Genomic DNA, 52,729 nt, shown 5'->3' on the forward strand with positions numbered 1-52,729 from the left:
GCGAGCGGTCGGCGACGCGGCGCCCGCGGTCCGGGGGGTGCGGGCGGCCGCGACCCCCGCGACCGGGCGCCCGCGGCCGACGCGATGACCGAGCGGGAGGCGTACGAGACGCTCGGACTCGACCGCACGGCCGACAGCGAGACGGTCCGCCGCCGCTACCGAGAGCGCGCGAAGCGGATTCACCCGGACGGCGAAGACGGCGACGAGGAGGGGTTCAAGCGGCTCAACGAGGCGTACGAGGTTCTGACGGACTGAGACGGAACTCGAACGCGGTCGGGGGCCGCGCTCAGTCCGCGTCGAGCGCGGCGGCGATCGCTCGTTCGGCCGCCGCGAGCTCCGACTGCGTGTTGACGTTCGTGAAGGTGCGCTCGGTCGTCAGCGACCGGACCGCCTCGTCGTCGAGGACGGCCGCGTCCAGCTGGTCGACCATCGCGAGGATCTTCCGGTCGCCGCGGTCGAGCGCGCGCTCGCAGGCCTCCGCTGCCGGCTCCGTCGCGTACACCGCCTGCGTCGTCTGGTACCAACGGCCGTCGAGTCGTGGGACCGCGGCCTCGGCCGTCGCGGCCGCCTCGCGAAGCGCGGCCGCGAAGGAGGGGTCGACGAACGGCATGTCGCAGGCGACGACGGAGGCGTACGGCTCCGTCGCGGCCCGACAGGCGTTCCCGATCCCCGCGAGCGGTCCCAAGTCCGGCTCGTCGTCCGTCGCCCAGCGGACGGGCAGCGGGACGCCGGAGAGCGCCTCGGCGATCGCCTCGCGCTGGTCTGGTCGACAGCTGACGGCCAGTTCGTCGACGACCGGGTTCCCGCCGGCAGCGCGGTCGGCGCCGGGCGGAACGGGATCGTCGGTCCCCGCGAGCCGGTTCGCCACGCGGCGTATCATGGGCACGCCGGCGACCGGCGCGACCGCCTTGTCGGCGTCGCCGAAGCGCGTCGAGCGCCCGCCGGCGAGGATGGCTCCGGTGGTCACGGCAGACGTTCGGACCGGGAGGGACTTCGCGGTTGCGGTGTCGCCGACCGGGGCGGGCCGGCCCGCGAGTCGGCGGTTCAGCTCGGACGCGTGAACCGCCCGCTCGCCGGGCTATCCCGCCGAAAGCGACCCGTTAAGTGGCCGGCGACCTAACCCATTACTATGCCAGAGGCAACGGATCTGGAGGAGCTGAAGCGAGGGACTGAGCTGGTCAAGCGCGGCTTCGCACAGATGCAGAAAGGCGGCGTCATCATGGACGTCGTCAACCGCGAACAGGCACGCATCGCCGAGGACGCGGGAGCGGTCGCGGTGATGGTGTTGGAACACGTGCCGGCGGACATCCGGAAGCGCGGCGGCGTCGCGCGGATGCCCGACCCGGAACGGGTCCCCGAGATCATCGACGAGGTGTCGATCCCGGTGATGGGCAAGTCCCGGATCGGCCACCGCAAGGAGGCGGAGATCCTGGAGGCGCTCGGCGTCGACATGATCGACGAGTCCGAGGTGCTCACACCCGCCGACGACGAGTACCACACGGACAAGCGCGACTTCACCTCGCCGTTCGTCTGCGGCGCCCGAAACCTCCCCGAGGCGCTCCGCCGCATCCACGAGGGCGCGGCGATGATCCGGACGAAAGGCGAGGCCGGCACGGGGGACGTGAACCAGGCCGTCAAACACCAGCGCACGATCAAAAACCAGATCCGTACCCTCACCGGTCTCAACTACGAGGAGCGCGAGAAGTGGGCCCGCGAACACGGCGCCCCCCGCGACCTCGCCCACGAGACCGCCGAAGCGGGGCGGCTCCCGGTCGTCAACTTCGCGGCCGGCGGCATCGCGACGCCCGCCGACGCCGCGCTGATGATGTACCACGGCTGTGACGGCATCTTCGTCGGCTCGGGCATCTTCGGCGCAGAGGACCCCGCGGCGATGGGCAACGCGGTCGTCGAGGCCGTCAACAACTGGGACGACCCCGAGGAGCTCGCCCGCATCGCCAGCGGCACGGGCAAGGGGATGAAAGGGCAGTCCAACGAGGACATGAAGGAAGAAGAGCAGCTTCAGGGCCGCGGCGTTTAGACGGACGTTCCGACTACATAGCGGTTTTTCTCAGTTGAACTGTGGTGGCGCGTGCCTGCGAGCGGACGCCACCGGCGGCCGCGAGGAGCACGCGCGAGGGAGTCGCGAACGCCCGGAGGGCGTGAGCGACGAGGCTGGGGAGGCGTGAGGTGGGGTTGCGGGGCGGCACTCAAAGGGGCAGTCGCGAGACCGCAGTAGGCGACGCAAGCAGCGCAGCGAGCGCAGCGAGCGAGGAGCGCAACGAGCGAGGAGCGCAACGAGCGAGGAGCGCAACGAGCGTACTGCGGTCTCGCGACTGGGGCTTTGGAGGCGTTCCCGCCGATCTGCGGTCGACTGATCGTAAGCACTCGATCGCGATTATTAGGACTCGTTCGTATGCGTCGACACTCGATTAAGAGCCACCCCTGCCGCGTACCCGGCGAGCCCGGCGACGACAGCGAACTGTAGCCCGAGTCTGACACCGATTTCGATCCCGCCGAGCAGCTCCCCACGCGCTGATTGGTACCCATATCCCATCATTCGCGGATACGAGTACCGGCCCGCGCCCGTCCAGTTACCCGTGAGATAGCCGGCGAGCGGCGGGAACGCGAACCACCAGCAACCGACGAGCCACAGCGAGCCGACGGTCGGGACGAGGCCCGCACCCGCGAACCCCGCCGCGACGGCGATCCCGAGCGCCAGCGCGATCCACCACAGGGAGAGTCCGACGTTCAGTCCGACGGCGAACCCGACGGAGGCGAGCAGGAGGAGGCCCACCACCGCCAGCACGAGTAACCCCCTCGCTGGGGAGGCGCCGACGACGTGCGGCGAGGAGCGCACATTTTCGAGGACCATGCCCGGCAGGTGCGTCGTCACGCTCAAAAGCCGTTTTGGGGATTCAGGAGCCGCTCGGCTACACTCACCTGACCGAAGATCGACGGTGAATACCGCCAAAGCCCCGCCCAGCGACCACACCTCACGCCTCCCCAGCCTCGGCGGACGGCCCGGCCCGGGCGGAGCCGCGCCGGACCGCCGCCGCCACCGGAAATCGAGGATTTCCGAGCCCCCGTTCGCTCCGCTCACGGGGACCTCGCGGTCGGCTCGCGCCCGCCGGGCGCTCGCCGGCGCGCCGTTCGGTGTTTAGATAGTACGAGGTGCTTCGGATTGTCGGCCACCTCGGGGAATCAGCTCCGCAGCGCCTCGACCGGGCGCTCGTTGGCCGCCTTCCACGCCGGGTAGGCGCCGCTGACGATCCCCACGCCGACGCCGAAGACGAGCGCCAAGAGGAGGTAGTAGCCGTTCGTCGGGTCGAGCGCGAGCGCGGCGTCGACCTCCTCGGCGCCGACCACGAGCCCGGCGACCAGCAGGACGGTGAGCAGGGTGCCCGCGGCGGCGCCGACGGCGCCGATGAGCCCGGCCTCCGCGAGCAGGACGCGCAACACGTCGCGGCGGGTGACGCCGACGGCGCGCATCACGCCGATTTCCTGTCTGCGCTCGACGGTGCTCATCAGCATGACGTTGAGGATCGAGACGCCGGCGACGACGAGGGAGATGGCGCCGAGGCCGAGCAGGAACGTCGAGAGCAGTCCGAAGAACTCGTTGATCTCGTCGACCAAGGCGGCCAGCTCGAACAGGTCGACCCGGTCTTCTCGCGCGTTCACCTCCTCGCGGATCGCGTCGGCGGCGATACGCGCCTCCTCGCCCGAGTCGGAGATGACGAGGACCTGCGCGTACCCGTCGGCCGAGAACGCCGACTCCGGGAGGAAGACGGCGTCGTCGGGCGCCACCGGGCTGAACGTCTGGCTCTCGACTAACACGGCGACCACCCGCACCTGCGCCCCCGCGATCCGGACGGTGTCGCCCGCGCCGGCGTCGAGGTCCTCGGCGATGCCCGCGCCGAGGATGGCCCCCTGTCTGTGGCGCTCGGGGAGCCGCCCCTCGGCGGCCTCGTACGCCAGCGCCGGCTCCTCGATCCCGTACACCGTCGCGAACGTCTGGTCGCCCTGCCGCGCGACCGTGGCGCTGTCGGAGTACAGCGGGACGACCGCGGGCTCGCCGACCGCGCGCCGGATCGCCGCCACGTCCGCGTTCGACAGCGACTCCACGCCGGCGTCGGCGTTCGGCGAGACGACGACCTGCGTGCCGATGTCGCCGATGGCGTCGTCGGCGCCGAGCGCCAGCACGTTCCCGAAGATGCCGAGCGCCGCGACCGCGAGCACGCCGATACAGACGCCGAGAACGGCTAACACCGTCCGCACGCGGTTCCGCCGCAGGTTCCGCGACGCCATCGACACCGCGGGGCGCCAGCCCCGCAGCCAGCCGGCGAGACCGTCGCGCCGCGGCGTCGACCGCTCCCGACTCATCCGTCACCCCCCGTCATCTCTCACCGTCCACGTCCGTGGGCGCCGGCCGCTGGCCGCCGCGGCGGGTCCGGCCACCGCGCCGAGTCTCGTCGCCGGGGACGCGGTCCGGACCGAGGCCGTCGCCCCCCTCGTCCGTCGGGATCCCGCCGGTCAACACGCCGTCGGTGAGGTCGACGACGCGGTCGGCGTACTCCTCGACCAGCGGGTCGTGCGTGACCGCGATGACGGCGACGCCCTCCGACTTCACGCGCTCGAACTCCGCGAGGATCGACTCGCCCGTCTCCGTGTCGAGGTTCCCGGTCGGCTCGTCCGCGAGCAGCACGCCCGGCTCGTTGATCAGCGCGCGAGCGATGGCGACGCGCTGCTTCTGGCCGCCGGAGAGCTCGCTCGGCTCGTGGTCGAGCCGGTCGCCGAGCCCGAACCGCGCGAGCAGGTCGGCGGCCCGGTCGGTCGCGTCGCCGGGATCGAACGCGGTCGGCATCGCGACGTTCTCGACGGCCGTCAGCGTCGGCAGCAGGTGGAAGTCCTGAAAGACGAACCCGATCGACTCCTTGCGCGCTCGCGTCCGCTCGGCCACCGAGAGGTTCGTCACGTCGGTCCCGTCGAGCAGGCGCCGGCCCGCGGTGGGGTCGTCGAGCAGCCCGAGAACGTTGAGCAGCGTCGACTTCCCGGAGCCGCTGGGTCCCACCACGGCGACGAACTCCCCGGGCCGGACCGCGAAGTCGACGTGGTCGAGCGCGACGACCGGCTCGGCGCCGCCGCTCGGGTAGCGCTTGACGACGTCCCGGAGCTCGACGGCGTACTCGCCGCCGGCTTCGGCGTCGACCGCGCGGTCGGCTGCGGCTTTCGCGTCCGAGACGGCGTCCCCGGTCACGGCGCCGACCCGTCGCGTCGCCGTCCGGTCGACCCGCCGATACGCCCGGTCCTGACCGCGACGCCGACCGCCCCGGCGAGGCCCACGAGCGCGAGCCCGCTGGCCGCCGCGCCCGCGGCGCCCACGCCGCCGACGCCGATCCGGCCGAGCGTGCCGCCGGCGTCGCTCTCGTCGTCCGACTCCGGCGCCGCCACCGCCAGCGTCTCGGTGTACCGCACGCCGCGCTCGGTGTAGGTGACCCGGATCGGAATCTCATCGGCCACCGAGGCGTTCACCGTCGTTTCGAGTTCGAAGCCGACGAAGTCGCTGGCGCCGAGCGTCCCGACGAAGTACTCGCTCCCCGTCGGCGTCGGCTCGACGCCGGGCGCGTCGCCGACGGAGACGACCGCGCCCGTCATCTCGCCCTCGCCGGCGTTCCCGAGGTTGGCGTCGACGACGACCGCCCCGTCGCCGGTCTCGCGGACCGTCGCGTCCGTCACGGTCGGCGTCGACTCGCGGACCGGGTACGTCACCGTCGACTCCGCGGTGCGGTCGGCCCCGCGGTCGTTCCGCACGTCCGTGTCGGCCCGGAACGCGGCCGTGACCGTCACCGCCGAGCGCCGGTCGAGCGGGCCCAGATCGACGATGACGCGCCGCTCCTCCCCGGGCGCCACGTCCTCGACGACGAACGGCCCGACTGAGACGGTCCGTTCCGCGTCGTCTCCGTCCGCTGCGCCGTCGACCGCGGTTCCGACGGCGCGGAGGCTCACGCGGTCGGCCGTCGTCGTCCCGGTGTTGACGACGGTCACCTCGACGGGCGAGTCGGTTGCGAGGGGCGCCGCCCCGTCTTGGTCGCCGTCGCCCGTGTCGAGTCCGCCGCCACCGCCGAAGATGCCCTGAATACCGCCGATGCCGAGGTCACCGGCGGGGTTCTCGTTCCCGTCGTCGGTCCGGAGGTCCTCGGGGTCGAGCGCACGGGTCCGGAGGTCGAGCGCGACCTCGGTCGGGCGCACCTCGATGACGGTGTCGCGGCTGACGGTCACGAACTCGCCGCTGGTCGACTGGTTCGCGACGGCCTGGACGGTGAGCCGCTTTTCGCCCGGCTCCTCGAAGGTCGTCCAGAGCGTCGCGTCCAGCGAGTCGCCGGCCGAGAGCGCGCCGACGCCCGAGACGCTGTCGAGCACGTCGCCGTCGGCGTTACGGACGCGGACCTCGGTGACGTTCGCCGCCGCGGCGCTGCCGCCGGAGTTCGTGACGGTGACGTTCACCGCCGTCCGCTCGCCGACGGTGGGTTCGCCCGAGGCCACGTCGACCGTCTCGACGGTGATCCGCGCGTCCGGCACCGCCGCCGCGCCGCCGGCCGCGAACGCCCCGCCAACGGTCGCCAACACAGCCAGCACGGCCAGCGAGAGGGCCGTAATTCGTGTGTGCGTCAATGTCATATTCACTAGGCGACCTGCGTGGTTATATCCGTCGGCGGGGGAAGCGAATCGGCCAGCGGCGGGAGCCAGACGGGGGAATCAGCGTCGCGGGCGGGAGAGAGAGTCGGCGCGAGGAGTCGGCGACGGAGACGCGACCGTCGGATCCGGGGCGTCGGTTGCGGTGGGGTCAGGGATGTACCGGTTACGGATGCTTTTTCAACGGCGCGGCGTAAGGAAGGGTAATGAGCGAACGTGACACCGCGCGAGCGGGTGATCGGCGATGATGGGCGGCAACGATCAGCAGGCGTACGACCGCGGTACGTCGCTGTTCTCGCCGGACGGGCGAATCTATCAGGTCGAGTACGCACGCGAGGCGGTCTCGCGCGGCGCGCCGAGCGTCGGCGTTCGGACGACCGACGGCGTCGTCTTCGTCGCGATGTCCCGTCCCTCCTCGTCGCTGATGGAGGCCGAGAGCATCGAGAAGCTCCACAAGCTCGACGACCACGTCGGGACCGCGAGCGCGGGCCACGTCGCCGACGCCCGCCAGCTCATCGACCTCGCGCGCCGCCAGTCGCAGGGGAACCGCCTCCGCTACGGCGAGCCGGTCGGCGTCGAGACGCTGACGAAGTTCATCACCGACCACATCCAGGAGAACACCCAGCGCGGCGGAACGCGACCGTACGGCGCCGCGCTCCTCATCGGCGGCATCGACGACGGCGAGCCGCGCCTGTTCGCCGCCGACCCCTCGGGGACCCCCAACGAGTGGAAGGCGACCGTCATCGGCGGCGGCCGTCAGGAGATCCAGGGCCATCTCGAAGAGGAGTGGACCGACGACCTCTCGTTGGCGGACGGCATCGAACTCGCCGTCGCCGCGCTCGCCGAACACGACGACGAGTTCGAGCCCTCGGACCTCGCGGTCGCGACCGTCACCGAGGACGACGGCTTCCGAACGGTCCCTGTCGACGAGGTCACGACGGCGTTCGAGGCCGCCGGCGTCGGCGACGACGACGAGGACGACGCGGACGCCGAGTCCGACGACGAGGAGTAAAAAGCGATCGGCGGCCGTCCGTGGGCTCCGTCAGGTCCGCGGCCGAAACGGTCGCCTGTGATTGTGCGGTACACACAATGCTTTTGACGGGCGAAACCCTCTAACGACGCGTTAAATGCCCGATTCGATGTCCGAACAGCTCCAACGGGACATGGAGTGTGAGGGGTTACTGGAGTGTTTCCACGGTCTCAAGCAGTTGGACAAGGACTGTTACCAGACGCTGGTGTCGGTCGAGGAGCCGCTCACGATCGACGAGATCGCCGAGCGCGTCGACCGCGAACGCTCGACCGCCTACCGCGCGGTTCAGCGACTGTTGAGCGCCGGGTTCATCCAGAAAGAACAGATCAACTACGACCAGGGGGGCTACTACCACGTGTACAGGCCGACCGACCCGTCGCAGATCGCCGACGACATGCAGCGGATGCTCAACGACTGGTACGCGAAGATGGGCCAGCTCATCGGCGAGTTCGAGGAGAAGTACGACCGCACCGAGCGCGCCGCCGTCGAGAACTGAGTCGGGAACCGGGCACGCACCGCTCTCCGTGTCCCTCCGAGGAGAGAGTCGTCCGCGATCGGCTCGCGCGTTGTTCGAGTTTCTCAAACGTTCGAGGGCCCCGAACGGGCTATCGGGCTCGGCCGGACAGGTCACGGCGGGGACTTTTGTCGCCCGGGGACCGAACGCGAACCGATGCCACGAGAAGTCGTCACACACCGCGACGGCCACGTGTACGAGTTCGCTCCCGAGATGGACCCGGTCTACGAGGCCGCGGACGGCGAATCGCTGACGATCGAGACGATCGACAGCCTGAACGGTGAGATTCAGGAGGAAGGCGACCTGCTCGACGCGATCCCGGAGGAGGTCAACGCCGCGACCGGTCCGATTGCGGTGGGCGGCGCGAGCCCGGGCGACGTCCTCGCGGTCGAAATCGAAGCCGTTCGCGTCACCGAGGAGCACGGCCGCGTCGTCACCACTCCCGGGTTCGGACTCCTCCGAGACGACCCCGAGATCGACCACCCCGCGACGCGGATCACCGAGGTCGACGCCGAGGGTGAGACCGTCGACTTCGACGGACTCGACGTGCCCGTCGAGCCCGTGATCGGGACGATCGGCGTCGCGACCGCCGCGGGGACTATCTCGACGCTCTCGCCGGCCGAGCACGGCGGCAACCTCGACACGACCGACGTGACCGCCGGCACGACCCTCTACTTCCCGGTGTTTCAGGAGGGCGCGATGCTGGCGATGGGCGACTCGAAGGCCGCGATGGCCGACGGGGAGATGTGCGGGACCGGTGCCGAGATCGGCACCGAGATAGACGTGACGCTCTCCGTGATCGAGGACCCGGAGGTCGCGCTCGAACGCCCCCTGCTCGACACCGGCGACGCGGTGAAGACGCTCGCGAGCGCCGAGACGCTCGACGACGCCGTCGAACAGGCGAACAGCGACATGGTGACGCTGTTAGCGCACCACCACGGCGTCACGCGCACCGAGGCGTACCTCCTGTCGAGTCTCGTCGGCGGGCTGGAGATCAGTCAGGTGGTCGATCCGCAGGTGACGGCGCGGAACGCGGTGCCGAGCGATTACGTCTCTGTGCCGTTCTGACACGCCGTGTCGGTGAGAACCGTCCGAGCTCGGTCGGTCGGGCGCCCATGGCGCTGCGACCGGCTACCCCGCCGCTATCGCCGCTAGCGGTCGGACCGCTCGGCGAACCGGCGAGCGGCGTCGCTCAGACCGTCGTCGGTCCGGGCTTCGGTCTCGTCGGACCCGTCGTCGCCCGAGTCGACCGCGCCCTCGTCGAGGACCGCGTCGCCGTCGGCGATCGCGTCGTCCCCTTCGGCCCTCGGTCGGCCGTCGTCGCGCGAGCCGAACGGGGCTGCGGCCTCGCTCGTCGGTTCGGTCACCGCTGACGGGTCGGCGTCCGGCGGATAGCTCAGCTCTGCGGGCGGGACGAAGACGGTCTCGACGGCCCGGACGATCTCGTCGATCTGGGCGTCGTCGAGCCGGTCGGCGTACGCCTCGCGGACCAGGTCCGGGACCGCGTAGGCGTAGTGCCCGCGACCGGCGTGGCGGATGAGCCCCGAGCGCCGGATCGGTCGGTGGCGGCTGTACGCGTGCCCGGAGTCGCCGTCGCCGCCCGCGTCGATGTGGGCGGCGACGGGGTCGCTCGCGCCCTCGCGACGGTAGTGGCGGAGCATCCCGCGCGAGAGTTCCGGGAGCGCCTCGATCCGGGAGCGCAGCTCCTCGATGACGGCCTCACGGGTTCCGAGTTCGATCGCGTCGTCGAACCGGAGGGCGCTCTCCGCCACGTCGTCGCGGGTCACCGGATCGACGTCGTCGACCGGCGGGGCGTCGTCCGGCGCGTCGCCCACTTCGGGGTCCGCTCCCGCTTCCGGAGGCACGTCTCCCTCGTTCGCGCCGGGGTCGAGGTCGGCTCGAGCGCCTCCGGTGTCCTCGGCGGTCTCGCTCGCCGTCGCGGCTTCATCGGTCGGGGCGGTCCCCGTCTCGGCGTCGCCCGCCGTCGCGGCCTCGTCGTCCGCCGACGCGGTTCCGTCGTCCCCCTCGGTCGCGGCGACCGCCTCGTCGTACGACTTGAGCACCGACTGGTCCGCGCCCTCGTCGCCGCCGTCGGCGGGAGGAGTCCGCTCAGCGCCCATGGCGGGTCGGCCACCGCCGCTCCGGTACGGAGCCTCGGCCTTCCCGAGGAGCGCCTGCGCGAACTGGTCGGCCATGTTGCTCAGGTCCCGGGCCTCCTCCAGTTCGTGTTCGAGCTCCTGGATGCGCTGGTCCTTCTTGTCGAGCTCCTGTCTGAGGTCGGCGAGTTCGGACTCGCGGCGCTCCTGCTCGTCGGAGATGGACTGGAGTTCGCCGACGAGGTCGCTCGAGACGGACTTGAGCTCCGGGCGTTCGAAGTCCTCGAGGCCGGGGGTCGCGCCCGCGTCGAACGTCTCCTTGCGGTGGAACTGGATCCGGCGGATCGTCTCGTCCCAGTCGGACATCAGGAACGCCTCGCCGTCGCCTAAGTCCTCGACCGCGCTGGCGTACTTCGACCCGAGGATCCGTCCCACCACCTTCGTGTCGTTGTCCCAGGTGAGGCGGTGCCAGCAGAGCCAGTCGCACTGGGTGATGAAGTCCTTTTTGACGTCGGCCGGGCGCTGGCTGATGCCGACGATGCCGAGGCCGTGTTTCCGGCCGCGCTTGCCGACCTTGATCAGCATCTTCCCCGTCTCGTCCATCCCGCCGCCCTCGGGGATGTACTCGTGGCACTCCTCGACGACGAGCAGGAACGGCTTCTTCAGCCGTTTCTCCTTCGCGAACAGCTGTTTGACGACCTCTAAGAGGAGTTCGTTGGCCGTCTCCTCTTCGAGGTAGCCGGAGACGTCTAAGATGATCGGGACGTTCTGCTCTAAGGCCAGGTTCGCCAGCTTCTCGGCGTGTTCCGGCGAGACGACGATGTCGCACTCGTCGTCGGCGCCGGCGTGGAGGATCTCGTACTCCTCTTTCAGCCCGTAGTACTCCCCGTCCGTGTCGACGATCATCACGGGGAACCCGTTGTCGAGGAGGTTCTCGATGACGACGCTCGCGGTGTTGCTCTTTCCGGAGCCGCTCTTGCCGGTGATAAACGACCGGCCGGTGAGCACGTCGACCACCGGGAGCTCGACCGGCGTGCCCGGTTCCGCCGTCGCGTCGCCGCCGATCCCCTCGCTGACGTCCGCGACGTGGATGGCCTCCTCCTCGCTCATACCCGTGACAGGTACCGCCCGCCTCATAAACCATCGGCTCGAACCGCACGGCGGCCGACCGCGGCCGGACGCGGACGGAGGCGGCGCGTCCTCGTCCACAAGAGGTTTACCGCCGCTGAGACTGCGGGCGGGTATGGACACGGACAACACCCTCCTCAACGCGGTCGTCGGCGCGGTCGCGACCGCGGTGCTCTCGTTCACCGGAATCTCTCCGCTCCTCGGCGGCGCGCTCGCCGGCTACCTACAGGGCAGCGACACCGGGGACGGGCTTCGAGTCGGCGCGATCTCCGGCGCGATCGCGTCGATCCCGGTCGTCGGCCTCCTGCTGCTCGTGCTGTTTTTCCTGCCGTTCCTCGGCCTCTTCGGGTTCCCGCTGGAAGCCGGCATTGCGGCCGGCAGCGTCGTCGTGTTCGGGGCGGTCATCGTGATCGGCGGCGTCGCGTACACCGTCGGGTTGAGCGCGCTCGGCGGGCTGATCGGAGCGTACGCGAACGGAGAGCTGTGAGCCGCGGCGGCGCCTCGCCCAAAGAGGTATCCGGGTGCCGAGAGATCGCTGACGCATGGACACCGAAAACACCTACGTCAACGCGATCCTCGGCGCGATCGCGACGCTCCTGCTCTCGTTTACCGGCATCTCTCCCATCCTCGGCGGCGCCCTAGCGGGGTACCTCGAAGGCGGCGAAACGCGAGACGGGCTCACGGTCGGCGCGATCTCGGGCGCCATCGCGTCGCTGCCGGCGTTCGGCATCCTCCTTCTGGTCCTGTTCCTCGTCCCGGTCGCCCCGGAGCCCGGCGTCGTGATCGGCGGCGGGCTGATCGCCCTCCTGATCATCGCGCTCGTGTTCGCCTACACGATGGCGCTCAGCGCGATCGGGGGCGTCATCGGGGCGTACGCGAAGCGGGAGCTGTAGGGCGCGAACGGGCCGCCGGGGCCCCCCGCGGAGGCCGGGCATTCAGTGTTCGCCGCCGGTGCCGCGCCGGTCGGAGTCCAGATCGATGTCGAGGTCGTCGAGCAGCTCCTCGGCCTCCTCGCGTTTCTCTTGGTGGTCTTCGAGGAACTCGCGCATGAGTTCGGCCGCCTGCTCCTTACAGCCGCCACAGAGGCGCTCTCCGTTGACGCACTCGGAGTAGACGGTCTTCGTGAGTTCATCGTCGTCGCCCGCGAGCAGGTAGGCGTACAGCTCGTACACCGGGCACTCGTCGGCCTCGCCGCCGAGTTCCCGCTGCTCCTCGGCGGTGTCGCGGCCGCCGGTCGTCGCCGACTTCACCTTGTCGTAGCCGTCCTCCGGGTCGTCCAGCAGCGAGATGTGGCTCGCCGGGATAGAGGAGGACATCTTCCCGCCGGTGAGCCCGGTCATGAAGCGGTGGTAGATCGAGGAGGGCTGCCGGAAGCCGAACCCGTCGTGGTCGATCTCGACCTCCCGCGCGACCGACTCGGCGTCGTCGCGCGTGAGGTCGAAGGCGTCGACGTGACCGTCGAAGACGCGCTTCTCGCCGTCGACGGCCTCGATGAGCGCCTCGAACGCCTCGTCGGTCGCGTTCCTGTCGAAGAAGCGCACGCGGGGGCGGAGCGGTTCCTTCCCGCCGGCGCGGAGCTTCTCCAGCGCGGTCGCCTTCGCCGCGTCGAGGTCGACGCTCTCGCGGTCGCTCTCCGGCGGTTCGTAGTCGTCGAGCCAGTCGGCGGCGTCCTCACAGCGCACGTCGGTCTCGTCGTCGCTGTCGGTCCCGCCCTCCGCGGCGTCCGCCGCGAGCGCGTCGTAGGCGGCCCGCACCAGCCGGCGCTCGTCGTCGTCGAGCTCGAAGGAGGCGAACGCCTCGGTCACCTTGAAGTAGCGCACTCGGGTAGCCAGGTCTCGAGTCAGTCGGACGTGCGGGTCCTGGTCGGGGCCGACCGGAATGACCGTGGGCTTGGGCTCGTCGACGAGCTGGGGATAGAGGATGTCCGCGGTCTGGGTGACGACGCTTTGCATGTGCGAGATGTTCGTTTCGCCGTCGAAGCCGTAGATCGCCTCGAACTCGGAGAAATTCGCCTTCGAACCGAGCTCGAACCCGAGGTCCTGAACCGCGCGGTTGTCGGACTGGCGGTACAGCTCGCCGTCCTCGGCGTCGAAGCCGAGCGCGAGCAGCGAGAGGAGGTAGTTGCGGGCGTGCTCGTCGATTTCGTCCCACGACATCCCGCGCGCCGAGTGGGCCTCGAGATCGGCGATCAGTCCGAAGGCGTCGCCGCCCATCTGTTGGTGCCAGATGATCTCGTCGAACACGAGCTTGTGGCCGATGTGCGGGTCGCCGGTCGGCATGAACCCGGACAGCGCCGCGAACGGCTCGTCGTTCGCCATCGCCTCGGCGACCGCGTCGTACTCGCGGTGGCCGAAGATGACGCCGCGGCGCATCAGGTAGTGCGGGTCCGGCACGTCGTCGTCGACCTCGTCGAACGCCTCGATGCCGAACTCCGCGAAGAGGTCCGCGTAGTCGCCCACCGACGCCGACCCCCACGGGTCGAGCGCGACGTCCTCGGTCGGCTCGTCCGCGCGCTCGGTCCCGCCGTCGGTCCGGGGGGTGCCCTCGTCCATACCCTCTCTCCCGTCGGTCGACGCAAAAACCGTTCGCTTGCGAGAGAGCGGTTGGCACGGGACGGCGGTCAGACGCGACCCCGCGAGGGCGGCGTCACTCCGCCTGCGGCACCAGCCGCGTCGCGGTCGCCTTCCACCGGATCGACACCCGGTCACCGGGAGCGAGACCGAGCCGATCGATGCTCTCGGCGGTGATCAGCGCCTCGACCTCGAGGTCGGTGTCGCCCTCATGGCCCGTGCGGCCCGCATCGCCCTCGTCGCCTCCGCCGGCCGCTTCGACGCCGATCCGGACCGTCGACACCGTCTCGCCGGGATCGACGCGGGAGACGCGGCCCGCGAGACGGTTCCGGGCGCTCGTCGCGTCCGGGTCGACCGCGTTGGCCGCGTCGTTGACCGTGACGGCGTCGGCGCCGACGCGGACCTGAACCGCGTCCCCGACCGTGACGGCGGCGTCGTCGCTGGGCTCGCCGCCTCCGTCGCCGTCGCTGTCGCCCGTCCCGGCACCGCCGTGGAGCCCGGACAGCTCGCCGACCGGGGTGTCGACGACCGCGAGCTCGCCGTCGACGGCGGTCACGGTGCCGTCGAGGACCGTCTCCGGCACCGCCGCGGTCGCCGCGAGGACGGCCTGGAGCCGGTCGTAGCGGTCGAGGAGCGCGCGGCCGGACGCGGCGAGCCGGCTCCCGCCGCCGCCCTCGCCGCCGCGGCGGCGCTCGACGAGCGTCCCGTACGCGTCCTCCAAGGCCTCGATCCGCGAGAGGGCGCGGGCCCGCGAGCGACCGAGCTCGGACGCCGCGCCCGCGACCGATCCCGTCGCATCGACCGCACGCAGCAACGCGGCGTCCCGGCCGTCGAACTCGACGCCGTTCTCGATGAGCGCGGCGCGGCCGCGGCCCGCGGCCGCGTCCGGACCGGCTTCGGTCGGCTCTCCCATGTCCGGAGGATGCGGCCGGCCCGTCATGGCGTTTTCGCCCGGTCGCGTCCCGTCGCTTGTCGCGGCACGGAAGTTATATGTGGCACCGACCCACCGTTGTATCTATGGCGATACAACGGAGGCGGTTCGTGGCCGCGCTGGGCGCCGGAGCGATCGCGAGCACGGCGGGCTGTTCGTCAGCGGGCGACGGCGGCGGAGACGGAAGCGGCGGCGACGGAACCGACGCCAACGGGACCGACGGGGGCGGGAGCGCAAGTGAGTCGATCGGGGTCGCCGGGGAGACGCTGACGCTCACGACGACGACGAGCACCTACGACACCGGACTGCTCGACGAGATCCACTCCGGCTTCGAGGAGATGTACGGCGTCGAGGTCGACGCCGTCGCCCAGGGCACCGGCGCGGCGCTGGAGACCGCCCGGAACGGCGACTCGGACATCGTGATGGTTCACGCCCGCGGGCTCGAAGACGAGTTCATGCGGAACGGGTACGGGATCAACCGCCGCGACCTGATGTTCAACGACTTCGTGATCGTCGGGCCCGAGGCAGACCCGGCCGGCATCCAAGGGATGAGCTCGGCGACGGAGGCGCTCACGTCCGTCGCCGACGCGGAGGCGACGTTCGTCTCGCGCGGCGACAACTCCGGCACGCACACGAAGGAGCTAAACCTCTGGGAGGCGGCCGGCACGGAGCCGGGCGGCGACTGGTACCAGGAGACCGGCACCGGGATGGGCGAGGCGCTGAACGTCGCCAACCAGCAGGGCGCGTACACGCTCTCGGACCGCGGGACCTTCATCTCGCAGCGCGCCGAGATCGACCTCGCGATCCTCGTCCAGGGCCCGATCGAGGACGGTCCGGAGATCCTCGCGAACCCGTACGGCGTCATGGCGGTGAACCCCGGCGTCCACGAGAACGCCAACTACGACCTCGCGATGGCGTACATCGGCTGGATCACCAGTCCGGGCGTTCAGGAGGCCATCTCGGAGTACCAGGTGAACGGCGAGCAGCTGTTCTTCCCCGAGGCGGTCTCCGAGAACCCGGACTTCCAGCAGTACGTTCCGGAAGGCTGGAGTAGCGACGACGACGACGCGTAAGCGTGCCGATCGAACCGGTCGTCCAGTCGGCCCCGGCGCTCTTCGATCTCCCGTTCAGGGACGGGTACGTCCGGAGCATCATCTTCGTCTCGCTGTACGTGAGCGTCACCGCCGTGGCGCTGAGCACGCTGTTCAGCGTGCCGGTCGCCGTCGCGATCGGGTTCGCCGACTTCCCCGGAAAGGGGTTCGTGAAGTCGGTCGTCAACACGGGGATGGGGTTTCCGAGCGTCGTGGTGGGACTGGTCGTCCTGTTCGCCGTCTCGAACCAGGGACCGCTGGGGTCGTTAGAGCTCATCTTCACCCGCGAGGCGATGATCATGTCGCAGTTCGTGCTCGCGACGCCGCCGATCACGGCGATCACCCTCGCGGCCGTCGACGGCGTCGACGACGGCGTCCGCGACGCGGCGCGCGCGCTCGGCGGGACGCGGCTCGACGCGGCGCTCGTGGTCGTCAAGGAGGCGCGTTACGGGATCGCCACGGCGGTGTTGGCCGGGTTCGGCCGCGCGATCAGCGAGGTCGGGTCCGTCCTCATCGTCGGCGGGAACATCACGGGCGCGGACGGCATCTCGAAGACGCGGACGCTGACGACCGCCATCCAACTGGAGGCCAGACAGGGCCAGTACGAGACCGCGCTGGTGCTCGGCGCGGTGCTCGTCGCGCTCGTGTTGACCGTCAACGCGGTCGTCGTCCGCTTCGGCGACCGGGGGGCCCAGGGCTGATGCTCCGGGCGACCGACGCCTCGGTGTCGTACGGCGACGGGGTCGTGTTCCGGGACCTGTCGATCGAGGTCGACGCCGGCGAGGTGCTCGCCGTCATCGGTCCCTCCGGGGTCGGCAAGACGACGCTGCTCCGCCTGCTCGCGCTGTCGCTCGAACCGGACGACGGGTCGGTCTCGCTGGACGGCACCGAGGCGTGGGCCGGCGACGCGACCGAGCGGCTCGCCCTGCGCCGTCGGGTCGGACTGGTGTTTCAGGAGGCGAACCTCTTCGACGCCACCGTCGCGCGCAACGTCGAGTACGGGCTGCGAGTCCGTCGGTCGTGGACCGATCGGATCGGCTCGCTGTTCGGGCGCGGCGTCCCGGAAGCGGTCCATGAGGCGCTCGACGTCGTCGGACTGGCGGACGAGACGCGCCGGCACGCCGACTCGCTGTCCGGCGGCGAGGCCCAGCGCGTGTCGTTCGCCCGGGCGCTGGCGTACGAGCCGGACGCCCTGCTGCTCGACGAGCCGACCTCGGACCTCGACCCGCGCAACACCGCGGTGATCGAGGAGGCGACGGCCGAGGCGCGAGACCGGGGTATCGGCGTCGCGGTCGCGACCCACGACATGCACCAGGCCGAGCGGATCGCAGACCGCGTCGCCGTGCTGCTCGACGACGGGATCACGGAGGTCGGGCCGACCGAGGCCATCTTCGAGGACCCGACCGACGAGCGCACCCGGAAGTTCATCTCGGGCGAACTCGTGTACTGACGCCGAAGGAGAGCCGACGCCGCGAGGGAGCCGACGCCGGTCGAGCGGCGTCAGTCGTCGACGGCGAGATCGAAGGAGAGCCGGACCGCGTCGCCCGCGTCGGGGTCGCCGGGGTCGACCGCGTTCTCGTCGGCCGCGAACCCGGCGTGGAGGTGGTCGTAGGTGCGCTCGATCGCTTCTACGATCACCTTCGTGTCGCCGGTGACGGGCATGAAGTTCGTGTCGCCGTTCCACCGCGGGACGACGTGCGTGTGGAGGTGGTCGATCGAGCCGCCGGCGGCCGCGCCGCCGAGGTTCTGGCCGGTGTTGACGCCGTCGGGGTCCATGTCGAGGCGCAGCGCCGCCACCGTGGCGCTCGTCAGCTTCGCGTGGTCGAACAGCGTCGCGTCGTCGAGGTCGCTGACGTCCTCGCGGTGCTTGCGCGGGATCACCATCGCGTGGCCGGGGTTGTACGGCGCGTTGTTGAGCAGGACGTAGTTGCGGTCGCTGCGGGCGACCACGCGCGCCTCGCGGGCGTCCTCGCGCTCGGGCAGCACGCAGAACGGGCAGCCGTCGATCGGGTCCGCGTCGCGTTCGACCCACTCGATCCGCCACGGCGCGAAGATCCGGTCCATCAGTCGAAGCCGTGGATCCCCGCGGTCGTCACCTCGACGCCGTCCTCGGTGACCAAGAGGGTGTGTTCCGCCTGGCTCACCAGGGCGTCCTCGTCCTCCTTCAGGACGGGGTACCCCTTGATCGCGTTCGCCTGCTTCAGCCGGCGGAGCGCCATCTCGGCGCGGTCGGTCTCCAGCCAGCGGGCGGCGAACGGCAGGTCGTCGAACGCCTCGATCTCATCGAGCGCCTGCCGGGCGCGGCGGTCGCGCACGCTCGCGGAGCCCTGCTGTTCGAAGATCTCCTCTTCCGTCCCCTCGCCGACCTTCCCGCGGCCGTCGGTCGCGAACGGCTCGATCGCGACCGCCTGTCCGGGCTCCAGCTCGACCGAGCGCTCGACCCCGCGGTTCGGCACCGTGGGGCCCGTGTGCGCGTCGTACCGCTCGACGCCGTGACCGGAGAGGTTGAGGACGGGGGTGTAGCCGTACCCGCGGATCACGTCCTCTATCGCCTCGCCGACGACGCCGACCTCGACGCCCGGGCCCGCCTCGTCGAGCGCGGCCTCGAGCGCCATCTCGGCGGCCTCGGCCAGCTCCGGCGTGCCGGAGTGGTCGACGGTCACCGCCGCGTCGGCGATGTAGCCGTCGACGTGGACGCCCACGTCTAAACACACCATCTCCTCGCCGAAGGTCGTCTCGTCGCCGCGGCCGGGCGTCGCGTGGGACGCCTCGGGGTCCACGCTGATGTTGACCGGGAACGCGAGGCCGGCCCCCTGCTCGCGGACGAAGTCCTCCGTCCACTCGGCGACTTCGAGGTGGGTCCGGCCCGGTTCGACCATCTCGCGGGCCTCGTTCATCGCCTCGACCAGCACCGCGCCGGCCTCGCGGTAGCTCTCGACCGCGTCCTCGTCCAGAGGTCCGTGACTCATGGGTCCGGGTTCGGCGACCGCGCGCAAAGAGGTTGCGGAGAGCGGTCGCGGCCGACGGATCCGCCGGGCCCGAACCGACCCGCTCGGCGCGCGTTCAGGCCGGCGTGATCTCGACGTACCACTCGTCGTCGGCCGGGTTCGCGGTCCCGTAGGCGAACCCTCGCGTCTCCGACACGTCGTACAGCGGCTCCGGCTCGAAGCGGTTCACCAGACAGAGCGACTCCTCGCCGTCGAGCGCGGCCACGATGTCGCCGAACGGCTCGCCGTCGGTCTCGCGGGCGTCCAGTCGCTCGTCTGCCTCGTCGAAGGGATGCGAGAACGCATGGGCGGATCGCCGGAGCGAGGCGTGGTAATCCTCTCGTCGAACATGTTCGCTCCAATGGGTATCCGTCGCGGAAACGGAAGAGTAGCCGCAATGGCGACCACACCCGACGACCACGACCACGGCTCCGACCCGGTGACGGACCGCGTACACGAGACCTCGTGGTCCGCGAACCTCGAGGGCCCGGACCACGCCGACGACCGCGACCGCCTCGTCTCGCAGGCGATCGACGCGGTCGAGCACACGGCGGCCGGCAACCGCGTCAACCTCGTCACCCACGGCGCGCACGGCCACCCGGAGGAGTACCTCTTCGACGCGCTCGAAGCGGCGTTCGACGACGGCGTCGACTGGGAGTACGTCGAACAGTGCGGCTGCGGCGGCCACGTCGTCCGCGTCCACGTATGAGCCAACCGCCGAGCCTCGACTGTGCGAGTCAGTCGGCGTCCGCGGTCGCTCGCGGGAGCCACATCCGAACGACCGTGCCGGTCGGCTCGCGGGTCTCGATCTCGATGTCGCCGCCGGACTCCGTGACGATCCAGTGGACGAGCCAGAGGCCGAGCCCGCTCGCGTGTTCGAGCGCCGTCTCCCGGGCCTCGGAGAACACCGTCCGCTCGACCGGCGGGATCCCCGGTCCGTCGTCCGCGACCTCGACTCGGAACCAGTCGCCGTCCGCGACGACGCTCGCGTCGACGTGCGGGTCGTCGCCGTCGTTGTGGACGACGGCGTTCTCCAGCACGTTCCGGATCGCCGACTCCAACAGCTCGTCCGCGGAGACGACAGCGGACTCCGGGACGCTCGCGGTCACCGTCGCTCGGGGGAACGACGACTCCAGCGACTCACAGAGCCGGTCGACGAGTCGGGCCAAGTCGATCTCGGCCCGACCCGCGTCGCTGTGAAGCGCGACGTCGATCTCGCGGGCCTGGTCGCTGAGATGAGTCAGCGTTCGGACCTTCCGATCGATGATGTCGAGGTACGAGCCACCCTCCTCGTCGACGTGGCCGCGCAGGAGGTCCGCGTACCCACCGATGACGTTGGTGTCGTTCTTCAGGTCGTGTCGCAGCACGCGGTTCAGCACCTGAAGCCGCTGTTCGTACCGACGGGCCTCGGTGACGTCGGTGGCGGTGATGACGACCTCGTTGGTGTCCTCGAACAGCCGTTCGATCACCGTCTCGAAGCGACGCCAACTGCCGTCGGCGCGCGCGATCCGGTGGGTGATCGACTGGGCCTCCCCGTCTTCGAAGGCGCGCTCGAACGCCTGCTGGGCGTCCCGTCGGTCCTCGGGGTGAACCAGGTCGATGACGGGCCGCCCCTCGACCTCGTTCGTCTCGTGGCCGAGCAGCCGCTCTATCGACGGGCTCACGTACCGGAGCAGACCGTCGTCGCCACAGACCGCGATCACGTTCGGCGACTTCTCGATGAGCGCGCGGTACCGGCGCTGGAGCGTCTCCTGCTCGGTCACGTCGCGGAACAGGAGGACGGTGCCGCCGCGCGCCGTCCCCGGACCGGTGATCCCGTGGACGTCGACGGTCAGGAACCGGGGCGCGGCCTCGTCGTCGATCGTGACGCGGAGTTCGTCGTCCGCCGGCCCGTCGGCCGCCGCGTCGGCGACCGCCGGGAGGTCGTCGAACGCCTCCTCGGCACGCGCGCCGAGTTCGGCGTCGGGGAACAGGGAGCAGGCGGGGTCGTTGCGGTCGACCAGCCGACCGTCGGCGTCGCAGACGACGACGGCGTCGGAGAGGTTCGCGAACACCGCGTCGCGGGCGATGGGCGAGACGTCGAGCAGCCGGTACCGGAACACGACCCACGCCAGAAGCGCCGAGGTCCCGCTGAACGCGATCGGCGTGAAGTCGACGAGGCCGTTCTCGGGGCCGACGACCCCGGCGATACCGGCCGTCCCGAGCGCGAGCGGCGCGACGCCGGCGACGAAGAGGAGCGCGGCCTGACGGCGGAACACGCCGTCGCGGGTGGCGGCGGCGTAGCCGAGGACGACGAAGGTGAACAGGTTGACTGCGTACGTGTACCCGACGAACCCGAGCAGCGCGGGAGTCGGCGCGTAGTCGAGGACGCGGAATCCCCCGGCGTCGACGAGGGCGGGGTCGACGTAGAACAGCGGGTCGACGCCGGCGGCCCAGACGGCGACGGTGACGACGACGGGAACGAGACAGAAGAGCGCGAGGCGACGCCGACGGAGCCACGGTCCCCTGTCGACGTACGACAGCACGAAGACCGGCCACGCGACCGCCAGCCCGGCGGAGCCGAGCCAGACGAAGCGGTTGTAAAACAGCGTGGCCGAAAGGGAGGTCGCCGACAGCTGTGCCGCGTACGCCAGCGACCAGACGCCGGCCGTGCCCGCGACGCCGACGAAACTCCACAGGAGGGCGTGTCCGCCCCGTGATCGGTTGATGACCGCGTAGGCGGCGAAAGCAAAGGACGCGACGGCCGCGACGAGCAGCGGAGCCGTGTACGGCGTCGGTTGCCACGCCATCGATACGGGTAGGATGCGAGTAGCCCGTAAAAATGGACCGAATCCCCTAACAGGTTCGAGGAGAGCCGATCCGTATGCTCGAACCGGGCGACTCGGCGCCGGACATCACGCTCACCGACCACCGCGGCGAGACGGTCACCGTCGACCCGGCCGCAGCCGGTCACACGGTGGTGTACTTCTACCCGCGAGCAGACACGCCCGGCTGTACCGCCGAGGCCTGTGGCTTCCGCGACGAGTGGGACGCGTTCGAGGACGCGGACGTCGCGGTCGTCGGGATCAGCGACGACCCCGTCGAGGACCTCGAACCGTTCGCCGCCGAGTACGACCTCCCCTTCGCGCTGCTCTCGGACCCGGACGGCGCGGTCGCGGGCGCGTACGACTCCTACGGCGAAAAGCAGATGTTCGGGAACACCTTCGACGGCGTGTTCCGGAACACGTACGTGCTGGACGACGAGGGCACCGTCGTCTTAGCCTACGAGGGGGTCTCCCCGGAGGACCACGCCGTCGAGATACTCGACGACATCGCCGCGCTCGACGGCTGATCCGGCACGGTCCGACGGTGCGGGTATCACCCGTAGCTGCCACCCGATAGTATTATTACACGACTCGAGACAACTGAAACGATGCCCTCCAAACGAGCGTTCGCGAAGCGCCTAGCCGCGCTCGCAGCGACCGGGCTGGGAGTCGGTGAACCGATCGGTACCCTCACCGCCGAGCCGCCGCCCGACGCCGGTCTCGCGGTCGACCCGGCCGCGACCGAAGCCGGTTGGGCCGACGCCGAGACGACGAGCGACCGCGCCGACGCGGGGTCGAGCCGGACGCGTTCCGCGGTCGCCGCGGGGACCTACGACCCGGCCGCGACCGCGTCCGGCGCAGTGGATACGGCGGTGACGGGACGGATCGACCCGGCGGTACTGACCGAGACGGGACTACCGAGCGGGTTCGGCGATCGATTCCGCCGGCTCCTCGACCGGTACGAGAGCGTGTCGCTCGGCCGGCTCAGACAGGCCACCGGCGGCGCCGCGTTGACCGCGGACGGACCCGAGGGGTGCGGAGTCGCGGTCGGCGACGTCGACGCGAGCGCGCTCGCCGCGGAGCTCGAAGCGGACCCGGACGTGGTCCGAGAGGCGGACGACGGCTCGGGCTTCGCCCGGTTCCGCGCTCGGTCGATCGGATCGGCGGTCGCCGTCGCTTCGGACGAACTCGTCGCCGCGTACGCCCCGACGCCCGCCGCCGCCGCGGAACACCGCGACGCCGGCGTCGGTCGCGACCGACGGCGGACGGGAAAGACGGCGAGCTACGGCCCGCTGCCCTCCCTGCTCGGGGGCGACGCGACGGTGTGCGTCGACCTCGGGCCGGACGCCCGCGACCACCTGCGGCGGGCCCTCGCCGACGCGCCCGACGAACTCCGGACCGCGGTGGACGCGTCCGGCGCGGTCGGGGCGTCGCTCCGAGTCACGGAGTCGACGGGCGCGGGCGACGGCGAGACCGCGGATGGCGCGGGAGACGCCGGCGACGACCCCGACGAGCCGAGCGTCGCCCTGCGGTACGGCGCGGTCGCGGACCCGCGGCGCCTCGACAGGGAGACGGCCGAGGCGATCGCGCGGGCGGCCCGGGAGGGAGAGACCTCGCTTTCGGACGCGAGCGTCACCCGCCACGGCCGCACCGTGATCGTCGACGCCGCGGCCGACGACGACCTCTTCGCGTCCCACGCCTCCCTGTTCGGAGCGAGCGTGGGCGATCGGGTCGAAGTGGTCGGCGCGTGAACGGTGACGACGTGTCAGCGACGACGGCCCTAGCGCGTCAGCGACACCGACACGCGAGCGCCGGTCGGGAGTCGCGGCGGTCGCTCTTTATGCCGGGAACCGGACGTCGGCCGCCGCCGCCGCGATCTCGCGGCGCTTCAACAGCCCGAACCCGAGGACGATGACCGCGAAACCGGCGACGGTGAACCGCGTCACCGGCTCGGCGAGCAGCAGCGCCCCCGCGACCGTCGCGACGACCGGGACGACGTAGGAGACGAGGTTGATCTCGAAGGGGCCGAGCCGGTCAAGCAGCGTGAAGTAGATCGTGTACGCCACCGCCGACGAGAAGAGGCCGAGGAACGCCAGCGGGACGAGCGCTCTCGGCGCCGTCGCCGGAAGCCGCTGGCTCTCGCCCAACCCGAGGCTGAGCGCGTGGATGGCGAGGGCGCCGAACCCCATCGCCCACCCGGTGAGCGCGACGCTGGAGAACGTCGTCTCCACGGTCCGGAGGCCGACGCTGCCGACCGCGACCGCGATGACGCCGACCGAGATGAGGCCCACGCCGACCGCGACCCCACCGCCGAGGTTCGCGGGGTCCGGCTGCGCGACGAGCCCCACGCCGAGGAAGGCCAAGACCACGCCGATCGCGCCGCGCGCGTCGAGGTCCGTTCCGCCGATCCAGAGGGCCGCGACCGCGGCGGTCGCGATGGGAACGAGGCTGTACGTGATCGAGGCGATGCCGCTGGTGGTGTACTGCTGGCCGACGAACAGCAGGGCGTTGTTCGCGGCCACGGAGAGCCCGCCGCTGAACCCGATCGCGGCCAGGTCGCCGCGGCTCCGCGGGAACGGACCGGACTCGGTGAGCAACACGTACGATATCAGCGCCAGCGCGGCCACGTCGAACCGGTACGCGGCGTACAACACCGGCGGGTAGTAGTCGAGACCGACCTCGATGGCGACGAACGATCCGCCCCACAACAGCGCGAGGAGGAAGAACAGCGCGACGTCTCGATACCGTGACACGGGTGAGCGAACGCGCGCCGCGGGTAAAGCGGTGTCCGTCGCGGCCCGAACCGCCGCTGCCCGCTCACCGACCGGGGACGCGCCCGTCGTCCCGTTCAGTAACCGCGGACGATGAGGTAGTCCGCGAGGTCTTCGAGCAGGCTTCGCGAGCCGCTCTCGGGCAGCAGTTCGAGGTGTTCTTTCGACCGCGCGGTGAGGTCCTCGGCGGTCTCGCGGGCGTACTCGATGGAGCCGGCGTCTTCGAGCGCCGCCACCGCGTCGTCGATGGCCGCCTCCGTCACCTCGGCCGGGGTGTCGGCGTCGACGAGGTCGTCGACGTCGATCCCCTGTTGGCGGGCGTGGAGGGTGATGAGCGTCTCCTTGCCCTCCACGAGGTCGGAGCCGCGCTGTTTCCCGAGCTCGTCGGAGGGGACCGTCAGGTCGAGCACGTCGTCTTGGATCTGGAACGCGCGACCGGAGTCGATCCCGTACTGGTACAGCGCGTCGACGGTCTCCTCGTCCGCGCCGAGCAGGAGGGCCGGCGTCGCCGCCGACGCCCCGTATAACACCGCTGTCTTCAGCTCCACCATCTCTAAGTACTCGTCGGGGAGGATGTCGTCGCGGCTCTCGAAGGCGACGTCGAGCGCCTGTCCCTCGCAGATCTCGGTACAGGTCGACGCGAGCATCCGCATTGCTTCGAGCCCGTTCTGCGGGTCCGCGCCCGTCTCGGTCATGAACTCGAACGCCTTCGAGTAGAGGGTGTCACCGGCGAGGATCGCCGTCGAGACGTCGTACGCCTCGTGGACCGCGGGGACGCCGCGCCGGAGTTCGTCCTCGTCCATGATGTCGTCGTGGATCAGCGTGAACGACTGGATCACCTCGATGGCGACCGCGGCCCGCATCACGTCGACGTCGTCGCCGTCGAGCGACGGGAACGCGCGGAAGTCGGCGCCCATCGGCTCGGTGCCGGTGACCGCCTCCGCCGCCAGCGTCGTCACGGTCGGCCGGAGCCGCTTGCCGCCGGCTTCGAGGATGTACCGGGTCGCCTCGTACAGCCGTTCGGGCTCCTGTACCGGCAGCTCTTCGTCGATAGCGGCGTTGACCAGCTCGCGCCGCTCGCGGATGGCGTCGAGCACCCGCGCCTCCTTCGTCTCGCTCGTCATTCGACGAGCTGGATGGTGGACCCGTTCTGCGTGACGTGAACGTCACGTCCGAGCTTGTACCCCTGCGACGTCGCGAGGTTCACGTACGGCGAGCGACCCTCCAGCGTCTGGTGGCCCGGGATGAGGTGCTGCGGCTGGAGCGCCTGAAGCATCTCGTAGTGGCCCTCCTCGCGGAGGTGGCCGGAGACGTGGATGTCGTCGTAGAGCCGCGCGCCCTGCATCCGGAGCAGCTGTTCGGACTGGTATCGCTGGCCCTCGTTGGTGGGCTCCGGAATGACGCTCGCACTGAAGACGACCTTGTCGCCGTCGTCGATTTCGTACGGGGTCTCGCCGCGACCCATGCGGGTCAACATCGCGCGCGGCTCGCCCTGGTGGCCCGTCACGATGGGGAGGAAGTTCCCCTTCCCCTCCTTCATGATGCGCTTGAACGCGCGGTCGACGGACTTGCGGTGGCCGTACATGCCGACGTCGCCCTGGAAGTCGACGAAGTCGAGCCGCTCCGCGGTGCCCGAGTACTTCTCCATCGAGCGCCCGAGCAGGACCGGCTGTCGGCCGATCTCGCGGGCGTACTCGACGAGGGTCTTCACGCGGGCGATGTGTGAGGAGAACGTCGTGGCGACGATGCCGCCGGAGTAGTCCTCCATCGATTTCAGCGTGTCCTCGACGTGTTTCTTCGCGTACGACTCGGAGGGGGTCCGGCCCTTGCGGCCGGCGTTCGTACAGTCCTCGATGTAACAGAGGACGCCCTCGTCCTGGCGGCCGATCTCCCGGAACCGGTCCATGTCGATCGGGTCGCCGATGACGGGGTCGTGGTCCAGTCGCTTGTCGAGCCCGTAGACGATAGCGCCCTCGGGCGTGTGGACGACCGGGTTGATCGCGTCGATGATCGAGTGGGTGACGTTGACGAACTCGAGTTCGACCTGCTCGGAGTCGCCGATCGCCATCGTGGCGCCCGGCTTCATCTTCACGAGGTCGTTATCGACCTGGAACTTGCCCTCGTCTTCGATCTGCTGGCGCACCAGCTCGATCGTGTAGGGGGCGGAGACGATCGGGGCGTCGTAGCGGTGGGCGAGCTTCGGGATGCCCGCGATGTGATCGAGGTGCCCGTGGGTGGGGACGATCGCTTTCACGTCGCCCTCGAGCTCGCTCATGACCCGGTCGTCCGGGATGGCGCCCATGTCGATCAGGTCGAGGCTGTGCATGCTCTCGGTCTCCACGTTGTCGTGGATGAGGACCTTACTGAGGTTCAGGCCCATGTCGAAGATGACGATGTCCTCGCCCGCTCGAACCGCCGTCATCTGTCGACCGACCTCTTCGTAACCGCCGAGTGTCGCAATTTCTATTTCCATGGTGTTGTCGTGTCGAACGCCGTGATCGGCGTCGATCACTGAAACCCCGCAAGGAGCCGTCAGCGCTTCGTCGTACCGCGCGTCGTTGAGGCCCCGCTACGGCCGAGCCGCCGTCGACTCACCGTGTCCCGCGGGAGTGTGGTATCTTGGCGTACTCTCGCCCGCGTTAAAAACACCCGGGTTCGGCCCGCGGCGTCGGCTCGGGTCCGAGCGCGTCCCACAAAGCGTTTCAGGCTCTCGGTCGAACCGCCGCCGATGTCCGAGGTCCCCCGCCGGCGAGCCCTCCTCGCGGCCGCGTCAGGCATCGCCGCGCTGGCCGGTTGCGCCGGCAGCGAGTCCGCGTCGAACAGCGCTCTGACCAGACAGCGTCCGGTCGAGGAGTACGAACTCGAAACGGCACGCGACGAGCGCGGCAGCGCGCTGTTCGCCGAGGGCGAGACGCTCCCGTCGCCGTCCGCCGACGGACCGGCGCGACAGCACCGAAGGGCGCACCGAGTGTTGGTCGCGGACGACGAGGCGGCGGCGCTCACCTTCGCCGAGACTGAGCCGGGCGAGGCGCTCCGGTCGTTCTGTGACGCGACCGACTTCGACGCCGCGTCGGTGTACCTGATCGCGATGCCCGTGAGGGCCTGTCGGGAGATCCTGCTCGAATCGGTAACCGTCGACCGGGACGAACTCGCCGAGGGCGACCTCCACCCCAACGCCGACTTCTGTGAGGCGTACCGTCCGGCGGACGTGGAGTGTGGTCCCGACGAAATCCACACCGCCGGGTTCGCGATCCGGATGCCGGTCGCGGCCAGCCACTCGACCGGGAGCGGGCGCGGCATGAGCGGTTCCTGCCGGAGGGGAGATCCTCCGGCCGTGTTCAACTCGTCTGCGGCGTCTGACGCGGGAGGTGACGGGTCGTGAGCCGCGAGTCGGGCGGCGGGTCGAGTTCGCGCCGCCGGTTCCTCGCCGGCGCCGCGGCAGTCGGGGCGGCGGCGGTCGCCGGCTGTTCCGGACTTCCGTTCGGCGGCGACGGGGAGCGCAGCGGTTCCGCCGTGTCGCTCCCGTCCGACGCCGTGGGCTCGGTCGACTGGCCGGCGTCGCCGTTTCCGGCGGCCGTACCCGGATCGCTCGCGGACGCCCACGAGTCGCGGACCCGGAGCCTGCTCGACGACGTGCCGGCCGAGCCGGAGGTACCGAACGCCGAGATGGCGGCTGAGATCGGTGCCGACCGCGAGCGAGCGCGGAAGCGCACGGACAGCGAGGTGGCCGCCGACTGGCCGGTAGACGCCCTCTCCGCGTGGCGGCGACGCCGGAGGGACGCCGCCGCGGTGCGCGGCGCGTACCGCGCGGCCACCGGCGTCGACGACGGTGCGGATCTGGCCGCTCGGCGGAGCGCGGTCCGAGACGCTCGGGCTGCGCTCGCCAGCGAGGTGGAGTACCGAGCCGAGTCGCCGGTCGCGGCGGCGCTGGCGTACGAGCCGGTCGAGTTGCTGCTCGCGGAGTGCGAGCGGCACGTCCGGCCGGAGGTGACGTACCCCGCCGATCCGGTCGCCGAACCGTTCCGAGCCGGCGAGGCGACGGCTCGGGTCGAGCGTGCCGAGGCGGCCGCGGACGACGCCGAGGGACTCCGGAGCGCGTACCTCGACGGGCGCGACGGACCGCCAGCGCGGTGGGCGTCGCTGATCGCGGTCGCCGACGGGCTGCGGGCCTCCGTGAGTCGGACCCGCTCGACCGTCCGAGAGCGCGCCGGCGGCGACGAACCGCTCCGCGGCGAGGACCTGAGCGGGACGGTCGCACAGGAGCTAGTGGCCACGGGCGACCTCCGGACCGAGTCGGCCGTCGAGGACATCGAGCGGGCGGTCGACGCCGGAAACTGCGCCACGGCCGTGGTCGGGTCCGGCGTCGCGTTGACCGAGATCGATGCGTTTCGGGCGGCCGTCGACGAGATCCGCGACGGGGAGCACCGGGGGGGCGCCACGGAGGCGTCCGTGCGGGCGGCCGCGGAGCGGGCGCGGACGTCGGTCGAGGAAGCCGTCGCCGGCGATGACCCGCTGGCGACGCGGCTCGTCCGGCCCGGGCTGGACGGCTTCGAGTACGTCGCCGACCGCGTCGAGGAGGGGTACAGCTCGGCGCGGCGGACGCAGGCGACCCTTGAGTACGTCGCCCTGTACGCCGGGGCGGTGCCGGCGGCGAGCGAGTTCGTTCGCGAGCGGCTCGCGTGAGGGCCGGTCCGGCGACGGTCGGGGTGAGGGCCGGTCCGGCGACGGTTGAGAGGGCGTTCGTGTCAAACTGACCGGCCTCGGAGGCTCCGTCCCGGTATTTTTATTACCGCGACGGGCGGCGGTACGCACAATGAGTGGACGACCCCTCGACGTGCTCGAAGCGTCGCTCGAGGAGCCGGTAACGGTACACCTGAAGGACGGCACGACGTACTACGGCGTGCTCGGCGGATACGACCAGCACATGAACGTCGTCATCGAACCTGAGGAGGCCGTCGACGACCGCGTCGACGGCGACCTCGACGGCGACTTCGCGGTCGCAATCGAAGACACAACGATTATACGCGGCGATAACGTCGTCACCATCAAAGCATGACCGGAGCAGGTACGCCCTCTCAGGGGAAAAAGAACAAGACGGTCCACGTGAAGTGTCGACGCTGCGGCGAAAAGTCCTACCACGTCAAGAAGGAGCGGTGCTCCTCCTGTGGCTTCGGCAAGTCCGCCAAACGTCGCGACTACGCCTGGCAGTCGAAGAACGGCGACAACTGATCGGCTATCTCTTGGCGTTCTTTTCGCTTTTACTCGCGTAGCTGTGCGTTTATAATTAGAGAATCGAGAGCCCGCGAACACCTCCAAGACCCAGCCGCTTGCTCATAAACGCCTGCTGACGGAAGAGCGGCGAAGGCCGCCAAAGCCCCAGTCGCGTCGCGGGGCGGCGCTCACCGGCACGCGCCACCGGACAGGGCCCGTGGTTACGGTCCGCCACGACGCCGCCGGGACCCCAACCGTTTCCCCGAACCGTCGCCGACCGGCGGTATGGATCTCTCAGTCGTCGACCTCTCGCCGGTTCCCCGCGGCGGGACCGCGGCGGACGCGTTCGCGAACACGGTCGACGCCGCTCGCCACGCCGAGCGGCTCGGCTACGAACGGTTCTGGGTCGCCGAACACCACGGGATGGGCGACCGGCTCGCGGGCACCACGCCCGAGGTGCTCCTCGGACGGCTCGCGGGGGCGACGGACTCGATCCGGATCGGTTCGGGCGCCGTGCTGCTCAACCACTACAGCCCGTACAAGGTGGCCGAGTCGTTCGGCGTCCTCGACGGACTCGCCCCGGGCCGGGTCGACGTCGGGATGGGACGGGCGAACGGCTCGCCCGCGTCGGACCGCGCGCTCGGCACCGATAGACGGGTCGAGGACCCGAACGAGGACCACCGCGAGCGCATCACCGCGGTCGTGAACCACCTGCGCGACGCGTACCCCGCGGGCCACGAGTACGCCGACCTGTCGGTGCCGGGCTCCGACGAGGGGCCGCCGGTCCCGTGGGTGCTCGGCTCCAGCCCGGCCAGTGGCGCGATCGCCGGCGAACTCGGCCTCCGGTACTGCTTCGCCGGGTTCATTCGGCCCGGGTTCGCCGAGCGGGCGTTCGCCGAGTACCGCGACGCGTTCGACCCGGACGCGATCCCCGGCGGCCTCGACGAACCGCGGGGGATGGTCGCGGTCAACGCGGTCGCGGCGGAGACCGACGAAGCCGCCGCCCGGCGGCGCGCTCCCGCGGAGGCGACGTTCCGACGGATGCGGCGCGGCGAGTTGGGCGACGACCTGCCGACCGTCGAGGAGGCGGTGGCGGAACTCGGCGGCGCGCCGGACCCGACGCCCGCGGCGCTCGACGACGACGAGTGGCCGCGAGCGATCTCCGGGAGTCCGGAGACGATGTCCGGCCTGTTGAACCAGTTGGCGGACCGGGTCGGCGTCGAGGAGGTGATGATCCAGCACACGGTGCCGTCCCGCGAGGACGCGCTCGACTCGCACGCGCTCCTCGCGGAGGCCGTCGGGATCGAGCCCCGGGCGTGACCGGGACAGCCCGGTCCGGTCAGTCGTCGACGGGCGGATTGAGGAAGACGCCGTCGACGATCAGCAGACAACAGGCCACCGAAGCGCCGGCCAGCGGCGGGATCCCGTCTCCCGAGTTCACCGCCAGCGCGCCGTAGACTCCGGCGAAGAGGAGCGGGAAAGCTAAGAGCAACAGGTCCGCGCGGGCGAGTCGCGGAATCGGCGCGGCGTCGGGTTCGACCGCCATGGCGTCACTCCACGTACCCCAAGTCCCGAAGCCGCCGTCCGATCCGGCGGGCCTCGGCCTCGCTGATCTCGTCGTCCGACTCCATCTCCTGAACGACGACGTGTTTCACGAACTCCTTGACCGACCCGAACGGCTCGTCTTCGATGTACGCCTCGACGTCCGCGACGAACTCCTTGCGCAGCGATATCGTCGTGTAGTCGCTCATTACCCCCTGTTGATGGCTCCGGGATGAAAAATCTAATTACATGTAATTACGGCCGGGACGGTCGCGAGCGGCGTCGGCGACCGGACCGGTCCGTCCGGACCGCCGCGGAGTCCGTTTTTCCTGCGCTACTCGATGCGCTCGCGGGCGGCCGCCACCAGCATCGGGAGCATCACGGTCGCGTCCCCGTAGACGGAGGCGTTGCGCGCGTCCTTCTCCAACTTCCCCCACGAGCGCGCCTCCTCTAACGTTGCGCCGGAGAGGCCGCCCGTCGCCTCCGGGTCCATCGTGATCTGGACGGCGTAGTCGTACGCGCGCGGCGTGACGAGCATCGTCTGGAGCGTGAAGTTCTTCGGGACGCCGCCGCCGACGAGCAGGCAGCCCGCGTCGTCGGCCTCGAACGCGAGGTCGGTCAGCTCCGTCATGTCGGCTAAGGCGTCGAGTGTGAACTCCGCGGTCTGTGCGTACATCCACGCCTGAAGGCCCAGCACGGAGTCTTGGACGGCGGGACAGTAGATCGGCACGTCGCACTCGTAGGCCGCGGCCGCGACGCCCGGCCCCTCCGGGACGTCGTCGCGGTCGTTGACCTCGGCGTTCGCGCGGCCGAGTTCGCGCGTGAGGTCAGCGATGGAGACCGCGCGGTCGGCCGGGTCGTCGTCGGGGTCGGCCTCCAGCGCCGGGAACACCTCCTCGCGGAGGTGCCCTTCGAACTCGGCGAAGTGCTCCTGCGGGAGGTAGACGTTGTAGATGCGGTCGACGCCCTCGTCGCGCAGTCCCTCGTCGTGTTCGCGGAGGCTCTTCTCCGGGTCGTGGGTGCGGCCGTGATGGTGTTTCCCGCCGATGGCCTCGATGGCGTCGTGCGTGAGGTTCGCGCCGGTGGTCACCAGGGCGTCGACGTAGCCGTCGCGGATCAGGTCGGCGACGATCCGGCGCATCCCGGCCGGTACCATCGCGCCGGCGAGCGAGAGGAACACGGTACAGTCGTCGTCGCCGAGCATCTCGGCCAGCACGTCGCCGGCCTCGTTTACCGCGGCGGCGCCGATCCCGGCGTCGCCGTAGGCGTCGACGAGTTCGCCGACGCTCATGCCGCCGGGCGCGCGGGTGTGACCCACCGGGTCCTCGTGGAACTCCTCGCGGTGCGGATCGTGGCCGTCTTCGGCGTCGGACTCGCGGTCCTCGGGGGCGTCGTCGCTATCGCTCATGCCCGGAGGTGCGACGCGCGACCGTTTGAAACGCCCGATCTATCGCCCGACGGCGCCCCCGCTCACCGGCGGGAACAGCGCCAGTTCGTCGCCCGCCTCCAGCGTCGCGTCTAACCCCTCGTCGTGGCGGACGCTCCGCCCGTTCCGGAGGACGTTGATGTGGTCCGCGACGGTCCCGTCCTCGATGACGCGGTCCCGGAGGGCCGGGTGCGCGTCTAACAGCGCGTCGAGGGCGTCACCGACGGTGTCTCCCGGCGCCGCGTCGACCGTCACCACGCGGTCGCCCGCGATCTCCGCGAGGTCCGCGAACAGCTTCCACTCCATGGCCGATCCCGGCGGGGACGGCTCAAGAGCGTTGCGTCCCGTCGGAGTCGGCCGCGGACTCGACCGGGCCGTCTGCGTGGTCGCCGGACGCGGAGTCGCCGTCTCCGAGGCCACCACCGGAGTCGGCGAGACCGTCGAGGTCGGCGACCTCGTCCAAGTCGCCGAGGTCGCCGGCGTCGGTCTCTTCGTCCCCGTCTTCGGTGACCCCGGCGGAGGCGGCCTCGAACCGCCGGATCGCGTCCGGGCGGCCGACGAGGTACACGAGGTCGCCGGCGGCGAAGGCGTACGCGCGCCGCGGGATCGGCTGGACGGGCCCGTCGACCGGGCGGACCGCGGCGACGACGGTGTCGACCTCGCCGACGGTGCTCCCTTCGAGGTCGCTGCCCGCCTCGACGGTGAGCGAGGCCATCGTCTCGTCCGCGTTCCGCAGCAGCGAGGCGAACTCGCGGTCGGCCTGCGGCTCCGCCGGGAGGGTCACGAGCCGGTAGCCGCCCTCTTCGGTCAGCCGTTCGGCGTCGGACTCGTCGAGCGCGACGGTGACGGCGTCGTCCGCGACGCCGCGGAGTTCGCCGGTGGCGACCCGCTTCGGCTCCGGGTCGTCGCGCCACAGTTGGACCGTGTCCCCGGCGGTCGCGTTGTTCGGCGGGTCGGCCGTCACCGCGACCGCCGCGGATCCGGGCGCGAGCGTCGGGCCGAGGCCGGCGGCGCGGGAGCCGACCGCGAAGTACTCGATCGCGCCGTCGGCGTCGAGGTCCACGTCGACGTAGCCGATGCCGTACTCCTCTTTGATCCGCGAGACGAGGCGCTCGCGGAGCTCCGCCGGCGACAGCTTCCGCGAGAAGAGCATGGTCGTGTCGGCGAGTTCGGTCTTGTTATCCGGTGAAACCGGGTCGTACGTGTCCATGTCCTCGATCTCGTCGGCCGACGGGAGCGTCACCGCGGTGAAGCGGCCGACCGCGCGCAAGACGCCGCTGAGTTCGCCTTCGAGCTGTTTGGCACCCGAGAGGGCGAACACGTCGACCGCGAGCCGGTCGCCCGCGTATCGCCCGACCGGAGCCATCACCACCGCCACGCCGAGAGAGACGAGGTTGAACAGCACGCTCTCGGGCGCCAGGAGTGCCGGGTTGTCGCCCACCGCGACCGACCCCAGCGAGGTCGTGTTGAGGTACAAGGCGACGACGGAGATGCCGAGTAGTCCGGTCACGCCCTCTGGGATCTCCGACCGGAAGTACCAGCGGTAGGTCAGCGCCGCGCTCCCCGCGACGACCGCGGCGACGACGGCGAACGTGACGAGGGTGACCGCCGCCTGTCGCGGCCGGGCGAAGCCGACCTCGACGGCGGCCGCGGCCGCGACGGCGACGCCCGCGCCCGCCTCGCCACCGATGAGGGTGGTGAGTGGGGGGATCACGCCGCGACCTCCGCGAACCGGTCCAGCGCGTCGCGACTCCCGACGACGAACAGGTCGTCGCCGGCCGACAGGGACTGCTCCCCTCCCGGTGCGATCGTCCACGACTCGTGCCGCGCGGCGAGGACGGCCACGTCGTACGCCTCCCGGACCTCGGCCTCGCCGATAGTGTGCCCGTCGAGTGGGCCGCCGGCGGCCACCGAGACCTTCCGGAAGCGCTTCCCGGTCCGCCGCAGCAGGGCCGTGAGTTCGTACTCGCGACGGGTGCCGCGCGACAGGACCAGCACGCGGCCGCGGTCGACGCCGAGCAGCGCCGTCGCGTCCGAGCGGTCGACCGCGAGGGTGATCCGGCCTTCGCCGCCGGTCGTCGTGGGCGCGGTCGCGTCCGGAGGGGAGGCGACGGCGGGCGACCCCCCGTCAGTCCGCGCGTCGTCCGGGTTGGGGTCGTCCCCGCCGGCCGCACCGGACTCCGGCACCGCGGCGACTCCGGGCCCGGGCTTTCCGCTCGACCGAGCGGCGAGGACCGCTCCCTCGACGTCGAGGTCCGGGGTGATCACGCGGACCACGTCGCCCCGGGCGATCCCGGTTGGGACCAGCGCCGACACCGACACCGCACGCTTCCCGGCCGGCACCCGCTTCGAGAGCGCACCCGTGGGCGGCGCGGCGGACACCGTCGCGCGCGCCTGCTCGTCGATTCGGACCGCCACGTCGGCCAGGTCGAGCTCCGTCCGAAGTCGCTCCGCGAACCGGTCTTCCAGCTCCGCGAGCGGGATATCGGCCGGGAACGTCCACTCGCCGTCGAGGATCGCGCGGCGCGTGTCGGCCGGGAGCGGCGGGTACCCCTCCATGTCGTTCACCTCGCCGGCCACCTCGACCGAGACACGGCCGCGGCCGCCGACGAGTTCGATCACGTCCGTCGAGAGCGTCCGGTCGCGGAGCTGTTTGAGCGAGATGCGCTTGGGGACGCTGGCGCCGAGCCGGTCCCCCTGCGCGTGAGCGTACATCGAGAGCATCAACACCACGACGATCGCCGTGAGGATCGCCGGAGCGCGCTCCGACGAGCGGATCGTCTCGTCGTTGAGCGCGAGTAACCCCCCGTTGACACCCGCGATCGCGAGCGACAGGACGACCACCCCGAGCCCGGGGATCGTCACGTCGGTGACGTACTTGAACACGAACCCGAGGGTCCCGGCCACCAGCGCGGGAACGATGCCGGTGATGACCCCGAGGTAGACGCCGAAGACGATCTCGACGGGCAGCGACATACGCCCCTCAACCGGCGGCGCGGTTAAACGTGTACCGGGAACGGAAGCGGGGTCCCGGCCCGCATCGAGAGGCCCCGTGACGAGGACCGAGCCCGCCTCGCGGGGTTTAAGTTCGGTCTCGGCGACGCGGGGATATGGAGCTGACCCGGGACTGGGTGACCGTGCGGGCGTCGGTCGCGCTGACGTTCGCGGTCGCGGTGCTGTCGATCCTCGCCGGGCTCGCGCAGATCGGCGGTCTCGGTGTCGGCGGCCCCCTCGCTCCGTACGTGCCGGAGGTCGTTCGCCAGACCGTCGGGTTCACCGGGACGATAACGGGCTTCGCGATGTTCGGAAGCGGGTTCGCGCTCCGGAACGGCTACCGGGTCGGGTGGTACTCCACCGCGGTCCTGCTACCGCTGACGGCGCTTCAGGGACTGATGCAGGCGTCGGTGCTGTCTTTCCCCCTGGTGGCGCTGTCGGTCCTCTCCGTGCCGACGCTCGTGATCAACCGGGGGCGGTTCGACAGGAGCTACTCGCCGTCGCCGACGCAGCTCGCGGCGGCCGCCGCGCTGGTGACGGCCATCTCCTACGGGACGGTCGGCGCGTTCGCGCTCCGCGACCAGTTCAACGGCGTCGAGACCATCGTCGACGCGTTCTACTTCACCGTGGTCACCGCCTCCACGGTCGGCTACGGCGACATCAGCCCGGCGACCGACATCGCCCAGCTGTTCGCGCTCTCCTCGCTCGTGATGAACGTCGCCGCCTTCGCGGTGGCGCTCGGTGTCCTGCTGACTCCGGCCATCGAGGCGCAGCTCTCCAAAGCACTCGGGAAGATGACAGACAGACAGATAGACCTCCTCGACGACCACGTCCTCGTCTTAGGCTACGGGGACCTGACGGAACCGATACTCGAAGAACTCGCCGCCCGCGACGGCGTCGAGTACGCGGTGGTGACGACCGACGAGACCGCCGCCAGACGGCTCGCGGACCACGACGTTCCGGTTCATACCGCAGACCCCAGCGACGTGGAACCGCTGGAACGGGTCAACCTCGCCGGCGCCCGCGCGGTGGTCGCCGCGACCGACGACGACGCGCGGGACGCGCTGGCCATCCTCACCGCTCGACAGCTCAACCCGGAGGTTCGGATCGTCGCGGCCGTGACACAGCGGGAGAACGTCGACAAGCTCCGTCGCGCCGGCGCCGACCAGGTGATATCGCCCTCGACGCTCGGCGGGCACATCCTCGTCGACTGCGCGTTCGGCGCGGACAGCAAGGACGCGACCGAGGGGATCCTCGAAGACGTCGACCTCGACGACGACTGAGCCCCGCGAGGGATCGCTCCCGTGGCAGGCGCGACGGTCCCGACCGAGCCGTTCTCAGCGGCTCTGTCGGCCCTTCGTCTGGCGGTAGTCCCGGCTCAACACGTTCTCGCGCATGTGGTCGCGGAAGGCGTCGGCCTCGTCGTCGCTCATCTCGGCCGGCTCCCGCATCGGCACCAGCTCGAACCCGCGGCCGCGGATCGTCGTCGCGTGTTCGGCGTCGACTTCGAAGGAGTCGGGCCGCCGCGTCGTGTACTCGACCGCCAGCTCGCGGAGGGGTCGCTCCCCGACCGGCACGATGATCTGGGGGTTTATCATCCGGATCTCGGCGTTGAGGAACGGCTCGCAGGTCTCGGCCTCCCAGTCCGTCGGCCCGCGGTCGGGATGCCGACACCGCGTCAGGTTCGTGAAGAAGACGTTCTGTACGTCCGGCTCCGCGGCGTCCGGCTCCGAGCGGACGAAGCCGAGGTCGCCGAAGATCGACTGGACGCGCTCGCCGCCGCCCGGACCGGTGAAGGGGACGCCGTTGCGCTCTGCGGCCGCGGTCGGCGCCGTCCCGACCACGAGGAACTCCGCGCCGACGTCGCCGTAGCCGTGGACGACGCGGTCGCGGGCGGCGCACAGCTCGTCGCAGTTCTCGCAGTCGGGGTCCATCCCGAACGGGTTCTCGAACTCCGTCTGTTTCGCGTCCACGGTCGACGTGAGCGCCGCGCGCCCCTAAACGATCCGGCGTCGAGGGTGGCGGCGGGAAAAAGCGCGTCGAGACGAGTCAGTTGGGGACGTACGAGTCGCCGTCGCAGTCGACGAGCCCCTCCTTCCGGAGGGTCTTCAGGATGCTGTATAAGGAGAGCTTCTTCATGCCGAGCGACTCGCCCATCTCGGAGACCGTGGCGTCGCCGTTCGTGGTCAGGTAGAGGTACACCAGCTTCGCACGGGGCGACTGAAGCTCCGCGGGCAGCGCCGGGGCCGCCGCGGACGCGGTCTTCGTCTCGATCATCTTGTCTGATCCGTTGAGTTCGACGATAATAAACCCCCTATTCAACGTTCGTCGAAATACAGGAGAGTCGATTGAGAGCCCCAGATACGCCAGAAATACGGCAATGCGCAGATAAATCGTCAATCGACGAAGCGCGAGTCGACGAATACCGACGCCGAATGTCGACTGTCGACGGATAGGAAACCGTGAACGATCCGGATCGTTCAGGCGAAACCGCGGGCCCTCGATTCGGAGGACCGCACGCGCACGGACGGCCCGCGACGGCGGGTCAGTACGAGCGGCTCTTCGGCTCGTACGTCTTGTTTTCGCCCTCGAGGACGACCGGCTTGTACCACAGCTCCGGCTCGCCGTCGTTCCACGAGATGAGCGTGTGTTTCAGCCAGCTCTCGTCTTTCCGCTCCTGGTGTTCCTTGCGCCAGTGGGCGCCGCGGAACTCCTCGCGAGCGAGCGCGCCCATCGTCAGCGCCTCGGCGATGTCGAGGATGTTCCGCGTCTCCATCGTGTGGATCAGGTCGGTGTTGAACGTGCGCGAGGGGTCAGACACCGCGACGTCTTTGTACGCCTCGCGGGCGTCACGCAGGTCCGCGAGCGTCTCCTCCAGCCGGCCCTCCTCGCGGAACACGTTGACGTTGTCCGTCATCGTCTCCTGGACCGCGGAGCGGATCTCGGCGTGGTTGCGCCCCTTCCGGGAGAGCAGCTCGTCGACGCGCTCCTGTGCGCGGTCGACCGCGCCACCGACGACGCTCTCGGCGTCGGTCGCCACCGCGCCGCCGTCGGCCGCCGCGGGACCAGACCCGCCGGTCTCGCCGACCTCGACGCCGAACTCGTAGTCGGCCGGCTGCCAGTCGCCCGACCGGCCGGTCGTGACCTCGGCCTCGCCCATGTCCTCGCCGGCCGCGTGGCGACCGGCGCGCTTGCCGAAGACGATGAGTTCGGGCAGCGCGTTGCCCCCGAGGCGGTTCGCGCCGTGGACGGACGCGCAGGCGCACTCGCCGGCCGCGTACAGCCCGTCGATGGCGGTCTCCCCGTGCTCGTTCGTCTCGATGCCGCCCATCGCGTAGTGCTGGCCGGGCTTGACCGGCATCGGCTCCGTGAGCCCGTCGGCGCCCTCGAAGTCCTCCGCGAGGTGGAGAATGTTCTCCAAGCGGTCGAGGATGCGCTCCTCGCCGAGGTGGCGCATGTCGAGGTGGACGTACTCGTCCTCGATGCCGCGGCCCTCGTTGACTTCCGTCAGCTCGGCGCGGGAGACGACGTCGCGGGAGGCGAGCTCGCCGTCGTTGTTCGCGTAGCCGTGCTCGAACATGAACCGCTCGCCGTCCTTGTTGTAGAGGATACCGCCCTCGCCGCGGACGCCCTCCGAGATGAGGACCCCCGTCGACGGGAGCGTCGTCGGGTGGAACTGGATGAACTCCATGTCCTCCATCGGGACGCCGGCGCGGTACGCCATCGCGACCCCGTCGCCGGTGTTCGCCACCGCGTTCGTGGTGTGGTCGAACACCTGCCCCATCCCGCCCGTCGCGAGGATGACGCCGTTCTCGGCGCGGAAGCCGCTTATCTCGCCGCTCTGGATGTCGTAGGCGACGACGCCGTGACAGGTCCGCTCGGCGGGGTCGTCCTCGTCGGTGACGGCCAGATCCATCACGTGCCACTCGTCGTACACCGTGATCCCTCGTTTGACCACCTGCTCGTACATCGTGTGGAGCATCTGGTGGCCGGTCTCCGCGCCGGCGTACGTCGTGCGCGGGAACGAGAGGCCGCCGAACGGCCGCTGAGAGACGCGACCGTCGTCCTCGCGGGAGAACGGCATCCCCCAGTGTTCGAGGCGGATGACCTCCTCGGGGCTCTCCTTACAGAGGGCCTCGACGGCCGGGGCGTCGCCGAGGTAGTCGGACCCCTTCATCGTGTCGTACGCGTGGTCCTGCCAGGAGTCGGCGTCGCGCAGCGCCGCGTTGATACCGCCCTCTGCCGCGCCCGTGTGCGAGCGGACGGGATGGAGCTTCGAGACCATCGCCACGTCCGCGCCCGCTTCTTGTGCCGCGATCGCCGCCCGGAGTCCCGCCCCGCCGGCCCCGACGACGACGACGTCGTGTTCGTACATTGTTGGTATGTAATTTCGTAGGTTCTGGAGTCCCTTGATACTGTCTGTCGGGATTACCAGAATTTCAGGTTGTTCTTGACCGCTTCGCGTTTCAGCTCCTGGATGTGCTCGGTGAGGGGGATGTCCTTCGGACACACCTCCGTACAGGAGAACTGCGTCTGGCACCGCCAGACGCCGTGTTCCTGCTCGATTATCTCCAGCCGCTTCTGCTTGATGTCCTCGCCCTCGCGCTCGTCCATGGCGAACCGGTACGCCTTGTTGATCGCGGCGGGGCCGAGGTACTCGTTGTCGCCGGCGGCGATGTTACACGAGGACATACACGCGCCACACCAGATACACCGCGTGGACATCTTGATCTTCTCGCGGTTCTCGCGGTCCTGGCGCTGCTCTTCGAGTTCGCCGTCCGGGTACTCGTTGGTCTGGAAGTACGGCTCGACGGCCTCCATCTGCTCGTAGAAGTGCTCCATGTCGACGACGAGGTCCTTCGTCACTTCGGCGTGGGGGAGCGGCTCGACGCGGACCGGGTGTTCCAGCTCCGAGATCTGCGTCTTACACGCCAGCTTCTGCCCGCCGTTGACGAACATCGCGTCGGACCCGCACACCGCCTGCCGGCAGGAGTGGCGGAACGTGAGCGAGGAGTCGTACGTGTCCCGCGCGTACATCAGCGCGTCGAGGACGGTCATTCCCTTCGTGAACGGGACGTGGAAGGTGTCGAAGCGCGGCTCCTGTTTCCCCTCGACCTGCGGGTCGTAGCGGAACACCTTCAGCTCGACCGTGCTCTCGTCGGCGGCCGCCTTCTCGGCCTCCTCCTGTTGCCGCTGTTCGCGGCGGTCGGCCGCGCGGCGTCGCTTCTCGGCGCGGCGCTCGTCGCCCTTCGAGGCGGGCTCCGTCTCCGTCTCCGCCTCGGTCGATTCTTCGGTCTGCTTCGGAATTTGCGTGCTCATTGTCGGTTCAGTAGAGTCCGATACCCGCCCACGCGTTCGCGGTGCGGATTCCCTGGACGACCAAGACGACGCTCGCGGCGACGAGCGTCCACTTGATCACGGTGCGTTTCGTGCCGGTGAGCCCCTGGTTCACCAGGGCGTTGTAGACGCCGTTGACCCCGTGGAACGTCGCCGTCACGAGGAAGAGGATCATCAGCGAGTAGTAGCTCAGGTTCTCCATGCGGCCGGAGCTGGCGAGGAACGACACCTCGTCCGCGTGGTGGACGAAGTGGAGCAGGAAGAAGTGGAACGCCAGCACGACAAGCAGGAACGCCGCCGTGACCCGCTGAAGGAACCACATCCGGCCGCCCTGCTGGAACGAGGAGTAGCGTTCGGCCATCTCAGAACGCCCCCGCGAGGAACGTCGGGACGGACGCGACCGTGATCGCTCCGGTGAGGATCAGCGACGCGTAGAAGCTCTTGTCCTGTGCGTCCAGCCCGACGCCGAGGTCGGTGAGCAGGAGTCGGGTCCCGTTGAGCATGTGGAAGACGGCGACGGCCAGCAGCCCGACCTCCAAGATCCGAACGAGAAGCAGCCCCTCCAGCGAGACGATCGTCTGGGTGTACACGTCGTTGCCCGCGGCGATCGCCGCTTCGCCGGCACCGGCCGCCGGAATCCCCGTACTCAATACCGCGATGTGCGTGAACAGGTACCCGATGAGCACCCATCCCGTGAACTTGTGGAAGATCCAGGCCCACATCCCCGCCTCGAACTCCCGCCAACGGCCGAAGTCCTCGATGAGGCCTCGATTGTACGACTGACTCATACCTAACGGTTCTGAACCGGGGTCGTATAGTAGTTACTAACACGGCGGCCCTCGCTCCCACGGACGGGAACTCGCGGGTATCGCACCGCCGAGGCCACGGCCGACGGTACGGCCGATACCACGCGGCTCTTTCGCGTCGGTCTCTACTCAGTCTCCGGTCGGTTTCGCCCCGGTCTGTCCTCGATCTCAACTCCGCCTCACCCGTGATACGGAGCCGCACGCCCCGGACGGTCGCGGAAGCCTTATATGTCACAGCCCCGCTCTTTCGGACGCAATGGCGAAAGGCGAAGTCGATTTCTTCAACGACACTGGCGGCTACGGTTTCATTTCGACTGACGACGCGGACGAGGACGTCTTCTTCCACATGGAAGACGTCGGCGGTCCGGACCTCGAGGAGGGGCAGGAAGTCGAGTTCGACATCGAGGAGGCCGACAAGGGCCCCCGCGCGTCGAACGTCACCCGTCTGTAAGTCGACGACAACACCCGAGGCGAATCGGCTTTTCACTGTTTCTGCTCTCGTGAGCGACCGCTCCGAAGCGCGTTCCGCCGTCCGACGGCGGCCCGCGCCGGCCGCGATCGCTCCCGACCGATAGGGATTTACCGCCGGTTGACTGACCGGTCAGTCAATGAGCGACTCGCCGAGCGCGGCAGCGGAGATCATGGACGGGGTCTACAGCGCGCTCCGCGCCCACGGCTACGCCGACCTGACGATGCAGGACATCGCCGACGAGTGTTCGAAGAGCAAGTCGCTGCTCCACTACCACTACGACACGAAGGAGGACCTGCTCGTCGCCTTCCTCGATCACATCATCTCCGACTCGGAAGAGCGGATCGCGGCCCGCGCCGACGACCCGCCGGTCGAGCGGCTGGTCCAGTTCGTCGGGTGGTTCGTGTTCGCGCCCGACGAGCCCGACCGCGAGGCGTTCCACATCGCGCTGTTGGAACTGCGCACGCAGGGGCCGTTCAACGGGCGCATCCGCGAGCAGCTGGCGCGCAGCGACCGACTGCTCCGGGGGACCGTCGCCGACATCCTCGCCGACGGCATCGAGGCCGGCGTCTTCCGCGACGTCGACGTGGAGGAGACGGCGGCGCTGCTGGTGGCGACCCTCGACGGCGCGAGGACCCGCCAGATCACACTCGCCGGCGCCGAGCGGGACGGCGATAGCGAGGGGTACACCCGAGAAGTCGCCGAGGCCGCCCTCCGTCGGATCGTCGGGCCGCTGCTCACCGAGAAGGCCGAGCTGCCGCCGCTCGACGCCGCGATAGAGGCGCTCCGGCGCGAACACGACACGTCGGACGCCGACGGCGGCGAATGAGCCGCCTCGGGTTCGAGCGGCCGCCGCCGGTGTTGCTCGCGGTGATCGCGAGCACCTTCTTCGTCGGTTTCGGCGGCGGCGTCGTCTTCCCGATCCTCCCGAACCTGGGCGCGGTCCTCGGCATCTCGGCGTTCATGGTCGGCGTGATCCTCTCCGCGAACCGGTGGGTGCGGCTCGTCGCGAACGCGCCCGCCGGCGCGCTCGTCGACCGATACGGAACGCGCACGCCGTTCGTCGTCGGCCTGTTCGTCGAGGGGGTCGCCACGCTCGGCTACGTGGTCGCGCTCGTGATGCCGCCCGCCGAGACGCTTCGTCCGGTCGCGGCCGCACTGCCGACGCTGACCGTCGGTCCGGTGGTCGTCGGTACGGAGACGTGGTTCACCCCGCTCGCGGTGGCGGTCGCGCCCGAGACGTGGTTCCTCCTCGCGCGGGTCCTCTGGGGCTTCGGCTCCGCCGCGGTGTTCGCGACCGCCTACACGATCGCCGCCGACCTCTCCGACAGCGGTGACCGCGGGACGAACATGGGGATCGTCCGCGGCGGGATCACGATGGGGTTCCCGGCTGGCCTCGTCCTCGGCGGGGTCGTCTCGGCGGTCGCGGGCAACGTCGCGGCGTTCGTCGTCGCCGCCGCGTTCGCGCTCACCGCGAGCGTCGTGGCCTACCGGTTCGTCCCGGAGACGCACGTCACGACCGACCGCTCCGGGGAGTCGATCAAGCCGTGGGAGATAGACACCGCCGTCCCCGCCGTGACGGTCGGGCTGGTCAACTTCGGGCTGATGTTCGCGTACATCGGCGCGCTGTTCTCCACGCTCGTCTTATTCCTCGGGGCGAACGACATCTCGCTGTTCGATCTCGCGCCGCAGGGCACTTCGGGGCTGTTCATGGCCGGCACGGTGCTCTCGGCCGCGTTCTTCATGCTCGTCGGCGGGCGGATCTCCGACACCCGGAACTCGCGAACGCCGATACTGCTAACCTTCCTCGTGGTCTCGTTCGTCGGGTTCCTCCTCCTCGCTCGGGCCGGGTCAGTCGTCTCGCTCGGCCTCGCCTGCGTCTTCATCGGCGCGGGACAGGGCGGGACGAGCGGCCCGATGATGGCCCTCCTCGCGGACCTGACGCCCGACGAGCGGATGGGCCGCGCCTCGGGGACGAACAACGTCCTCGGCGACGTGGGCGGCGGGCTCGGCCCGATGGTGTCGCTCCCGCTGATCGAGGCGGTCGGGTTCACCCCGATCTACGCCGCCTGCGCTGCCCTGCCGCTGCTGGCCGGCTGCGTCCTCCTCCTCGGCGTCCGCCGGGAGACCGGGACGTTCCTCCCCGGCCGCGTCGCGGACGGGGCGGGCTCAAGTGACCCGTCGAGCGTGGTCGATTCGTAGTCGGCGGTACCTTCCGACCGCACGTCGCCACGTTTTATAAACGAAATAGGCGATGGCGCGTGCCTGCGAGCGGCCGCCCCCGGCGGCCGCGAAGCCAGCACGCGCGAGGGAGTCGGCCGACCGAAGGGAGGCCGACGAGGCTGGGGAGGCGTGAGGCGCAGTTGCTGTGCGGGGCGGGACTCAAAGGGGCAGCCGCGAGGGCGAAGCACGGCGCATTGACATCCTCCCCGCGCTAAACAGTAGTTGCCGAATCAAATCCGATCCGTACCAACCAAGCTGTTGAGCTCAGTGAATCTCAAGATCGCGGTGAATTTCGCTGTGACAGACTCATTGAGAGAGCGAGGGAACGCCGCATCAGCGGCGTTCCCGAGCGATGCCTCTCCGCGATGAGGCGTACTCACCGGTCATCCCGGTCGAATCCGAGCGTGACTCAGCCATAATCTGTCGAGAAAATGAGTCTACGAAAGATTCGTGTTGAGATCTGCGGTGTCTGTGGACCTGTTCTCGGTGCGGCTAAGACGTTGGCTAACACCCAGAGATTGTACAGTGACACCGCGAACAGAAAGTAGAACAACCTCACTGAGAATGTCGGCGACGACGTTCTCGGAAGAAAATCACCGATCTGCCGATATGACGTTTCGATTCCCCAGCGGCGGCGAAACGCCGCCGCGTACGCTTTTGCTGTCGACTGATCTACGTCCAAACTCGTCACGAACCAGACGTGCTCGTCTTCGCTTGTGCGGTGCGGAACCGCGAAGACTGTAACATCTACCGACGCTGTTGGTTTGCGCTTTCGCTGCATCGTATACTCGTCAGCAACCGTCTCAGCGCCGGCGCTGAGACGGTCTCTCATTCCACTACTCGGCCGCGCACGCACGATATAATCGACATCCTGCTGTTCTAACTCCGCGACGACGTGAACTTGGTAGAATCCACGATCGAGGTAGACGTGTCGAATGGAGACGTACTGTTTGGCTGTCTCGAGCAAGGAGCGAACGGCTTCGCGCTTGGCGCGAAAGCCGTTCGCGTCCATCGGGACCACCGCAAGCGTAAATCGCGTGCGAGGAGCGACGATACACAGTGTTGCGAAGCAAAACACTTTGTTCGTTCCGAGATCGGGATACGTGGTTAGGACGTGGTCTGTGTCGGCAGAGCCATAGAAGCGCCACTCGTGGAGATCGATGGCAACATCGACGAACGCAGGAAGTCGGCGCTGAGACCGGAGGACTTCGAACACTCGATCTCGGACGCCATCGAACTGGCCGGTGATGGCGTCTGGTGAGAGATTACGCAAGTGATACAGCAGCGATTTAGCGAGTGAATTTCGAGCCGTAGCGGTGATATCGACGTGCTCGTCACGATCAAGTTGGAGCGTTTTCCCACCCGTATTTGCGAACTCCTGATCAAAAGCGATCCGAGAGAGGATTTCCTGGAAATCCTCTCTCGTGTACTTCCCACACGGTTTCACGCCGAGTTCGAGCTCTGGAAACAGCACCGTCGACGCAGCACGGCAAACCTGTTTCGCCTCAGCTGTCTGGATCATCTGTTGACCAACACAGCCCAGCGTGAAGAGCCTCAGTCAGGTTCGGCAACTACTGTGAAGAGCGAGGCTTTCGCCTCGAATTTTCCGTAAGTACCGCAGCGAGGGAGCGACAGTGACCGAGCGAGGAACGCAGCAAGCCGCGCGAGCCGTCGCGGCTGGGGCTTTGGCGGTGTTCGCCGCCGATCCGCAGTCAGTCATTTATAAATGAGCGGCTGGGGCTTTGGCGGTGTTCGCCGCCGATCAGCGATAAGTCGTTTACAATCGAGCGGTTGGTGGTTCGCTAGCGTTCCACGCGATATCGCACGGTCATTTCTAAACACACACTGAACAGACGCGCCGCGTCGAACGAGTGGTTCACCGGCATGTAAGCCACTCGTAAGGTGTGCGAACCGCTGACTCCCGCTGCCCGAAAGAACAACGGTTAAAAGTCGCCGCCGGGTTCGTACGGACATGGCTGGAACTATCGAAGCGCTCGTCCCCGGCGGGCAGGCCAACCCTGGCCCGCCGCTCGGTCCCGAGCTCGGGCCGACGCCGGTAGACGTTCAGGACGTCGTCGCGGAGATCAACGACGAGACCGCCGCCTTCGACGGCATGGAGGTGCCCGTCACCGTCGAGTACGACGACGACGGCTCCTTCACCATCGAGGTCGGCGTGCCGCCCACCGCGGAGCTCATCAAGGACGAGGCCGGGTTCGACACCGGCTCCGGCGAGCCCCAGGAGGACTTCGTCGCCGACATGTCCATCGAGCAGGTGCGGAAGGTCGCCGAGCAGAAGTCGAGCGACCTGCTCGCGTACGACACGAAGGCCGCCGCCAAGGAGGTCGGCGGCACCTGCGCCTCCCTCGGCGTCACCATCGAGGGCGAGGACGCCCGGACGTTCGACGACCGCGTCGACGCCGGCGAGTACGACGACGTTCTCGACGAGTAACGTCCCTTTTCGCGTCTTTCGGCGGTTTTGCGTTGGTATTCGTCGGTAGAGCTACGTCAGACGCGGTTTCGGTCGGGACAGGTCTATCGTGTCATCGCGAGCGGCAACAGCGGGTCCTCCGGTGAGAAACCGGCGTTCGAGTGTGTATGAGAAAAACGGAGTTCAACGAGAGCCGGCAGCTTCGGTTCCGCCGGTCACACGGCCGGGCGTTCGGACGGCTCCGACTCGGACGTCCGCTCCGTGACCGGTCGCACGTCGGCCCACGTCCAGCCGAGGATCGCGGCCGCGGCGACGAGCGCGTAGAACTGGACGAACACGCCCGCGATCGTTCCGAGGACCGGGACGACCGAGAGCACGCCCACCGCGAGCGCGCCGGCGAGGGTGACGACGGCGGCCGTCAGCCAGCCGGTCGCGTACGCCCGCTTCGAGACGACGCCCCAGAGCGTGCCGAGCGCGAAGCCGTCGCCGACTTTTCCGGAATCGGCGACCGCCGCGATCGCCGCGGGCGTGACGTAGAGCCCGACGAGCGAGACGAGGAGAGCGAGGAGCCCGCCGACGAGGACGATCAGTCCGACCGCGACCGTCCCGGCGCCGACGGACTCGCCGCCCGGCACCACGACGAACGCGCCGAGACTGAGCGCCCCGGCGCCGACGACGATCGCCAGGGGCAGAAGCGAGTAGACGAACGTGACGGCGAACGCCTTCAGCCCGTCGACGAGGAGCTCCCCCCACGCGTCGAAGACCGGCGGCTCGTCGTCGCCGTCGGCGGTCCGTCGGAGGACGCGAACGACGTAGCCGAGCACGGCGAACGCCGGGATCAACAGCGGGCTCGCGAGGAGTAGGACGCCGCCGATCAGGACGGTGACGAGGGCGTCGTCGCCGTCGCGCAGGTAGTTGAGAGACGCTTCTATCATGGTGTATCCCATGTACTGACGCGTCGTGAGCTATTAAACTAGTACGGCGAGCGATGCAGTGAGAGCCGCGAGTGGCTCCAGACGAACCGACGGGCGGCGTCGGACCTTCCCGCGGGCGGAGCCGGCCACTTATGTCTGAACCGAATCGATACGTGGATATGCCCGACCTCAACCCCGTCGCCAAGCGGATCCACAACGTTCAGCCCCGGCCGGTGCGGCTCGAACTCGACTCCGGCGAGACCGGAGTCTTCGAGTTCTCGTCGACGGAGTTCTTCCAGCGGGAGTTCCGCGGCGAGGGCGTCCGGACCGACGCCGACGGCGACGCCGACTTCCGACTGATCAGCTCGGAGGACTACGAGCGGATCCTGCTCGGCCGGTCCGGTCCCGACGAGGAGGGGTGGTCGATGGTCGCCGAGGTGATCGCGGCCGAGCGGGTCGAGGAGTAACGGCGCGCTCGCGGCCGGAGTTCGGGTCAGCGAACGACCGTCACCGGCATCTCGGCTCGGCGGACGACCCCCTCCGCGACGCTACCGAGGAGGACCCGAGAGAGCCCCGTCCGGCCGCGGCTCCCGACGACGACGTGATCGAACGGGTTCGGGTCGGCGTCAGCCTCGTCGTCGGCAGTCGGCTCCGCCTCGCCCGCGGCGACGGAGAGGATGGTCGACGTGGGGCGACCGACCTCCATTCTGGTGTCGATGTCACGGCCGGCCGACTCGGCCGCCTGCCGAAGGACGCGCTCGCCGCGGGCGGTGGCGCTCTCGTACCACTGGTCGCCCGCGCCGGGGAACCCGCCCTCCGCGCCGGTCGCCGAGTCCGCCGGGTTGACCACGTACAGGGCCGTCAGGTCGGCGTCGGGCCACTCCGTGGCGGCGAACGAGAGGGCTTCGGCGGCCTCCTCCGATCCGTCGACCGCGACGAGAATGCGTTTGGCCATACGCGGCGGTTCGCCCGCTCCGGATAAAAAGGGCGGCGGCGACTCCGAAGCGACGGCAATCCGACTCGGAAAACGGGGGAGATGGGATCACGCGGGGTCAGAAAACACTTGACTCCGGGGCCGCGAGCATCGGTATGACCTCCTTCGCGCGGTCGCAGCTGGCGTCGGTCACCGCCCGCGGCGGCGCGTGGCTCGTCGACATCGTGGCGAGCCTCGTCGCCGCCACCGCGGTTTCCGGGGTGGTCGGCGTTGCCTCGGACGGACTCGCCGGTCTCGCCTTCCTTCTCGTCTTCGTGGGGTGGTACGTCGTCTCGGAGGCCGTCTGGGGCCGGACACCGGGGAAGGCGTTCGCCGGTATCAGGGTCGTCGACGAGGACGGGGACGAGATCGGCGCCCGCGCCGCCGTCTTGCGGAACGTCACCAAGATCATCGGCGGGGCCTCGCTCCTGTTGATCCTCGCGGGCGTCGTGTCCATCGCCGACTCGCGTGAGAACCAGCGGCTCGGCGATCGGTTCGCGGGGACGCTGGTCGTGCGAGTCTGAGCCGACTGCTCGAAGCGGGCACCTGCGGTACGGGGCTGGGGGCCGAGCGGGCGCCTCAGTCGTGTCGCGTCACGCACTCGGAGAGGCCGATCAGCTCGACGGGCTCGGAGTTGTCCGGCGAGTAGACGACCATCTGCCCCTTCTCCATGTACGGCACCTTCCCGGCGAGGTTCGAGGGGATGTTGACGCTGTGTATCGCGTCCTCGTCGCCGAGGTTCAAGACGACCTTCGTGTTCACCTGCTTGAACACGGAGTCGGCCACGTCTTGAGGGTCCTGCGTGATGAGGAACAGGCCCAGCCGCTCCTTGCGGCCCTGCTTCGCCGCCTCCGTGAACTTCTGAACCACCTTCTGTGCCTGGACGTTGTCGGCGTCGGCGAGGAAGTTGTGCGCCTCGTCCATCCCGACCAGCAGCGGCGTCTCCTTGATCCGGTCGCTCGCCGGGTCGTTCGACAGTTTGTCGTCGACCAGCAGCCCCGCGACCGCGAGGACGACGATCTCCTTCTGCCGCGACGTGGGCAGGTGGTAGGTGGGAACGACGGAGAGCCCACCGGGACGCACGAGGGTGTGATCGAGCTCCGTGATCGGCTTCGCGTCCTGGTCGAAGACGCCGCTCGGGACCCCGCGGACCCGCCGCTTGACGGCGTCGAACGTCGCCTCGTGGATCCGCCCGCTCTCGTGGAGCTCCTCTTTGAGCGCCGGGTCGTCGAGGTACGAGAGGAACTGACTGTAGGTCCCCTCGTCGCCGTAGTCGTCGAAGAACCTGTTCAGAAGCGTCAGGAGCGCGGGGTACTGGTTGTCGTTGAGCCCCGACCCGGCGACGAGCCACGGCATGTCGTCCGCCAGCGAGAAGGGGATCGTGAACTCCACGCGCTCGGCGCGGTGGCCCTCGCCGGGATACGTCGCGTTCGCGACCCGCGGCACGAGCGCGACGGTGTCGTCGTGGCCCCCGTGGGCGATCCCCTCGCGCTCCAAGCGCCGGGCGAACGCGTCGTCGAGGTCCGGGTTGTCGTCGTGCATCTGCGCGTACTCGTCCTGCGGGTCGAACTGGACGACCGCCATGCGCGACTCGCGGCCGTCGCCCATGGGGTAGGTCCGGTCCGAATCGAGGTACTGCCGGAGAACGTTCTTCGAGGCGTGGGTCTTCCCCGACCCGGTGCCGCCGGCGACGAGCGTGTGGCGGAAGGTCAGCGGGTCGCCGTCGGCGTAGTCGTCCTTCACCCGGTAGTCGACCGTGGGGGGTTCGGCCGCGGTCCGGACCTTCTCGCCGCCGACCGAGAGGTGACCGAGAAAGACGCCGTCGTCGGGGATCTTCAGCCCCGTCTTGATCTCGGCGTCGTCGGCCGCCTCCTCGACGACGGCGCCGGGTTTCGGCACCCGGTCCGTCATTCGGCGTTTCATCTCGTCGCCCTCGCCGTACACCACCGACATCGGCTCCAAGTCGGCGACGAACTTGTAGTCGCGCTCGGCGAAGTCGTCGCGGCGCATCTGCCGACGGGCGTGGATCTCCGTCGCGTCGTCCGACTGGAACTCCTGGGCGTACTCCAACCCCGTTATCCGACAGAAGAGGCGCTCCCCGTCCGGGTACGGGATCAGGAGGTACTTCCCGAGTCGCACGGACTCGCGGTTGCCGGTCGTGACGAACGCCTTCAGCGACGTCTCGTCCTCCTCCTCGGCGACGCGCAGCCCCTGCGAGACGGAGACGACCCCGAGCCCCGCGTCGCTCCCCGCCGGCGTGGCGTCGTACGCGGCGAACGCCTCGTCCGCGGGCTGGTCGCCCGCGTCGGGGCCAGTTCCGTCCGACGGCGGCGCGTTCGCCGGGGCGTCGTCGGCAGGCGCGTCGGTGGCCGGAGCGTCGTCGGTTCGGGACGCGCCGCCCGCCGCGTCGGTCGCACTCCCGCCGTCGGCCGCGGAGTCTGCCCCGCTCTCGCCGTCGGCCGCGGAGTCGGCGTCGCTCGGCGGGTCACCGTCGCCGTCACCGGTGTACTCGGTGAAGTCCTCCAGCGTCATGGCGTACTCACCGGTCGCCGGGCCGAAAGCGTTTGCCCTCGGAGCGCGGAGCGGGCGTCCTTCGTTCCCGGTCACGGGGCGCTTATCCCGCTCGCCCTCGTATCCGTGGCATGATACTCGTTCGCGGCAGCGGCGGCGGGACGGACCTCACCGGCACGGTGTTCGAGCGCGGCGAGGAGCCGCCGGCGTACAAGGGCGCTCCGAACGAGGACGCGCCGTACGTGTGGGTCTGCGACGCCTTCTACGAGGTCGAGAGCGGTGGGTCACCCCTCGTCGTCGACGGCGAGGAGATCCGCGTCGCCTTCGAGGAGCCGATGCCGCGCGGGTTCGACACCCGCGATCAGGCGGTCGAGGCGGCCCGCGAGCACGTCCGGACGCAGTTCGCCAGGATCGGGGTCGACCCCGACGACGTCGAGGTCGAGGTCTCCGCGGCGGGCCCGGCCTGAGACCTGGCGCCGAACACCGGTCGCGTCGGCGGCCGACCCCTCTTTTACCCGTGTCGCCCCGGTACGAGGCCGTATGTCCGACCCAGCGGAGGACTTCGACCCGAGGTCGCGAGAGGAGCGCGAGGTCGCCGCCGAGGCCGCGGGCGACCGGTCCGACTTCCTCTCGCTGATGGCCCACACGTACCGCGGCGAGCTCGGCCGGACGGGCTCGTGGCGGACCCGCATCGACCGGACGACGAACTGGGCGGTGGTGGTGACCGCGTCGCTGCTCACCTGGACCTTCTCCAGCGAGTCGCGGCCGCACTACGTGCTGCTCATCGGGCTCGTCATGCTCAGCGTCTTCCTCGGGATCGAGACCCGCCGGTACCGGATGTTCGACGTCTGGCGCTCGCGCGTGCGGCTCTTAGAGGAGAACGTGTTCGCGAACGCGCTCGACCCGGAGGGCGTCGAGCAGTCGAACTGGCGGAAACTGCTGAGCGAGGACCTCCGCGAGCCGACGATCAAGATGCCGGCCGTCGAGGCGGTGTCGCGGCGCCTCCGGCGGGTGTACGCGCCGCTCGTCTCGGTCCTCGTCGCCGCGTGGGTCGTCAGGCTCACCGTGTTCACGCCCCCGGAGACCGGCGTCGTCGCGACCGCTTCGGTCGGCGCGCTCCCGGGCGCGCTGGTGATCGCGCTCGTCGCTGGGTTCTACGGCCTCGTACTGGCGCTGACCCTGCGGCGGGCCCCGAGGCGGGCAAAAGGCGAGATGCAGGCGGCCGAGGACACCGACGAGTGGAAGTGAGCCGCTCGCGGCTCCGCTTCCGGCGGGCGATCCGA

At 69.8% G+C, this 52,729-nt stretch carries 58 protein-coding genes; 27 read left to right on the top strand and 31 right to left on the bottom strand.

The features are described 5' to 3' along the window. A partial coding sequence (locus ABDZ89_RS09710) for a DnaJ domain-containing protein (protein ID WP_343778632.1) occupies positions 1-255 on the top strand: 255 nt, incomplete at its 5' end. 31 nt (positions 256-286) lie between these two features. Here the strand turns inward: ABDZ89_RS09710 and mobA are convergent. After that, positions 287-967: a molybdenum cofactor guanylyltransferase gene (gene mobA / locus ABDZ89_RS09715; protein ID WP_343778633.1), complete on the bottom strand. Its 681-nt coding sequence runs from the start codon at positions 965-967 to the stop codon at positions 287-289. 162 nt (positions 968-1,129) lie between these two features. Between mobA and pdxS the strand changes: the two genes are divergently transcribed. Next, a complete protein-coding gene (gene pdxS / locus ABDZ89_RS09720; protein ID WP_343778635.1) occupies positions 1,130-2,038 on the top strand; it encodes a pyridoxal 5'-phosphate synthase lyase subunit PdxS in 909 nt (302 codons plus the stop codon). A 360-nt stretch (positions 2,039-2,398) separates the two neighbouring features. On the opposite strand, the gene ABDZ89_RS09725 is transcribed toward pdxS, so the two are convergent. The 4 genes from ABDZ89_RS09725 to ABDZ89_RS09740 all read right to left on the bottom strand — a co-directional run bounded on the left by ABDZ89_RS09725 (position 2,399) and on the right by ABDZ89_RS09740 (position 6,675). Beyond that, positions 2,399-2,872, bottom strand: a complete 474-nt coding sequence (locus ABDZ89_RS09725; RefSeq protein ID WP_343778637.1) for a hypothetical protein — start codon at positions 2,870-2,872, stop codon at positions 2,399-2,401. A 329-nt stretch (positions 2,873-3,201) separates the two neighbouring features. Beyond that, the gene (locus ABDZ89_RS09730) at positions 3,202-4,380 is read right to left on the bottom strand and encodes an ABC transporter permease (protein WP_343778639.1); all 1,179 of its coding nucleotides are present in this window, start codon (positions 4,378-4,380) and stop codon (positions 3,202-3,204) included. A gap of 13 nt (positions 4,381-4,393) precedes the next feature. After that, the gene (locus ABDZ89_RS09735) at positions 4,394-5,254 is read right to left on the bottom strand and encodes an ABC transporter ATP-binding protein (protein WP_343778642.1); all 861 of its coding nucleotides are present in this window, start codon (positions 5,252-5,254) and stop codon (positions 4,394-4,396) included. Beyond that, positions 5,251-6,675: a CARDB domain-containing protein gene (locus ABDZ89_RS09740; protein WP_343778645.1), complete on the bottom strand. Its 1,425-nt coding sequence runs from the start codon at positions 6,673-6,675 to the stop codon at positions 5,251-5,253. Before ABDZ89_RS09740 ends, ABDZ89_RS09735 begins: the two co-directional genes overlap by 4 nt. Positions 6,676-6,934: 259 nt before the next feature. Here ABDZ89_RS09740 and psmA point away from each other — a divergent pair, with 259 nt between their 5' ends. The 3 genes from psmA to ABDZ89_RS09755 all read left to right on the top strand — a co-directional run bounded on the left by psmA (position 6,935) and on the right by ABDZ89_RS09755 (position 9,302). Beyond that, on the top strand, positions 6,935-7,702 hold the full coding sequence (psmA, locus tag ABDZ89_RS09745) for an archaeal proteasome endopeptidase complex subunit alpha (RefSeq protein WP_343778647.1): 768 nt from the start codon (positions 6,935-6,937) through the stop codon (positions 7,700-7,702). Positions 7,703-7,817: 115 nt separating this feature from the next. Next, positions 7,818-8,216, top strand: coding sequence for a helix-turn-helix domain-containing protein (locus ABDZ89_RS09750; protein ID WP_343778649.1), 399 nt, complete (start codon positions 7,818-7,820; stop codon positions 8,214-8,216). Positions 8,217-8,390: 174 nt separating this feature from the next. Next, positions 8,391-9,302: an acetamidase/formamidase family protein gene (locus ABDZ89_RS09755; protein ID WP_343778651.1), complete on the top strand. Its 912-nt coding sequence runs from the start codon at positions 8,391-8,393 to the stop codon at positions 9,300-9,302. 83 nt (positions 9,303-9,385) lie between these two features. Here ABDZ89_RS09755 and ABDZ89_RS09760 read toward each other — a convergent pair whose 3' ends face one another. Next, the gene (locus ABDZ89_RS09760) at positions 9,386-11,440 is read right to left on the bottom strand and encodes a helicase HerA domain-containing protein (RefSeq protein ID WP_343778653.1); all 2,055 of its coding nucleotides are present in this window, start codon (positions 11,438-11,440) and stop codon (positions 9,386-9,388) included. A gap of 133 nt (positions 11,441-11,573) precedes the next feature. Here ABDZ89_RS09760 and ABDZ89_RS09765 point away from each other — a divergent pair, with 133 nt between their 5' ends. Both ABDZ89_RS09765 and ABDZ89_RS09770 read left to right on the top strand, forming a co-directional pair. After that, entirely contained in the window at positions 11,574-11,945 is a 372-nt protein-coding gene (locus ABDZ89_RS09765; RefSeq protein ID WP_343778654.1) for a DUF5518 domain-containing protein, read from the top strand. A gap of 55 nt (positions 11,946-12,000) precedes the next feature. Next, a complete protein-coding gene (locus ABDZ89_RS09770; RefSeq protein WP_343778655.1) occupies positions 12,001-12,351 on the top strand; it encodes a DUF5518 domain-containing protein in 351 nt (116 codons plus the stop codon). 42 nt (positions 12,352-12,393) lie between these two features. Here the strand turns inward: ABDZ89_RS09770 and ABDZ89_RS09775 are convergent, their stop codons facing one another. Both ABDZ89_RS09775 and ABDZ89_RS09780 read right to left on the bottom strand, forming a co-directional pair. Then, positions 12,394-14,010, bottom strand: a complete 1,617-nt coding sequence (locus tag ABDZ89_RS09775) for a tryptophan--tRNA ligase (protein WP_343778657.1) — start codon at positions 14,008-14,010, stop codon at positions 12,394-12,396. Positions 14,011-14,104: 94 nt separating this feature from the next. Beyond that, positions 14,105-14,941, bottom strand: coding sequence for an ABC transporter (locus ABDZ89_RS09780; RefSeq protein WP_343778659.1), 837 nt, complete (start codon positions 14,939-14,941; stop codon positions 14,105-14,107). 104 nt (positions 14,942-15,045) lie between these two features. Here ABDZ89_RS09780 and ABDZ89_RS09785 point away from each other — a divergent pair, with 104 nt between their 5' ends. The 3 genes from ABDZ89_RS09785 to ABDZ89_RS09795 are packed head-to-tail and all read left to right on the top strand — an operon-like array spanning position 15,046 to position 17,500. Next, a complete protein-coding gene (locus ABDZ89_RS09785) occupies positions 15,046-16,032 on the top strand; it encodes an ABC transporter substrate-binding protein (protein WP_343778661.1) in 987 nt (328 codons plus the stop codon). Between the two features lie 2 nt (positions 16,033-16,034). Then, positions 16,035-16,751, top strand: coding sequence for an ABC transporter permease (locus tag ABDZ89_RS09790; RefSeq protein WP_343778663.1), 717 nt, complete (start codon positions 16,035-16,037; stop codon positions 16,749-16,751). Beyond that, the gene (locus tag ABDZ89_RS09795; RefSeq protein ID WP_343778665.1) at positions 16,751-17,500 is read left to right on the top strand and encodes an ABC transporter ATP-binding protein; all 750 of its coding nucleotides are present in this window, start codon (positions 16,751-16,753) and stop codon (positions 17,498-17,500) included. The genes ABDZ89_RS09790 and ABDZ89_RS09795 overlap by 1 nt, the downstream gene beginning before the upstream one ends. Before the next feature lie 50 nt (positions 17,501-17,550). Here ABDZ89_RS09795 and ABDZ89_RS09800 read toward each other — a convergent pair whose 3' ends face one another. From ABDZ89_RS09800 to ABDZ89_RS17115, 3 genes are all read right to left on the bottom strand, one after another. After that, positions 17,551-18,114 (bottom strand): HIT family protein, encoded by a 564-nt coding sequence (locus ABDZ89_RS09800; protein WP_343778667.1) that lies wholly within the window; start codon positions 18,112-18,114, stop codon positions 17,551-17,553. Then, positions 18,114-19,019, bottom strand: a complete 906-nt coding sequence (gene map, locus ABDZ89_RS09805) for a type II methionyl aminopeptidase (protein ID WP_343778669.1) — start codon at positions 19,017-19,019, stop codon at positions 18,114-18,116. Before map ends, ABDZ89_RS09800 begins: the two co-directional genes overlap by 1 nt. Before the next feature lie 94 nt (positions 19,020-19,113). Further along, a complete protein-coding gene (locus ABDZ89_RS17115) occupies positions 19,114-19,464 on the bottom strand; it encodes a DUF2249 domain-containing protein (RefSeq protein ID WP_371152532.1) in 351 nt (116 codons plus the stop codon). On the opposite strand from ABDZ89_RS17115, the gene ABDZ89_RS09815 reads away from it, so the two are divergent. After that, the gene (locus tag ABDZ89_RS09815; protein ID WP_343778671.1) at positions 19,435-19,746 is read left to right on the top strand and encodes a CGCGG family putative rSAM-modified RiPP protein; all 312 of its coding nucleotides are present in this window, start codon (positions 19,435-19,437) and stop codon (positions 19,744-19,746) included. The genes ABDZ89_RS17115 and ABDZ89_RS09815 overlap by 30 nt on opposite strands. Before the next feature lie 28 nt (positions 19,747-19,774). Here ABDZ89_RS09815 and ABDZ89_RS09820 read toward each other — a convergent pair whose 3' ends face one another. Beyond that, on the bottom strand, positions 19,775-21,826 hold the full coding sequence (locus ABDZ89_RS09820) for a histidine kinase N-terminal 7TM domain-containing protein (RefSeq protein ID WP_343778673.1): 2,052 nt from the start codon (positions 21,824-21,826) through the stop codon (positions 19,775-19,777). A gap of 74 nt (positions 21,827-21,900) precedes the next feature. On the opposite strand from ABDZ89_RS09820, the gene ABDZ89_RS09825 reads away from it, so the two are divergent. Both ABDZ89_RS09825 and ABDZ89_RS09830 read left to right on the top strand, forming a co-directional pair. Continuing rightward, positions 21,901-22,368 carry a peroxiredoxin gene (locus ABDZ89_RS09825; RefSeq protein WP_343778675.1) on the top strand — a complete coding sequence of 156 codons (468 nt, stop codon included), beginning with the start codon at positions 21,901-21,903 and terminating at the stop codon, positions 22,366-22,368. Between the two features lie 81 nt (positions 22,369-22,449). Continuing rightward, positions 22,450-23,592 carry a hypothetical protein gene (locus ABDZ89_RS09830; protein WP_343778677.1) on the top strand — a complete coding sequence of 381 codons (1,143 nt, stop codon included), beginning with the start codon at positions 22,450-22,452 and terminating at the stop codon, positions 23,590-23,592. Positions 23,593-23,679: 87 nt separating this feature from the next. Here the strand turns inward: ABDZ89_RS09830 and ABDZ89_RS09835 are convergent, their stop codons facing one another. The 3 genes from ABDZ89_RS09835 to ABDZ89_RS09845 all read right to left on the bottom strand — a co-directional run bounded on the left by ABDZ89_RS09835 (position 23,680) and on the right by ABDZ89_RS09845 (position 27,085). Then, positions 23,680-24,594, bottom strand: coding sequence for a DMT family transporter (locus tag ABDZ89_RS09835; protein WP_343778679.1), 915 nt, complete (start codon positions 24,592-24,594; stop codon positions 23,680-23,682). 95 nt (positions 24,595-24,689) lie between these two features. Continuing rightward, the gene (idsA3, locus tag ABDZ89_RS09840; RefSeq protein WP_343778681.1) at positions 24,690-25,736 is read right to left on the bottom strand and encodes a geranylfarnesyl diphosphate synthase; all 1,047 of its coding nucleotides are present in this window, start codon (positions 25,734-25,736) and stop codon (positions 24,690-24,692) included. Beyond that, positions 25,733-27,085 (bottom strand): RNase J family beta-CASP ribonuclease, encoded by a 1,353-nt coding sequence (locus ABDZ89_RS09845; RefSeq protein WP_343778683.1) that lies wholly within the window; start codon positions 27,083-27,085, stop codon positions 25,733-25,735. Before ABDZ89_RS09845 ends, idsA3 begins: the two co-directional genes overlap by 4 nt. A 255-nt stretch (positions 27,086-27,340) precedes the next feature. On the opposite strand from ABDZ89_RS09845, the gene ABDZ89_RS09850 reads away from it, so the two are divergent. The 5 genes from ABDZ89_RS09850 to ABDZ89_RS09870 all read left to right on the top strand — a co-directional run bounded on the left by ABDZ89_RS09850 (position 27,341) and on the right by ABDZ89_RS09870 (position 31,143). Next, entirely contained in the window at positions 27,341-27,994 is a 654-nt protein-coding gene (locus ABDZ89_RS09850) for a hypothetical protein (protein WP_343778685.1), read from the top strand. Next, positions 27,991-29,295, top strand: a complete 1,305-nt coding sequence (locus ABDZ89_RS09855) for a twin-arginine translocation signal domain-containing protein (protein WP_343778687.1) — start codon at positions 27,991-27,993, stop codon at positions 29,293-29,295. Before ABDZ89_RS09850 ends, ABDZ89_RS09855 begins: the two co-directional genes overlap by 4 nt. Positions 29,296-29,425: 130 nt before the next feature. Beyond that, positions 29,426-29,668 (top strand): LSM domain-containing protein, encoded by a 243-nt coding sequence (locus ABDZ89_RS09860; RefSeq protein ID WP_343778689.1) that lies wholly within the window; start codon positions 29,426-29,428, stop codon positions 29,666-29,668. Next, positions 29,665-29,841: a 50S ribosomal protein L37e gene (locus ABDZ89_RS09865; protein ID WP_343778691.1), complete on the top strand. Its 177-nt coding sequence runs from the start codon at positions 29,665-29,667 to the stop codon at positions 29,839-29,841. Before ABDZ89_RS09860 ends, ABDZ89_RS09865 begins: the two co-directional genes overlap by 4 nt. Positions 29,842-30,108: 267 nt before the next feature. Further along, entirely contained in the window at positions 30,109-31,143 is a 1,035-nt protein-coding gene (locus ABDZ89_RS09870) for an LLM class flavin-dependent oxidoreductase (RefSeq protein WP_343778693.1), read from the top strand. A 19-nt stretch (positions 31,144-31,162) separates the two neighbouring features. Here ABDZ89_RS09870 and ABDZ89_RS09875 read toward each other — a convergent pair whose 3' ends face one another. The 6 genes from ABDZ89_RS09875 to ABDZ89_RS09900 all read right to left on the bottom strand — a co-directional run bounded on the left by ABDZ89_RS09875 (position 31,163) and on the right by ABDZ89_RS09900 (position 35,767). Beyond that, positions 31,163-31,369: a DUF8015 family protein gene (locus tag ABDZ89_RS09875; RefSeq protein ID WP_343778694.1), complete on the bottom strand. Its 207-nt coding sequence runs from the start codon at positions 31,367-31,369 to the stop codon at positions 31,163-31,165. 4 nt (positions 31,370-31,373) lie between these two features. After that, a complete protein-coding gene (locus tag ABDZ89_RS09880; protein ID WP_343778695.1) occupies positions 31,374-31,574 on the bottom strand; it encodes a hypothetical protein in 201 nt (66 codons plus the stop codon). Positions 31,575-31,699: 125 nt separating this feature from the next. Next, a complete protein-coding gene (locus tag ABDZ89_RS09885; RefSeq protein ID WP_343778696.1) occupies positions 31,700-32,773 on the bottom strand; it encodes a deoxyhypusine synthase in 1,074 nt (357 codons plus the stop codon). Positions 32,774-32,812: 39 nt separating this feature from the next. After that, positions 32,813-33,097 carry a ubiquitin-like small modifier protein 1 gene (locus ABDZ89_RS09890; protein WP_343778697.1) on the bottom strand — a complete coding sequence of 95 codons (285 nt, stop codon included), beginning with the start codon at positions 33,095-33,097 and terminating at the stop codon, positions 32,813-32,815. 22 nt (positions 33,098-33,119) lie between these two features. After that, positions 33,120-34,505, bottom strand: coding sequence for a cation:proton antiporter regulatory subunit (locus tag ABDZ89_RS09895; RefSeq protein WP_371152549.1), 1,386 nt, complete (start codon positions 34,503-34,505; stop codon positions 33,120-33,122). Then, positions 34,502-35,767 carry a potassium channel family protein gene (locus tag ABDZ89_RS09900; protein WP_343778698.1) on the bottom strand — a complete coding sequence of 422 codons (1,266 nt, stop codon included), beginning with the start codon at positions 35,765-35,767 and terminating at the stop codon, positions 34,502-34,504. Before ABDZ89_RS09900 ends, ABDZ89_RS09895 begins: the two co-directional genes overlap by 4 nt. A 134-nt stretch (positions 35,768-35,901) precedes the next feature. On the opposite strand from ABDZ89_RS09900, the gene ABDZ89_RS09905 reads away from it, so the two are divergent. Further along, on the top strand, positions 35,902-37,068 hold the full coding sequence (locus tag ABDZ89_RS09905; RefSeq protein ID WP_343778699.1) for an NAD-binding protein: 1,167 nt from the start codon (positions 35,902-35,904) through the stop codon (positions 37,066-37,068). Between the two features lie 54 nt (positions 37,069-37,122). On the opposite strand, the gene ABDZ89_RS09910 is transcribed toward ABDZ89_RS09905, so the two are convergent. The 6 genes from ABDZ89_RS09910 to sdhC form a co-directional block, all read right to left on the bottom strand. Next, positions 37,123-37,758: a uracil-DNA glycosylase gene (locus ABDZ89_RS09910; protein WP_343778701.1), complete on the bottom strand. Its 636-nt coding sequence runs from the start codon at positions 37,756-37,758 to the stop codon at positions 37,123-37,125. 76 nt (positions 37,759-37,834) lie between these two features. Then, on the bottom strand, positions 37,835-38,062 hold the full coding sequence (locus ABDZ89_RS09915) for a helix-turn-helix domain-containing protein (protein ID WP_343778702.1): 228 nt from the start codon (positions 38,060-38,062) through the stop codon (positions 37,835-37,837). A gap of 268 nt (positions 38,063-38,330) precedes the next feature. Then, a complete protein-coding gene (locus tag ABDZ89_RS09920) occupies positions 38,331-40,160 on the bottom strand; it encodes an FAD-binding protein (RefSeq protein ID WP_343778705.1) in 1,830 nt (609 codons plus the stop codon). A 53-nt stretch (positions 40,161-40,213) separates the two neighbouring features. Continuing rightward, positions 40,214-41,104 carry a succinate dehydrogenase/fumarate reductase iron-sulfur subunit gene (locus ABDZ89_RS09925; RefSeq protein ID WP_343778707.1) on the bottom strand — a complete coding sequence of 297 codons (891 nt, stop codon included), beginning with the start codon at positions 41,102-41,104 and terminating at the stop codon, positions 40,214-40,216. Between the two features lie 7 nt (positions 41,105-41,111). Then, on the bottom strand, positions 41,112-41,483 hold the full coding sequence (locus tag ABDZ89_RS09930) for a succinate dehydrogenase/fumarate reductase transmembrane subunit (RefSeq protein WP_343778708.1): 372 nt from the start codon (positions 41,481-41,483) through the stop codon (positions 41,112-41,114). 1 nt (position 41,484) lies between these two features. Continuing rightward, positions 41,485-41,910: a succinate dehydrogenase, cytochrome b556 subunit gene (sdhC, locus tag ABDZ89_RS09935; protein WP_343778709.1), complete on the bottom strand. Its 426-nt coding sequence runs from the start codon at positions 41,908-41,910 to the stop codon at positions 41,485-41,487. 274 nt (positions 41,911-42,184) lie between these two features. On the opposite strand from sdhC, the gene ABDZ89_RS09940 reads away from it, so the two are divergent. The 3 genes from ABDZ89_RS09940 (at position 42,185) to ABDZ89_RS09950 (ending at position 44,599) form a co-directional block, all read left to right on the top strand. Continuing rightward, positions 42,185-42,379 carry a cold-shock protein gene (locus ABDZ89_RS09940; protein ID WP_004596869.1) on the top strand — a complete coding sequence of 65 codons (195 nt, stop codon included), beginning with the start codon at positions 42,185-42,187 and terminating at the stop codon, positions 42,377-42,379. 157 nt (positions 42,380-42,536) lie between these two features. After that, positions 42,537-43,226 carry a TetR/AcrR family transcriptional regulator gene (locus ABDZ89_RS09945; protein WP_343778711.1) on the top strand — a complete coding sequence of 230 codons (690 nt, stop codon included), beginning with the start codon at positions 42,537-42,539 and terminating at the stop codon, positions 43,224-43,226. Next, on the top strand, positions 43,223-44,599 hold the full coding sequence (locus ABDZ89_RS09950; protein WP_343778713.1) for an MFS transporter: 1,377 nt from the start codon (positions 43,223-43,225) through the stop codon (positions 44,597-44,599). Before ABDZ89_RS09945 ends, ABDZ89_RS09950 begins: the two co-directional genes overlap by 4 nt. Before the next feature lie 430 nt (positions 44,600-45,029). Here the strand turns inward: ABDZ89_RS09950 and ABDZ89_RS09955 are convergent, their stop codons facing one another. Then, entirely contained in the window at positions 45,030-46,142 is a 1,113-nt protein-coding gene (locus ABDZ89_RS09955; protein WP_343778715.1) for a transposase, read from the bottom strand. A gap of 450 nt (positions 46,143-46,592) precedes the next feature. Here ABDZ89_RS09955 and ABDZ89_RS09960 point away from each other — a divergent pair, with 450 nt between their 5' ends. Continuing rightward, positions 46,593-47,069, top strand: a complete 477-nt coding sequence (locus ABDZ89_RS09960; RefSeq protein WP_343778717.1) for a 50S ribosomal protein L11 — start codon at positions 46,593-46,595, stop codon at positions 47,067-47,069. A 194-nt stretch (positions 47,070-47,263) separates the two neighbouring features. Here ABDZ89_RS09960 and ABDZ89_RS09965 read toward each other — a convergent pair whose 3' ends face one another. Beyond that, entirely contained in the window at positions 47,264-47,983 is a 720-nt protein-coding gene (locus ABDZ89_RS09965) for a DUF4013 domain-containing protein (protein ID WP_343778719.1), read from the bottom strand. A gap of 158 nt (positions 47,984-48,141) precedes the next feature. Between ABDZ89_RS09965 and ABDZ89_RS09970 the strand changes: the two genes are divergently transcribed. Then, on the top strand, positions 48,142-48,429 hold the full coding sequence (locus tag ABDZ89_RS09970; protein WP_343778720.1) for a DUF8072 family protein: 288 nt from the start codon (positions 48,142-48,144) through the stop codon (positions 48,427-48,429). Between the two features lie 26 nt (positions 48,430-48,455). On the opposite strand, the gene ABDZ89_RS09975 is transcribed toward ABDZ89_RS09970, so the two are convergent. Next, on the bottom strand, positions 48,456-48,917 hold the full coding sequence (locus tag ABDZ89_RS09975) for a universal stress protein (protein WP_343778722.1): 462 nt from the start codon (positions 48,915-48,917) through the stop codon (positions 48,456-48,458). A gap of 134 nt (positions 48,918-49,051) precedes the next feature. Here ABDZ89_RS09975 and ABDZ89_RS09980 point away from each other — a divergent pair, with 134 nt between their 5' ends. Next, a complete protein-coding gene (locus ABDZ89_RS09980; protein WP_371152566.1) occupies positions 49,052-49,459 on the top strand; it encodes an RDD family protein in 408 nt (135 codons plus the stop codon). 55 nt (positions 49,460-49,514) lie between these two features. On the opposite strand, the gene ABDZ89_RS09985 is transcribed toward ABDZ89_RS09980, so the two are convergent. Beyond that, positions 49,515-51,467 (bottom strand): ATP-binding protein, encoded by a 1,953-nt coding sequence (locus ABDZ89_RS09985; RefSeq protein ID WP_343778723.1) that lies wholly within the window; start codon positions 51,465-51,467, stop codon positions 49,515-49,517. Between the two features lie 110 nt (positions 51,468-51,577). Here ABDZ89_RS09985 and ABDZ89_RS09990 point away from each other — a divergent pair, with 110 nt between their 5' ends. Both ABDZ89_RS09990 and ABDZ89_RS09995 read left to right on the top strand, forming a co-directional pair. Further along, complete coding sequence (locus ABDZ89_RS09990; protein WP_343778724.1) at positions 51,578-51,913, top strand: DUF7113 family protein; 336 nt, start codon at positions 51,578-51,580, stop codon at positions 51,911-51,913. A 73-nt stretch (positions 51,914-51,986) separates the two neighbouring features. Continuing rightward, positions 51,987-52,694: a DUF2270 domain-containing protein gene (locus ABDZ89_RS09995; RefSeq protein WP_343778725.1), complete on the top strand. Its 708-nt coding sequence runs from the start codon at positions 51,987-51,989 to the stop codon at positions 52,692-52,694. The last annotated feature ends 35 nt before the right edge of the window (positions 52,695-52,729 follow it).

It is taken from the genome of Halorubrum ejinorense (assembly GCF_039522565.1).
Classification (GTDB): Archaea; Halobacteriota; Halobacteria; order Halobacteriales; family Haloferacaceae; genus Halorubrum; species Halorubrum ejinorense.

What these genes read in the sequence shown, in the direction of transcription:
- ABDZ89_RS09755 (WP_343778651.1), top strand. Translation starts at nt 8,391, where the DNA reads ATGCCACGAGAAGTCGTCACACACCGCGACGGCCACGTGTACGAGTTC.
- ABDZ89_RS09900 (WP_343778698.1), bottom strand. Translation starts at nt 35,767, where the DNA reads ATGTCGCTGCCCGTCGAGATCGTCTTCGGCGTCTACCTCGGGGTCATC.
- ABDZ89_RS09940 (WP_004596869.1), top strand. Translation starts at nt 42,185, where the DNA reads ATGGCGAAAGGCGAAGTCGATTTCTTCAACGACACTGGCGGCTACGGT.
- ABDZ89_RS09750 (WP_343778649.1), top strand. Translation starts at nt 7,818, where the DNA reads ATGCCCGATTCGATGTCCGAACAGCTCCAACGGGACATGGAGTGTGAG.
- ABDZ89_RS09825 (WP_343778675.1), top strand. Translation starts at nt 21,901, where the DNA reads ATGCTCGAACCGGGCGACTCGGCGCCGGACATCACGCTCACCGACCAC.
- ABDZ89_RS09845 (WP_343778683.1), bottom strand. Translation starts at nt 27,085, where the DNA reads ATGGAAATAGAAATTGCGACACTCGGCGGTTACGAAGAGGTCGGTCGA.
- ABDZ89_RS09965 (WP_343778719.1), bottom strand. Translation starts at nt 47,983, where the DNA reads ATGATAGAAGCGTCTCTCAACTACCTGCGCGACGGCGACGACGCCCTC.
- ABDZ89_RS09730 (WP_343778639.1), bottom strand. Translation starts at nt 4,380, where the DNA reads ATGAGTCGGGAGCGGTCGACGCCGCGGCGCGACGGTCTCGCCGGCTGG.
- ABDZ89_RS09765 (WP_343778654.1), top strand. Translation starts at nt 11,574, where the DNA reads ATGGACACGGACAACACCCTCCTCAACGCGGTCGTCGGCGCGGTCGCG.
- ABDZ89_RS09775 (WP_343778657.1), bottom strand. Translation starts at nt 14,010, where the DNA reads ATGGACGAGGGCACCCCCCGGACCGACGGCGGGACCGAGCGCGCGGAC.
- ABDZ89_RS09780 (WP_343778659.1), bottom strand. Translation starts at nt 14,941, where the DNA reads ATGGGAGAGCCGACCGAAGCCGGTCCGGACGCGGCCGCGGGCCGCGGC.
- pdxS (WP_343778635.1), top strand. Translation starts at nt 1,130, where the DNA reads ATGCCAGAGGCAACGGATCTGGAGGAGCTGAAGCGAGGGACTGAGCTG.
- ABDZ89_RS09815 (WP_343778671.1), top strand. Translation starts at nt 19,435, where the DNA reads ATGGCGACCACACCCGACGACCACGACCACGGCTCCGACCCGGTGACG.
- ABDZ89_RS09980 (WP_371152566.1), top strand. Translation starts at nt 49,052, where the DNA reads ATGACCTCCTTCGCGCGGTCGCAGCTGGCGTCGGTCACCGCCCGCGGC.
- ABDZ89_RS09945 (WP_343778711.1), top strand. Translation starts at nt 42,537, where the DNA reads ATGAGCGACTCGCCGAGCGCGGCAGCGGAGATCATGGACGGGGTCTAC.
- sdhC (WP_343778709.1), bottom strand. Translation starts at nt 41,910, where the DNA reads ATGAGTCAGTCGTACAATCGAGGCCTCATCGAGGACTTCGGCCGTTGG.
- ABDZ89_RS09925 (WP_343778707.1), bottom strand. Translation starts at nt 41,104, where the DNA reads ATGAGCACGCAAATTCCGAAGCAGACCGAAGAATCGACCGAGGCGGAG.
- ABDZ89_RS09975 (WP_343778722.1), bottom strand. Translation starts at nt 48,917, where the DNA reads ATGGCCAAACGCATTCTCGTCGCGGTCGACGGATCGGAGGAGGCCGCC.
- ABDZ89_RS09880 (WP_343778695.1), bottom strand. Translation starts at nt 31,574, where the DNA reads ATGAGCGACTACACGACGATATCGCTGCGCAAGGAGTTCGTCGCGGAC.
- ABDZ89_RS09915 (WP_343778702.1), bottom strand. Translation starts at nt 38,062, where the DNA reads ATGATCGAGACGAAGACCGCGTCCGCGGCGGCCCCGGCGCTGCCCGCG.
- ABDZ89_RS09850 (WP_343778685.1), top strand. Translation starts at nt 27,341, where the DNA reads ATGTCCGAGGTCCCCCGCCGGCGAGCCCTCCTCGCGGCCGCGTCAGGC.
- ABDZ89_RS09950 (WP_343778713.1), top strand. Translation starts at nt 43,223, where the DNA reads ATGAGCCGCCTCGGGTTCGAGCGGCCGCCGCCGGTGTTGCTCGCGGTG.
- ABDZ89_RS09760 (WP_343778653.1), bottom strand. Translation starts at nt 11,440, where the DNA reads ATGAGCGAGGAGGAGGCCATCCACGTCGCGGACGTCAGCGAGGGGATC.
- ABDZ89_RS09830 (WP_343778677.1), top strand. Translation starts at nt 22,450, where the DNA reads ATGCCCTCCAAACGAGCGTTCGCGAAGCGCCTAGCCGCGCTCGCAGCG.
- ABDZ89_RS09990 (WP_343778724.1), top strand. Translation starts at nt 51,578, where the DNA reads ATGATACTCGTTCGCGGCAGCGGCGGCGGGACGGACCTCACCGGCACG.
- ABDZ89_RS09955 (WP_343778715.1), bottom strand. Translation starts at nt 46,142, where the DNA reads ATGATCCAGACAGCTGAGGCGAAACAGGTTTGCCGTGCTGCGTCGACG.
- ABDZ89_RS09800 (WP_343778667.1), bottom strand. Translation starts at nt 18,114, where the DNA reads ATGGACCGGATCTTCGCGCCGTGGCGGATCGAGTGGGTCGAACGCGAC.
- ABDZ89_RS09970 (WP_343778720.1), top strand. Translation starts at nt 48,142, where the DNA reads ATGCCCGACCTCAACCCCGTCGCCAAGCGGATCCACAACGTTCAGCCC.
- ABDZ89_RS09905 (WP_343778699.1), top strand. Translation starts at nt 35,902, where the DNA reads ATGGAGCTGACCCGGGACTGGGTGACCGTGCGGGCGTCGGTCGCGCTG.
- ABDZ89_RS09920 (WP_343778705.1), bottom strand. Translation starts at nt 40,160, where the DNA reads ATGTACGAACACGACGTCGTCGTCGTCGGGGCCGGCGGGGCGGGACTC.
- ABDZ89_RS09860 (WP_343778689.1), top strand. Translation starts at nt 29,426, where the DNA reads ATGAGTGGACGACCCCTCGACGTGCTCGAAGCGTCGCTCGAGGAGCCG.
- idsA3 (WP_343778681.1), bottom strand. Translation starts at nt 25,736, where the DNA reads ATGACGAGCGAGACGAAGGAGGCGCGGGTGCTCGACGCCATCCGCGAG.
- ABDZ89_RS09985 (WP_343778723.1), bottom strand. Translation starts at nt 51,467, where the DNA reads ATGACGCTGGAGGACTTCACCGAGTACACCGGTGACGGCGACGGTGAC.
- ABDZ89_RS09960 (WP_343778717.1), top strand. Translation starts at nt 46,593, where the DNA reads ATGGCTGGAACTATCGAAGCGCTCGTCCCCGGCGGGCAGGCCAACCCT.
- ABDZ89_RS09865 (WP_343778691.1), top strand. Translation starts at nt 29,665, where the DNA reads ATGACCGGAGCAGGTACGCCCTCTCAGGGGAAAAAGAACAAGACGGTC.
- ABDZ89_RS09820 (WP_343778673.1), bottom strand. Translation starts at nt 21,826, where the DNA reads ATGGCGTGGCAACCGACGCCGTACACGGCTCCGCTGCTCGTCGCGGCC.
- ABDZ89_RS09725 (WP_343778637.1), bottom strand. Translation starts at nt 2,872, where the DNA reads ATGGTCCTCGAAAATGTGCGCTCCTCGCCGCACGTCGTCGGCGCCTCC.
- ABDZ89_RS09785 (WP_343778661.1), top strand. Translation starts at nt 15,046, where the DNA reads ATGGCGATACAACGGAGGCGGTTCGTGGCCGCGCTGGGCGCCGGAGCG.
- ABDZ89_RS09995 (WP_343778725.1), top strand. Translation starts at nt 51,987, where the DNA reads ATGTCCGACCCAGCGGAGGACTTCGACCCGAGGTCGCGAGAGGAGCGC.
- ABDZ89_RS09740 (WP_343778645.1), bottom strand. Translation starts at nt 6,675, where the DNA reads ATGACATTGACGCACACACGAATTACGGCCCTCTCGCTGGCCGTGCTG.
- ABDZ89_RS09930 (WP_343778708.1), bottom strand. Translation starts at nt 41,483, where the DNA reads ATGGCCGAACGCTACTCCTCGTTCCAGCAGGGCGGCCGGATGTGGTTC.
- ABDZ89_RS09870 (WP_343778693.1), top strand. Translation starts at nt 30,109, where the DNA reads ATGGATCTCTCAGTCGTCGACCTCTCGCCGGTTCCCCGCGGCGGGACC.
- ABDZ89_RS09770 (WP_343778655.1), top strand. Translation starts at nt 12,001, where the DNA reads ATGGACACCGAAAACACCTACGTCAACGCGATCCTCGGCGCGATCGCG.
- ABDZ89_RS09890 (WP_343778697.1), bottom strand. Translation starts at nt 33,097, where the DNA reads ATGGAGTGGAAGCTGTTCGCGGACCTCGCGGAGATCGCGGGCGACCGC.
- psmA (WP_343778647.1), top strand. Translation starts at nt 6,935, where the DNA reads ATGATGGGCGGCAACGATCAGCAGGCGTACGACCGCGGTACGTCGCTG.
- ABDZ89_RS09795 (WP_343778665.1), top strand. Translation starts at nt 16,751, where the DNA reads ATGCTCCGGGCGACCGACGCCTCGGTGTCGTACGGCGACGGGGTCGTG.
- ABDZ89_RS09875 (WP_343778694.1), bottom strand. Translation starts at nt 31,369, where the DNA reads ATGGCGGTCGAACCCGACGCCGCGCCGATTCCGCGACTCGCCCGCGCG.
- map (WP_343778669.1), bottom strand. Translation starts at nt 19,019, where the DNA reads ATGAGTCACGGACCTCTGGACGAGGACGCGGTCGAGAGCTACCGCGAG.
- ABDZ89_RS09885 (WP_343778696.1), bottom strand. Translation starts at nt 32,773, where the DNA reads ATGAGCGATAGCGACGACGCCCCCGAGGACCGCGAGTCCGACGCCGAA.